Annotated in this window: 52 protein-coding genes and 3 pseudogenes (1 of these 55 running past the window's edge); 31 read left to right on the forward strand and 24 right to left on the reverse strand. The window is 73.7% G+C overall.

What is annotated here, in order from left to right; all coding sequences use genetic code 11:
* Positions 1-241 precede the first annotated feature (241 nt).
* Together AB0M97_RS25835 and AB0M97_RS25840 are read left to right on the forward strand one after the other, a co-directional pair.
* On the forward strand, positions 242-907 hold the full coding sequence (locus AB0M97_RS25835) for a hypothetical protein (RefSeq protein WP_365963366.1): 666 nt from the start codon (positions 242-244) through the stop codon (positions 905-907).
* A 57-nt stretch (positions 908-964) separates the two neighbouring features.
* Positions 965-5,263 (forward strand): cation-translocating P-type ATPase, encoded by a 4,299-nt coding sequence (locus tag AB0M97_RS25840; RefSeq protein WP_365963367.1) that lies wholly within the window; start codon positions 965-967, stop codon positions 5,261-5,263.
* Positions 5,264-5,590: 327 nt separating this feature from the next.
* On the opposite strand, the gene AB0M97_RS25845 is transcribed toward AB0M97_RS25840, so the two are convergent.
* Complete coding sequence (locus AB0M97_RS25845) at positions 5,591-6,940, reverse strand: FAD-dependent oxidoreductase (protein ID WP_365963368.1); 1,350 nt, start codon at positions 6,938-6,940, stop codon at positions 5,591-5,593.
* A gap of 147 nt (positions 6,941-7,087) precedes the next feature.
* Between AB0M97_RS25845 and AB0M97_RS25850 the strand changes: the two genes are divergently transcribed.
* A complete protein-coding gene (locus tag AB0M97_RS25850; RefSeq protein ID WP_365963369.1) occupies positions 7,088-7,561 on the forward strand; it encodes a DUF6214 family protein in 474 nt (157 codons plus the stop codon).
* A gap of 78 nt (positions 7,562-7,639) precedes the next feature.
* On the opposite strand, the gene AB0M97_RS25855 is transcribed toward AB0M97_RS25850, so the two are convergent.
* Positions 7,640-8,323: a DUF305 domain-containing protein gene (locus tag AB0M97_RS25855; protein WP_365963370.1), complete on the reverse strand. Its 684-nt coding sequence runs from the start codon at positions 8,321-8,323 to the stop codon at positions 7,640-7,642.
* 166 nt (positions 8,324-8,489) lie between these two features.
* Between AB0M97_RS25855 and AB0M97_RS25860 the strand changes: the two genes are divergently transcribed.
* Positions 8,490-9,989 (forward strand): hypothetical protein, encoded by a 1,500-nt coding sequence (locus AB0M97_RS25860; protein WP_365963371.1) that lies wholly within the window; start codon positions 8,490-8,492, stop codon positions 9,987-9,989.
* Here AB0M97_RS25860 and AB0M97_RS25865 read toward each other — a convergent pair.
* From AB0M97_RS25865 to AB0M97_RS25885, 5 genes are all read right to left on the reverse strand, one after another.
* Entirely contained in the window at positions 9,977-10,660 is a 684-nt protein-coding gene (locus tag AB0M97_RS25865; RefSeq protein WP_365963372.1) for a helix-turn-helix domain-containing protein, read from the reverse strand. The two genes, AB0M97_RS25860 and AB0M97_RS25865, sit on opposite strands and share 13 nt — an antisense overlap.
* Positions 10,661-10,849: 189 nt before the next feature.
* A complete protein-coding gene (locus tag AB0M97_RS25870; protein WP_365963373.1) occupies positions 10,850-11,539 on the reverse strand; it encodes an HAD-IA family hydrolase in 690 nt (229 codons plus the stop codon).
* A gap of 77 nt (positions 11,540-11,616) precedes the next feature.
* A complete protein-coding gene (locus AB0M97_RS25875; RefSeq protein ID WP_365963374.1) occupies positions 11,617-12,288 on the reverse strand; it encodes a phosphatase PAP2 family protein in 672 nt (223 codons plus the stop codon).
* 83 nt (positions 12,289-12,371) lie between these two features.
* The gene (locus tag AB0M97_RS25880; RefSeq protein WP_365963375.1) at positions 12,372-13,304 is read right to left on the reverse strand and encodes a M56 family metallopeptidase; all 933 of its coding nucleotides are present in this window, start codon (positions 13,302-13,304) and stop codon (positions 12,372-12,374) included.
* Between the two features lie 101 nt (positions 13,305-13,405).
* Positions 13,406-13,975 (reverse strand): DUF5134 domain-containing protein, encoded by a 570-nt coding sequence (locus AB0M97_RS25885; protein WP_365963376.1) that lies wholly within the window; start codon positions 13,973-13,975, stop codon positions 13,406-13,408.
* 307 nt (positions 13,976-14,282) lie between these two features.
* Here AB0M97_RS25885 and AB0M97_RS25890 point away from each other — a divergent pair, with 307 nt between their 5' ends.
* Complete coding sequence (locus AB0M97_RS25890) at positions 14,283-14,852, forward strand: MarR family transcriptional regulator (RefSeq protein WP_365963377.1); 570 nt, start codon at positions 14,283-14,285, stop codon at positions 14,850-14,852.
* Between the two features lie 168 nt (positions 14,853-15,020).
* Here AB0M97_RS25890 and AB0M97_RS25895 read toward each other — a convergent pair whose 3' ends face one another.
* The gene (locus tag AB0M97_RS25895; RefSeq protein WP_365963378.1) at positions 15,021-15,413 is read right to left on the reverse strand and encodes a VOC family protein; all 393 of its coding nucleotides are present in this window, start codon (positions 15,411-15,413) and stop codon (positions 15,021-15,023) included.
* Between the two features lie 70 nt (positions 15,414-15,483).
* Here AB0M97_RS25895 and AB0M97_RS25900 point away from each other — a divergent pair, with 70 nt between their 5' ends.
* Positions 15,484-16,029, forward strand: a complete 546-nt coding sequence (locus AB0M97_RS25900; protein WP_365963379.1) for a GNAT family N-acetyltransferase — start codon at positions 15,484-15,486, stop codon at positions 16,027-16,029.
* Positions 16,030-16,032: 3 nt separating this feature from the next.
* Here the strand turns inward: AB0M97_RS25900 and AB0M97_RS25905 are convergent, their stop codons facing one another.
* Complete coding sequence (locus tag AB0M97_RS25905) at positions 16,033-16,716, reverse strand: glycerophosphodiester phosphodiesterase family protein (RefSeq protein WP_365963380.1); 684 nt, start codon at positions 16,714-16,716, stop codon at positions 16,033-16,035.
* Positions 16,717-16,978: 262 nt separating this feature from the next.
* Between AB0M97_RS25905 and AB0M97_RS25910 the strand changes: the two genes are divergently transcribed.
* Genes AB0M97_RS25910 through AB0M97_RS25920 form a run of 3 tightly spaced genes read left to right on the forward strand, consistent with a single transcriptional unit; the run spans position 16,979 to position 20,225 of the window.
* Complete coding sequence (locus AB0M97_RS25910; protein ID WP_365963381.1) at positions 16,979-18,376, forward strand: DUF6421 family protein; 1,398 nt, start codon at positions 16,979-16,981, stop codon at positions 18,374-18,376.
* Between the two features lie 35 nt (positions 18,377-18,411).
* Positions 18,412-19,158 carry an SDR family oxidoreductase gene (locus AB0M97_RS25915; protein ID WP_365963423.1) on the forward strand — a complete coding sequence of 249 codons (747 nt, stop codon included), beginning with the start codon at positions 18,412-18,414 and terminating at the stop codon, positions 19,156-19,158.
* Positions 19,155-20,225, forward strand: a complete 1,071-nt coding sequence (locus AB0M97_RS25920) for a low specificity L-threonine aldolase (RefSeq protein WP_365963382.1) — start codon at positions 19,155-19,157, stop codon at positions 20,223-20,225. Before AB0M97_RS25915 ends, AB0M97_RS25920 begins: the two co-directional genes overlap by 4 nt.
* Positions 20,226-20,339: 114 nt before the next feature.
* Here the strand turns inward: AB0M97_RS25920 and AB0M97_RS25925 are convergent, their stop codons facing one another.
* Positions 20,340-20,927 carry a hypothetical protein gene (locus AB0M97_RS25925; protein WP_365963383.1) on the reverse strand — a complete coding sequence of 196 codons (588 nt, stop codon included), beginning with the start codon at positions 20,925-20,927 and terminating at the stop codon, positions 20,340-20,342.
* Positions 20,928-21,156: 229 nt separating this feature from the next.
* Between AB0M97_RS25925 and AB0M97_RS25930 the strand changes: the two genes are divergently transcribed.
* Both AB0M97_RS25930 and AB0M97_RS25935 read left to right on the forward strand, forming a co-directional pair.
* Positions 21,157-23,154 (forward strand): NB-ARC domain-containing protein, encoded by a 1,998-nt coding sequence (locus AB0M97_RS25930; RefSeq protein WP_365963384.1) that lies wholly within the window; start codon positions 21,157-21,159, stop codon positions 23,152-23,154.
* 79 nt (positions 23,155-23,233) lie between these two features.
* On the forward strand, positions 23,234-23,806 hold the full coding sequence (locus AB0M97_RS25935) for a transglutaminase domain-containing protein (protein ID WP_365963385.1): 573 nt from the start codon (positions 23,234-23,236) through the stop codon (positions 23,804-23,806).
* Positions 23,807-24,283: 477 nt separating this feature from the next.
* On the opposite strand, the gene AB0M97_RS25940 is transcribed toward AB0M97_RS25935, so the two are convergent.
* Complete coding sequence (locus AB0M97_RS25940; protein ID WP_365963386.1) at positions 24,284-25,012, reverse strand: lysophospholipid acyltransferase family protein; 729 nt, start codon at positions 25,010-25,012, stop codon at positions 24,284-24,286.
* A 184-nt stretch (positions 25,013-25,196) separates the two neighbouring features.
* A pseudogene (locus AB0M97_RS25945) lies at positions 25,197-25,607 on the reverse strand (DUF4395 domain-containing protein).
* A 77-nt stretch (positions 25,608-25,684) separates the two neighbouring features.
* On the opposite strand from AB0M97_RS25945, the gene AB0M97_RS25950 reads away from it, so the two are divergent.
* The 6 genes from AB0M97_RS25950 (at position 25,685) to AB0M97_RS25975 (ending at position 32,490) form a co-directional block, all read left to right on the forward strand.
* On the forward strand, positions 25,685-26,098 hold the full coding sequence (locus AB0M97_RS25950; RefSeq protein ID WP_365963387.1) for a thioredoxin family protein: 414 nt from the start codon (positions 25,685-25,687) through the stop codon (positions 26,096-26,098).
* Between the two features lie 206 nt (positions 26,099-26,304).
* The gene (locus AB0M97_RS25955) at positions 26,305-26,814 is read left to right on the forward strand and encodes a flavin reductase family protein (protein ID WP_365963388.1); all 510 of its coding nucleotides are present in this window, start codon (positions 26,305-26,307) and stop codon (positions 26,812-26,814) included.
* A gap of 232 nt (positions 26,815-27,046) precedes the next feature.
* Entirely contained in the window at positions 27,047-27,835 is a 789-nt protein-coding gene (locus AB0M97_RS25960) for an electron transfer flavoprotein subunit beta/FixA family protein (RefSeq protein WP_365963389.1), read from the forward strand.
* Positions 27,836-27,887: 52 nt separating this feature from the next.
* Positions 27,888-28,850 (forward strand): electron transfer flavoprotein subunit alpha/FixB family protein, encoded by a 963-nt coding sequence (locus tag AB0M97_RS25965; protein WP_365963390.1) that lies wholly within the window; start codon positions 27,888-27,890, stop codon positions 28,848-28,850.
* A gap of 209 nt (positions 28,851-29,059) precedes the next feature.
* Complete coding sequence (locus AB0M97_RS25970; RefSeq protein WP_365963391.1) at positions 29,060-30,364, forward strand: aldolase/citrate lyase family protein; 1,305 nt, start codon at positions 29,060-29,062, stop codon at positions 30,362-30,364.
* Between the two features lie 113 nt (positions 30,365-30,477).
* Positions 30,478-32,490 (forward strand): protein kinase, encoded by a 2,013-nt coding sequence (locus tag AB0M97_RS25975; protein WP_365963392.1) that lies wholly within the window; start codon positions 30,478-30,480, stop codon positions 32,488-32,490.
* On the opposite strand, the gene AB0M97_RS25980 is transcribed toward AB0M97_RS25975, so the two are convergent.
* Positions 32,436-33,230 (reverse strand): hypothetical protein, encoded by a 795-nt coding sequence (locus tag AB0M97_RS25980; protein WP_365963393.1) that lies wholly within the window; start codon positions 33,228-33,230, stop codon positions 32,436-32,438. The genes AB0M97_RS25975 and AB0M97_RS25980 overlap by 55 nt on opposite strands.
* A gap of 7 nt (positions 33,231-33,237) precedes the next feature.
* Complete coding sequence (locus AB0M97_RS25985; RefSeq protein WP_365963424.1) at positions 33,238-34,287, reverse strand: LacI family DNA-binding transcriptional regulator; 1,050 nt, start codon at positions 34,285-34,287, stop codon at positions 33,238-33,240.
* 215 nt (positions 34,288-34,502) lie between these two features.
* On the opposite strand from AB0M97_RS25985, the gene AB0M97_RS25990 reads away from it, so the two are divergent.
* The 3 genes from AB0M97_RS25990 (at position 34,503) to AB0M97_RS26000 (ending at position 36,972) form a co-directional block, all read left to right on the forward strand.
* The gene (locus AB0M97_RS25990; protein ID WP_365963394.1) at positions 34,503-35,447 is read left to right on the forward strand and encodes an ROK family protein; all 945 of its coding nucleotides are present in this window, start codon (positions 34,503-34,505) and stop codon (positions 35,445-35,447) included.
* A 113-nt stretch (positions 35,448-35,560) separates the two neighbouring features.
* A complete protein-coding gene (locus AB0M97_RS25995; RefSeq protein ID WP_365963395.1) occupies positions 35,561-35,755 on the forward strand; it encodes a hypothetical protein in 195 nt (64 codons plus the stop codon).
* Positions 35,756-35,898: 143 nt separating this feature from the next.
* Entirely contained in the window at positions 35,899-36,972 is a 1,074-nt protein-coding gene (locus AB0M97_RS26000; RefSeq protein WP_365963396.1) for an NUDIX domain-containing protein, read from the forward strand.
* 3 nt (positions 36,973-36,975) lie between these two features.
* Here AB0M97_RS26000 and AB0M97_RS26005 read toward each other — a convergent pair whose 3' ends face one another.
* Together AB0M97_RS26005 and AB0M97_RS26010 are read right to left on the reverse strand one after the other, a co-directional pair.
* Positions 36,976-37,692, reverse strand: a complete 717-nt coding sequence (locus AB0M97_RS26005; RefSeq protein WP_365963397.1) for an MBL fold metallo-hydrolase — start codon at positions 37,690-37,692, stop codon at positions 36,976-36,978.
* A gap of 76 nt (positions 37,693-37,768) precedes the next feature.
* Positions 37,769-39,124, reverse strand: coding sequence for a dipeptidase (locus tag AB0M97_RS26010; protein WP_365963398.1), 1,356 nt, complete (start codon positions 39,122-39,124; stop codon positions 37,769-37,771).
* A 226-nt stretch (positions 39,125-39,350) separates the two neighbouring features.
* On the opposite strand from AB0M97_RS26010, the gene AB0M97_RS26015 reads away from it, so the two are divergent.
* A complete protein-coding gene (locus AB0M97_RS26015) occupies positions 39,351-40,589 on the forward strand; it encodes a geranylgeranyl reductase family protein (RefSeq protein ID WP_365963399.1) in 1,239 nt (412 codons plus the stop codon).
* Between the two features lie 130 nt (positions 40,590-40,719).
* Positions 40,720-41,231: pseudogene (locus AB0M97_RS26020) on the forward strand (response regulator transcription factor); the annotation flags it as partial.
* A gap of 164 nt (positions 41,232-41,395) precedes the next feature.
* On the opposite strand, the gene AB0M97_RS26025 reads toward AB0M97_RS26020, so the two are convergent.
* A complete protein-coding gene (locus AB0M97_RS26025) occupies positions 41,396-42,877 on the reverse strand; it encodes an MFS transporter (protein WP_365963400.1) in 1,482 nt (493 codons plus the stop codon).
* Between the two features lie 86 nt (positions 42,878-42,963).
* Here AB0M97_RS26025 and AB0M97_RS26030 point away from each other — a divergent pair, with 86 nt between their 5' ends.
* Positions 42,964-43,368, forward strand: coding sequence for a MarR family transcriptional regulator (locus tag AB0M97_RS26030; protein ID WP_365963401.1), 405 nt, complete (start codon positions 42,964-42,966; stop codon positions 43,366-43,368).
* Positions 43,369-43,377: 9 nt separating this feature from the next.
* On the opposite strand, the gene AB0M97_RS26035 is transcribed toward AB0M97_RS26030, so the two are convergent.
* The 3 genes from AB0M97_RS26035 to AB0M97_RS26045 form a co-directional block, all read right to left on the reverse strand.
* Positions 43,378-44,127 (reverse strand): maleylpyruvate isomerase family mycothiol-dependent enzyme, encoded by a 750-nt coding sequence (locus tag AB0M97_RS26035; RefSeq protein WP_365963402.1) that lies wholly within the window; start codon positions 44,125-44,127, stop codon positions 43,378-43,380.
* A gap of 172 nt (positions 44,128-44,299) precedes the next feature.
* The gene (locus tag AB0M97_RS26040) at positions 44,300-44,500 is read right to left on the reverse strand and encodes a cold-shock protein (protein WP_365963403.1); all 201 of its coding nucleotides are present in this window, start codon (positions 44,498-44,500) and stop codon (positions 44,300-44,302) included.
* A 278-nt stretch (positions 44,501-44,778) separates the two neighbouring features.
* Positions 44,779-45,627: an alpha/beta fold hydrolase gene (locus AB0M97_RS26045; protein ID WP_365963404.1), complete on the reverse strand. Its 849-nt coding sequence runs from the start codon at positions 45,625-45,627 to the stop codon at positions 44,779-44,781.
* Between the two features lie 299 nt (positions 45,628-45,926).
* On the opposite strand from AB0M97_RS26045, the gene AB0M97_RS26050 reads away from it, so the two are divergent.
* From AB0M97_RS26050 to AB0M97_RS26060, 3 genes are all read left to right on the forward strand, one after another.
* The gene (locus AB0M97_RS26050; protein ID WP_365963405.1) at positions 45,927-46,190 is read left to right on the forward strand and encodes a GlsB/YeaQ/YmgE family stress response membrane protein; all 264 of its coding nucleotides are present in this window, start codon (positions 45,927-45,929) and stop codon (positions 46,188-46,190) included.
* A gap of 138 nt (positions 46,191-46,328) precedes the next feature.
* Entirely contained in the window at positions 46,329-47,219 is an 891-nt protein-coding gene (locus tag AB0M97_RS26055; protein ID WP_365963406.1) for an SDR family oxidoreductase, read from the forward strand.
* A gap of 54 nt (positions 47,220-47,273) precedes the next feature.
* Positions 47,274-47,441: a hypothetical protein gene (locus AB0M97_RS26060; RefSeq protein ID WP_365963407.1), complete on the forward strand. Its 168-nt coding sequence runs from the start codon at positions 47,274-47,276 to the stop codon at positions 47,439-47,441.
* Between the two features lie 77 nt (positions 47,442-47,518).
* Here the strand turns inward: AB0M97_RS26060 and AB0M97_RS26065 are convergent, their stop codons facing one another.
* On the reverse strand, positions 47,519-48,679 hold the full coding sequence (locus AB0M97_RS26065) for an MFS transporter (protein WP_365963425.1): 1,161 nt from the start codon (positions 48,677-48,679) through the stop codon (positions 47,519-47,521).
* 293 nt (positions 48,680-48,972) lie between these two features.
* Here AB0M97_RS26065 and AB0M97_RS26070 point away from each other — a divergent pair.
* Positions 48,973-49,107: pseudogene (locus AB0M97_RS26070) on the forward strand (ABC transporter substrate-binding protein); the annotation flags it as partial.
* Between the two features lie 99 nt (positions 49,108-49,206).
* On the opposite strand, the gene AB0M97_RS26075 reads toward AB0M97_RS26070, so the two are convergent.
* On the reverse strand, positions 49,207-50,661 hold the full coding sequence (locus tag AB0M97_RS26075) for a glyceraldehyde-3-phosphate dehydrogenase (RefSeq protein WP_365963408.1): 1,455 nt from the start codon (positions 50,659-50,661) through the stop codon (positions 49,207-49,209).
* Positions 50,662-50,865: 204 nt separating this feature from the next.
* On the opposite strand from AB0M97_RS26075, the gene AB0M97_RS26080 reads away from it, so the two are divergent.
* The 3 genes from AB0M97_RS26080 to AB0M97_RS26090 are packed head-to-tail and all read left to right on the forward strand — an operon-like array spanning position 50,866 to position 53,662.
* Positions 50,866-51,987 (forward strand): Gfo/Idh/MocA family oxidoreductase, encoded by a 1,122-nt coding sequence (locus tag AB0M97_RS26080; RefSeq protein WP_365963409.1) that lies wholly within the window; start codon positions 50,866-50,868, stop codon positions 51,985-51,987.
* Positions 51,984-52,907 (forward strand): PmoA family protein, encoded by a 924-nt coding sequence (locus AB0M97_RS26085; protein ID WP_365963410.1) that lies wholly within the window; start codon positions 51,984-51,986, stop codon positions 52,905-52,907. Before AB0M97_RS26080 ends, AB0M97_RS26085 begins: the two co-directional genes overlap by 4 nt.
* On the forward strand, positions 52,901-53,662 hold the full coding sequence (locus AB0M97_RS26090) for a cupin (protein WP_365963411.1): 762 nt from the start codon (positions 52,901-52,903) through the stop codon (positions 53,660-53,662). Before AB0M97_RS26085 ends, AB0M97_RS26090 begins: the two co-directional genes overlap by 7 nt.
* A gap of 12 nt (positions 53,663-53,674) precedes the next feature.
* On the opposite strand, the gene AB0M97_RS26095 is transcribed toward AB0M97_RS26090, so the two are convergent.
* Positions 53,675-53,974, reverse strand: coding sequence for a hypothetical protein (locus AB0M97_RS26095; protein WP_365963412.1), 300 nt, complete (start codon positions 53,972-53,974; stop codon positions 53,675-53,677).
* 187 nt (positions 53,975-54,161) lie between these two features.
* Between AB0M97_RS26095 and AB0M97_RS26100 the strand changes: the two genes are divergently transcribed.
* On the forward strand, positions 54,162-54,833 hold the full coding sequence (locus AB0M97_RS26100) for a hydrolase (protein ID WP_365963413.1): 672 nt from the start codon (positions 54,162-54,164) through the stop codon (positions 54,831-54,833).
* A gap of 114 nt (positions 54,834-54,947) precedes the next feature.
* Here the strand turns inward: AB0M97_RS26100 and AB0M97_RS26105 are convergent, their stop codons facing one another.
* Positions 54,948-55,460, reverse strand: the 3' end of a protein-coding gene (locus AB0M97_RS26105) for a glycerophosphodiester phosphodiesterase family protein (RefSeq protein ID WP_365963414.1). The gene runs 552 nt beyond the window's last position; the window shows 513 of its 1,065 coding nt (coding positions 553-1,065); its start codon lies off the right edge, out of view; it ends in the stop codon at positions 54,948-54,950.

Here is a 55,460-nt window from a genome sequence, read left to right on the forward strand (position 1 = left end):
GTCCCCCCTGGTCCCCCCCCCCCCCCCGGGGGCGGGCCGGGGGGCCCCCCCCCCCCCCCCCCCCGGGGCGCGGGGGGGGGGCGGGGGGCCCCCCCCCCCCCGCCGCCGTACGGCGGGCCTGGCCGCGCCTGCCGTGCGCCCTCCTGAAGACCTCACCGTACGGATCTCGTGCCGGGCGGATGACCTGCGCGATTGCGGGAACCCGGCAGGTCTCGGGAATGGGACACGAGGTGAGTGAGTCATGGCAAGGCAGCAGCAGTCGCCGGCGCCCCTCCCCGCGCCGTTGCGCACCGTGGCCGCGCCGCTGCTGACGGCGGCCTCCGCGCTGCGGAAGGTGCCGGGCGCGGGGACGGTGGGCAGGGTGGCCGAAGGCACACTCGACAAGGTCGGAATCGTCTCGCCGCGCGGCAGGCGCATCGCGGTCTACACCGGGGCCGGCGTGCTCGGCGTGGCGGGCGTCGTGGAGTGGCCCGTGGCCCTCACGGGCGCGGCCGTCGCCTGGCTGACCCAGCCGCGGGGCGAGCGCTCGGAGACCGAGCCGGCGAGCGGCGGGAAGACCACGTCGTCCGGGAGCGGCGGCGCGGAGGCATCCGGAGGAACCCCGTCCGCAGGCGGCACGACGACCTCCGGCGCGGCTTCCGGCTCCGGGTCCTCCGGCGGCACAAAGACCTCCGGCACCGGGAACTCCGGCAGCAGGCCCTCGACGGGCACCGGCACGCCGACCGGCAAGCCCTCCTCCGGAACGAAGGCGCACGCCGGGCGCGCCAAGTCCGCCGGGACCGCGAGCACCTCCCCCACGCCGCCGGCGTCGAGCGACACGGGCGGCACTGCGGGGTCCAGTGACTCCACGGCCGAATCGGCCACCAGCGGCTCCACCGCGCGGCGCGGGCGGACCACCAAGCCCTGAACGGAACGACGACCGGCCGACCTGCTCGGCCGCGCTGAGGGAAGAGTGAGGAGCCTGATGGGCAAGGGACTGCTGGCGGCCCCGTCGGCTGCCGTCGCGCTGGTGTCGGCGGGACCGCGGCTGCTCGCGCGCGGCACCGCCCCCGTCGTCGGTGCCGCCGCCGGGGCGGTGGCGGGCACGGCACGCGCCGGGGTGCGCAGCGCCGACACCGCGGTGCGCATCACGCGCGTCGCCCGCAACGCGCTGCCGAACGCGCCGCGGCCCTGGCGGTCCGGCAGCCGCGCGCACGTCGCGCTGACGGTCACCGAGGACGACCGCGTACGGCGCGGTGGCGGGCTGCGGCGGGCGGCCGGACGGGTCGCCGCCGAGCTGGCGCGCCACCCCGACGTGGCCCTCGCGTACTGGGACGGCGGCCTCGGCCGGCTGGTGGTGACCGCCGTCGACAGCGAGGTCGTCGACCGGGTGCTGGAGCGGGTGGCCGAGTCGGCCGCCCGCCACGGCCTCGCGCCCACCGACGAGGGCGCGGCGGACATCCCGCACCCGGCGAACCCGTCGGGCGTGCGCGCCGCGGCAGCGGCCCTCGCGGCCGACGGCATCGGCATCGCGGCCGGGCTGACCGCGTCCGCCCTGCGGCTGCCGCCCTCACCACGCGCCGTGACCGCGCTGGTGACACTGGTGCGGGAGAACCCGCGGGTACGGAGCCGGCTGCGGGCCCGGCTCGGCCCCGACCGCATGGACGTCGTCCTGGCCGCGGCCAACGCCGTCGCCCACGGCGCGGGGCAGACGCCGACCGGGCTGGTGCTGGACGGCACGCTGCGTGCCGCCCAGTTGCTGGACACGATGTTCCGGGCCGCCGCGTTCGACGCCGTGCACGACCGGGTGTGCCTGCCGGAGCGGATCAGCATCCCGCCGGGCGGCCACCCGCGCCCGGCGCTGCGCACCTCCCCGGCCCAGGAGTACGCCTCCCACGCCGCCACCGGCAGCCTCGCCGGAGCCCTGGCGACACTGCTCGTGAAGCACGACGGCGCCGAGGCCGCCGAGGCGGTGCTCGCGGGCTCGCCCAAGGCCGCGCGCTACGGCCCCGCCGCCTTCCACGCCGTACTCGGCGCCGCCCTGTCCCGCACGGGCGTACTCGTACGCGATGCCGAACGGCTGCGGCAACTGGAGATGGCCGACACGGTCGTCCTGCACCCCAGCGCGCTGCGCGCCCCCGGCTCGGGCGCGGACCCGTGGGCCGAACCGGTGCTGGACGCGGCACGGCAGGCCGGACTGCGCGTCGTGATGGTCGACGACCCGGCGCTGGCCGACTTCACCGCCCTCGCCGACCATGTCGTCAGCGGCGACCGGCCGCTCACGGACGTGGTGGCCGGGCTGCGCGGCGAGGGCGGCCTCATCACGGTCGCCCGCATCGCCTCGGCCGACGACACCGACGTCCTCACCGGACTGCTCGCCGGTGACGTGGCCGTCGCCCTCACCGACGCGGAGTGCGTGGCGTGGGGCGCGGACATCCTCGCGCTGCACGGACTGCCCGACGTGTGGCGGCTGCTGAGCGCGGTCCCGGCCGCCCGCGCGATCGGCGGCCGGTCGCAGACGCTGGCCCGGTCCGGCGCCGCACTGTCCGGACTGCTCGTCGCCGTCGGCGAGTCCGGCGGCCGCAGGCACAGCCCACTGCCCGGGCTGCGGCACGCGCCCGTCGACCTGGGCGCGGCGGCGGCCCTGCTCAGCGGCGCCCGGGCCGCCCTCAAGGTGGCCACGGCACGCCCGCCGCACCCCCGGCCCCGGGTGGCCTGGCACGCGCTGGACCCGGCGGACGTACAGGCCCGGCTGGAACGCGAGCACGGCCCCGGCCCCACCGAGGCCGAGCAGGCCGCCTCCCGTATCCGCGAGGCCGCCCGCACCGCCGGCCGGCACCCGCTGCTCGCTCCGGCCCGCTGGACGGTGCAGCTCGCCCGGGCCGTGCGCGGTGAGCTGGACGACCCGCTCACGCCCGTCCTCGCGGTCGGCTCGGCCGCCTCGGCGATCCTCGGGTCGGCCGTGGACGCCCTCCTCGTCGTCGGCGCGCTCGACCTGAACGCGCTGGTCGGCGGCGTGCAGCGGCTGCGCGCCGAGCGGGCCCTGTCCGGGCTGCTGGCCGACCAGAAGCAGAAGGCCCGCGTCGCCGGGAAGGGCTCCCGCAAGGCTCCCCGGATCGTGGACGCCGCGAAGCTCGTGCCGGGCGACGTGATCGAGCTGAAGGGCGACGACGTCGTACCCGCCGACGCCCGGCTGCTGTGGGAGGACGGCCTGGAAGTGGACGAGTCCGCGCTGACCGGCGAGTCCCTGCCGGTCGACAAGCGGACCGACCCGACACCCCGGGCGGCCGTGCCCGACCGGCGCTGCATGGTCTTCGAGGGCACGACCGTGGTCGCCGGCCAGGCCCGTGCCGTCGTCGTGGACACCGGCGACGACACCGAGGCCGCGCGCGCCGTCCACCTCGCCGCCCGCACCCCGCCCTCCGCCGGAGTCCAGGCCCGGCTCCAGGAACTCACCCGCAAGGCACTGCCGTTGACGCTGGCGGGCGGCGCGGTGGTGACCGGCCTGTCCCTGCTGCGCGGCACGCCGATCCGTGACGCGGTCAGCGGCGGTGTGGCGGTGGCCGTGGCGGCCGTGCCCGAGGGTCTGCCGCTGGTGGCGACCGTCGCCCAGCTCGCCGCCGCCCGCAGGCTCAGCCGGCGCGGCGTCCTGGTGCGCACCCCGCGCACCCTGGAGGCCCTCGGCCGGATGGACACCATCTGTTTCGACAAGACCGGCACCCTCACCGAGAACCGGCTGCGGCTGGTCCGTGTCACCGACGCCGACGGCACGGTCCACAAGGTGAAGGAGCCGGAGGCAGCCGACACCGTGCGGGCCGCGGCCCGGGCCTGCCCGCGGCTGGACGGCGGCTCGGACAAGCCGGTGCACGCGACCGACGAGGCCGTGCTCGACGCGGCCGGGGACGACCCCGGGTGGCGGCAGATCGAGGGCCAGCCCTTCGAGGCGGGCCGCGGTTACGCCGCCGCCGTCGGCCGGGACGAGGACGGCGGGCCCGTCCTCGTCGTCAAGGGCGCCCCGGAGACGGTCCTGCCTGCCTGCCGCGACCTGCCGGACCATGCCTCCGGGAGGGCGCACGACCTCGCCGCGGACGGGCTGCGCGTCCTCGCGGTGGCCAGGCGGCCGCTGCGCGACGGCGAGGACGCCTCCGAGGCCCTCGAACAAGCCGTGGAGAACCTGGAGTTCGCGGGCCTGCTGGCGCTGGCCGACGTCTCCCGCGAGACGTCCCCGGCCCTCGTCCGGGGCCTGAGGAACGCGGGCGTACGGCCGGTCATGCTGACCGGCGACCACCCGCAGACCGCCCGCGCCATCGCCGAGGACCTGGGCTGGCCGGAGGGCACCAGCGTCGTCACCGGCGACGAACTCGCCGCCGCGGACCGGTCCGCACGCGTCCGCATGCTGCGCGACGCCGGCGTGGTGGCGCGGGTCGCGCCCGAGCAGAAGCTCCAGGTCGTGGAGGCGCTGCGGGACGCCGGGCGGGTGGTCGGGATGGTCGGCGACGGCGCCAACGACGCGGCGGCCATCCGCGCCGCCGACATCGGCGTCGGCATCAGCGCGCGCGGCTCGGCCGCCGCCCGCAACGCCGCCGACCTGGTGCTCACCGAGGACGACCTGTCCGTGCTGATCGAGGCGGTCACCGAGGGCCGGGCGCTGTGGCACAGCGTCGCCGACGCCATCGCCATCCTGATCGGCGGCAACGCCGGCGAGGTCGGCTTCGGCATCGTCGGCACCCTGCTGGCCGGCCGCGCGCCGCTGTCCACCCGGCAGATGCTGCTGGTCAACCTGTTCACCGACCTGTTCCCGGCGATGGCGGTCGCGGTGACCCCCAAGGAGGACGCCGGGGAGAGTCCGGCGGACCCCGAGGAGCGCAGCGAACCCCTTGGCACGGAACTGCTGGGCGAGCCCCTCGTCCGGCAGATCCGCCACCGGGCCCTGACGACCTGCGCGGGCGCCACCGCGGCCTGGATGATCGGCCGCTTCACGCCGGGCACGGCACGCCGTTCCACGACGATGGCGCTGTGCGCGGTGGTCGGCACCCAGCTCGCCCAGACCCTGGCCGACCGGCGTGGCAGCCCGCTCGTCCAGGTCACGTCCCTCGGCTCGGCCGCCGCGCTCGTCGCCCTGGTCGAGACTCCCGGCGCCAGCCAGCTGTTCGGCTGCACGCCGCTCGGCCCGGTCGCCTGGGCGGGCGTCGCCGCGGCGATCGTGCTCGCCCTGGCGGGCCAGCGGGTACTGCCACGTCTGGAACGAGCGGTGACCGCACGGCTGCCGGAGACCGTGACCTGAACGCGGGCGCCTGGCCCGGCCGCCTCCCCGGTCCCTGCTCGCCCCGGCGGGCGGGCAGGGAGTCCGCGGAGGCGATGCCCGGGTCTCTCCGCGCGTGCGTGCCGCGGGGTGGGCGGCCCGGTCGGCCTCGTCCCGGGACGTGCCGGCTCCTTGCTCGCGTGCCTTGGCGGTCGGGGAGCCCACGTCTGCGACGCCCGAGGCACCGACGCGCGTGCGTGCCGCGGGGAGGGCGGCGGCCCGGTCGGCCTCCTGCCGGGACTTGACCGCTCCGCCGCCGAACCCGCCTTGCCGGCCCGACGATCCCGAACCGCCCCGCCCAGAGCCGCGCTACGCCCCCGCTGCCCCCGCCGCCCGCAGCAGTGCCTCCCAGTCCGGCAGCTTCACCACGCCCCGGCCCAGCGACGCCCCCAGCTCGGCCTCGGCCCGTTCGATCGCCTGCCAGCCGGGCCACCCGACCGGCTCGGCCCCAGCGGCCCGCAGCGTATCGACCGCGTCGTCGGGAACGTCCCTGCGGACGAGCACGGCGGCGTCCTCCAGCAGTGACGTCACGGTCTCCTTGGCGCACGGGCGGTTGCTGCCGATCACCCCGGTCGGGCCGCGCTTGATCCACCCGGCCACGTACTCGCCCGGCGCCACCACACCACCGCGCAGTACCCGCCCCGCCAGATGCGGCACCGTACCGGTCACCGCGTCGAACGGCAGCCCTTCCAGCGGCACCCCGCGATACCCCACCGACCGCAGCACCAGCTGCGCCTCGACGTCCTCGTACCGGCCGGTGCCCGTGACGCCGCCGTGCCCGTCCGGTGCCGTCCGCTCGAAGCGCACCCCGGCCACCCTCCCGTCCGCGCCGAGCACCTCGACGGGGCGCAGGAAGAACCGCAGCCGGATCCGGCGTCCGCTGCCCGCCGGGGGCGCGTCGGCCCAGCCGCGCAGCACCTCGACGTTGCGGCGCTGCGCGGCAGGCAGGGCCGACGGGTCGGCGTAGCCCGGGTCCCGCGCGAGTTCCGCCGGGTCCACGACCACCCCGGCGTCCGGCAGCGTGCCCAGCTCGCGCAGCTCCTTGGTGGTGAAGCGGGCCTGGGACGGGCCGCGCCGGCCGACCATGTGGATGTCCCGGACCCGGCTCGCGGCGAGCGCGGTGAGTGCGCCCTGCGGCATGTCGGTGGGGGACAGCTCGGCCGCGGCCCTGGCGAGGATGCGGGTGACGTCCACGGCGACGTTGCCCACGCCGATGACGACCGCGGACCGCACGTCGCGCACGAAGCCGTCGCCCGCCGGGACGTCGGGATGGGCGCTGTACCAGGACACGAACTCGGTCGCCGACCAGCTGCCGGGCAGCTCCTCGCCCGGAATGCCGAGGTGCCGGTCGGTGGCGGCGCCCACGCAGTACACGACCGCGTGGTACAGCTCCCGCAGTCGCTCGGCCGGCACGCCACCGGGCCCGCCGATCCGCACACCGCCGAGGAACCGCACCCGCTCGTGCTCCAGCACCGCCCGCAGACTGTTCTGGAGCGACTTGATCTTCTCGTGGTCGGGCGCCACGCCGTACCGCACCAGGCCGTACGGGCAGGGCAGCCGGTCCAGGACGTCCACGAGTACGTCGGGGTCCAGCTGGACGAGGCTCTGGGCGGTGTAGCACCCGCTCGGCCCCGAACCGACGACGGCGACACGCAGCACGGCCGAACTCCTCACCCTGGGGATCTTGTCAAGGAGTGGCTGACCTCTCCAGCATCGCACCGTTGCGGCTCCGCCGGCAGGGTGCAGTGCCCGGCGGCGGCGCGTGTCCGTTCGTATGGAGTGTGATGATGCGGTTACGTTCCGTGTGTGCTAGAAGCATCTTTTCTTCATCTGTCCGGCCGCCGCCCGGCGGACGGTGCCGTCTCCGTGCGGCCCGCGTGGGAGGTGCGGGAGGGCGACGGCGCCACGTCGTGGTTCGAGGTCCGGCTGGAGTTCGCCGACGGGGCGCGCGTCGACGCGCTGGCCGTGCGGTCGGGGCGGGGTGTGTCCCTGGAGGACGTGCGGGCCCGGCCGCCGCTCTCCCTGGACGACCTGACCGTGCTCGCCGACTGGCTGGAGGGGCCGCTCGCCGAGGCCTGCGGCGTGGCCAGCCGGCCGGAGGGCGCCGACGAGGTCGACGCGGGGCTCGTGGCGCGGGAGTACCGCGCGGCACAGGAGAGGGGTGCCGACCCCGTCCTCGCGGTGATGAACGCGACCGGCCGAGACCGCCGCGGGGCGCTCAGGCTCATCGGACGGGCCCGCGACGCGGGACTCCTGACGCCTCGTCACATCCGGCGCTGACCGGGCGCATTCCCCAATCAACCGGACGCGCTCCTCGCATCGGCCGGACACGTTCCTCGCACCAGCCGGACGCGTTCCTCACATCATCTGCCGCATGCGGGTGATCTCGCTGGTCTGCTGGGCGATGACGTCGTCGGCCATCTCCTCGATCTGCACGTTGTTGCCCTGCGCCTTCACGTCCGCGGCCATCGTGACCGCGCCCTCGTGATGCGTGATCATCAAGGTCAGGAAGAGCTGGTCGAACGCCTTCCCCTCGGCCGCGCGCAGATTCTTCAGCTGGCCGGCGCTCGCCATGCCGGGCATCGCGGCGTGGCCGTGCCCGCCGTGTCCCCGCGGCTGTTCCTTCTTGCCGTGGGTCTTCAGCCAGCTTCTCATGGTCTCGATCTCCGGGCCCTGCGCGGCGGAGATCCGCTCGGCGAGCCTCTTGACCTTCGTGGATTCCGCCTTTTCCGGGACGAGTTCGGTCATTTCCAGCGCCTGCCGGTGGTGCTGGATCATCATCCGCGCGTACTCGACGTCCGCGGAGTTGGGGGAGTCGTCGCCCATGTGTGCGGCGGCCTCCTGCGGGGACAGGGTCCGGTTGTCCTCGCCGGGCTTGCCGGGCGCGATCACCGAAGGCCCGCTCGCCGAGGAGGTCTTGGTGCCGGCTTCCGAGTCGCAGCCCGCGAGGCCGAGCACGGCCAGGGCGGTCAGCGTGGCCGGGACGAGAAGGACGCGGGGCGGGCGGCGGGAGAACACATCGACCTCCTGTGACGGGCGCATTGCGAGGCACCTTGTGGGTGCGATGACCGTCCTAGCACGCTTCGGCTCATTACTGAGCAGAAAACTTCATTGCGAGTTCGTCTCCCTCTGTTGGTATGGGCATGGCGAGGGCAATACTGCGTGCTGCGTGAACCGTTCGCACGTGAACGGCGCTAGGGAGGAAACAGTGATCCTGTTGAACAACCGAACCCGTCGCAGACGCCTGGGGGTTGCCACGGCAGCCGCCGGCCTCCTGGCCTCGCTGTTCGCGGCGGGTCCCGCCGCGGCCGTCCCGGACCCCGGGGACGGCCCGACGAAGCAGAAGAGCGTGTCCGAGAGCACCCGGGCTGAGGTGCGGGAGGCCATCGGCGAGGGTGAGATACCCGCCCAGGACCAGATAGTCCACTCCGCCAACATCGAACACCTCGTCAACATCCCGAAGGACAAGCTGCCCGGCACCAACTCGGACCTCGCCTTCCAGGGCTCGTACGCGTTCGCCGGCAACTACGACGGCTTCCGGATCTTCGACATCAGCGACCCGAAGGCCCCCAAGACGGTCGCCCAGGTCCTCTGCCCGGGCTCCCAGAACGACATTTCGGTCTCCGGGAACCTGCTCTTCCTGTCCACCGACTCCTCGCGCAGCGACAACAGCTGCAGCAGCACCACCCAGCCCGCGACGGAGAAGTCCTCCTGGGAGGGCATGAAGGTCTTCGACATCAGCGACAAGGCGAACCCGAAGTACGTCGCCGCCGTCGAGACCGCCTGCGGCTCGCACACCCACACGCTGGTGCCCGAGCGCAAGAACGTGTACGTCTACGTGTCGTCATACTCGCCGAACGCCGCGTTCCCCGACTGCCGGCCGCCGCACGACGGCATCTCCGTCATCAAGGTGCCGCGCAGCGCCCCCGAGAAGGCGGCGGTCGTCTCCTTCCCGGTGCTGTTCCCCGGTGAGGGCCCCGACGGCGGCGGCAACCCCGGCGCGCCCACCAACCCGGGCGTCTCCAAGACGACCGGCTGCCACGACATCACCGTGCTGCCGAGCAAGGACCTGGCCGCCGGCGCCTGCATGGGCGACGGCATCCTGTTGTCCATCAAGGACCCGGAGAACCCGAAGGTCATCGACCGCGTGCAGGACAACGTGAACTTCGCGTTCTGGCACTCGGCGACCTTCAACCAGAAGGCCAACAAGGTCGTGTTCACCGACGAGCTGGGCGGCGGCGGCGCGGCCACCTGCAACGCGCAGATCGGCCCGAACCGCGGCGCGGACGGCATCTACGACATCACCGGCAGCGGCGACGAGCGCAAGCTGGTCTTCCGCAGCTACTTCAAGATCCCCCGCCACCAGGCCGACACCGAGAACTGCGTGGCCCACAACGGCTCGCTGATCCCGGTCAAGGGCAAGGACCTCATGGTCCAGGCCTGGTACCAGGGCGGCATCTCCGTCTGGGACTTCACCGACTCCAGCGCCCCGAAGGAGATCGCCTACTTCGAGCGCGGCCCGCTGACCACCGACCGGATCGTCGTCGCCGGCTCCTGGTCCGCGTACTACTACAACGGCTACATCTACTCGAACGACATTGCCAAGGGCTTCGACGTCCTCAAGCTCACCGACCGGCGCACCGACCCCGCACAGCGGGTCAGGCTGCACGAGCTCAACGTGCAGACGCAGCCGGACTACTTCGACTGACCCTCCACGGGGCACTCGACCGCCCCGGTCGCGAAATAGCGCGACAGGTCGGTCTCACACGTCCCGCCGGGCGCCTCGGTGTCCGGCGGGACGCCCATCTCCCAGTCCAGCCCGTACCGCGTGAACAACTCGGCGCGCAGCGCCGGCAGGGGCATCGGCGCGCCCGGCATCAGCGCCGCGTAGACCGCCCCCATCAACTGGGCGCGCAGCATCGGGTAGTCGTGGTCGACGTCCCGGGAACCGCGCCGGGCGACGGTGTCCCGCAGCAGCTCGGCCAGCCGCCGCTGCTCCGGGCACGGCACGAAGCCCTCGGCCTGGAGCAGTCCGGACATGTGCTGGCGCATCAGCACGGGCCGGTCCCGGGCCAGACCGAGAATCGCGTCGATCGCCCGCGCCAGGCGCTCCCGGCCGTCCTCGGTGCGCGGCTCGCGCTCCAGCGCCTCCTCCAGCGTGCGGTGCATCAGCCGGTGCACGGCGGACTGCACGAGCTGGCGCTTGCCGGGGAAGTAGTACGACACCAGACCGCGCGCGGAGCCGGCCCGGTCGGCGATGTCGCCGAGGGTGGTCGCGTCGTAGCCGTGCTCGCCGACGAGTTCGACCGCCGCCTGCAGAAGCCGCTCCTTGGAGCGCCGCCGCAATTCTTCATTGACCAAGGCGCTGCGCGGGGACATGCTGTAACTCCTGCGTTGACTGGCTGCCAGCCAACTATACTCAACGCATCCGGGCCGACCCCTGCGAGGGGTCCGGTCGGTGCTGCCGTCCGTCTCGGGCGACGCGGGGGATCGTCCGAGACGGACGTCGGCATGCCCGGGTGACGGCCCTGGGCCTCCGGCCGGAGCGATGCGCGGCGGTGGCCGTGCTCAATCCACGAGGTCCAGCACCGGCCGCAGCGCGTCCGGCCGTTCGGCCGCCGGCAGGTGGTCGACGAAGTGCACCCGGCAGCCGAGGACCGCCGCGCCGCCGTCCGCCCGCCGGTCGTCGCCGACCATCACCGTCTTGCGCGGATCGGCCCCCAGCGCCTCGCACGCCACCGCGAACAGCGCCGGATCCGGTTTCTGCACGCCGTGCTCGTACGACAGTACGTAGGTGTCGATCCAGCGGTCCAGACCGTGTGCGCGGAACACCGGGCGCGGGTCCCAGCCGATGTTGCTGACCACGCCGACGGGCACCGAGCGCTCCCGCAGCTCCCGTAGCACCTCGGCGGCGTCCGGGTAGGGCCGCCAGGCGGCCGGGGCCATGTGGCGGTCGTAGAGGACGTCGTGCAGCGCGGCGTCGGGCAGCGGCACCTGCCGGGACAGGCCGGTGTAGGCGGCGCGGTGCAGTTCGGCGCTGCGGTCCCGGATCTGCCAGACCTCGATGAGTTCCTCCGGCACGCGCAGCGGCGGGGCGCCGCCGGGCAGCGCCCCGGCCTCCTCCAGCGCCTTCGCCACCGAGACCACCTCGGCCTCCGGGAGCCGGACCCCCGCCTCGTCGAGCGCCCCGCGCAGCCAGGACTCGGTGGATTCGACGCGGAAGAGGGTGCCGGAGAAGTCGAAGAGCACGGCGGTCATGGGGTGATCCTAGGGGGCGGCGTTTCGCGGGGGGTGAGGATCCGGCCGTGGAGGGGGCAGTGGCGTGCCGGGGCGGTTCACGGCCGCCCACGCCCGTGCGCCAGCACCGCCAGCGTCACCGTCAGGGCGCCCAGGAGCCAGCCGCCCACCACGTCCGAGGGCCAGTGGACGCCGAGCCAGACCCGGGTCAGGCCGACGCCCGTCACGGAGATCACGGCGACCGCCAGCGCCGTACGGAACAGGACGCGGCCGGCGCCGTAGTGGTGCAGCAGCCACAGCAGCAGGCCGCACACGATCGTGGCGGTCATGGCGTGGCCGGACGGGAAGGCCGCGTAGTGGGCGGAGTCGACCGGGTCGGGCCACACCGGCCGGGGCCGGTCCACCGCGGCCTTGACGCCCTGCTGCAGCAGCCCGCCGAGCGCGCAGACGGCCGCCAGCCACACCGCCGTCCGCAGGGCGGCGTGCCGCACCAGCAGCCACACGGCGACGGCCGCGCACAGCAGGCGCATGGTCCACGGGTCCCACACCCAGTCCGTCAGGATGCGGCAGGCCTGCGTCAGCCCCGGTTCACCGACCGCCCAGCGGTGCGTGGTGCGGGAGATGTCCCCGTCCAGCCCCATCAAGGGCCGCCACTCGGCGGCGACCAGGGCGAGCAGCAGCACGGAGCAGGCGGCCAGCACGCCGGACCATCCCAGGGCGCGGCGGTGTCGGGGCGGGTGGGGCGGGGAGTCGACGGACGGGGTACCCATGCGTCGATCCTCGCGCAACGGCGGGGCGCGAGGCCAATCCCGCCGTCGGTCCCGGCCGGTCCGGGCGGCCCGCGCGGGCCGCTCTAGCCCAGAGCCCGCAGGCCGGGGACGAATGCCACCAGGACCGGGATCACCGGGACGAGTGAGGCCGCCGCAGTCAGTTGCAGGCGGCGGGTCGCCGGGAGCCGGTCCGGGGGAGTGAGGAGGCGGTGGACCCGCTGCCGTACATGCGCCCCCGGGGTGGGGCAGGGACCGAACACGCCGCGGTCCTCGTTCAGTTCCACCAGGGCGAGCGCGGTCGTGAGGCGGCCGAAGCGGCGGGAGGCCATGTCGTCGGCGGCGAGTTCGACCAGCCGGTGCATCTCCTCGCGGAACACGGCGAAAACCCGCACCTGCGGAAAGCCGCCCGCCAGCGCGGCCGAGCAGTGCAGCAGCCAGTGGTGCCGGGCCTGCGCGTGCCCCTGCTCGTGGGCCAGCACCGCGTCCAGCTGCCGCCCCTTCAGCCGGCGCAACGCGGCCGTGGTCACCACCAGTTGGCCCTCCGGGCCGGCCAGCCACCAGGCCTCGGGCCGTTCGCCCTCCAGGACGACGAGCCGGCCGCCGCGCTCCTCGCCCGGCAACAGGGGCGCCCGCGCGAGCAGTTCGGTGCGGCGCCGGCGACGCCGGGCGTGGGCGCGGGCGATCTCGCGGACCAGCATCGCCGCGCTCCACAGCCCGCTGCACGCGAGGGTCACCGCCGTCGCCGCCGCCCAGGGCCCGGCCGTGCCGAGCGTGTACGCCTCCACGACCGCGCCGGGCGCCGACGCGAACACGTGCCCGCCCACCGCCCGCCACGCCGCCGCCGCGCTCAGCGTCATCGACAGCGCGCAGCACAGCAGGACGGCCGCGATCACGCACTGCCACACCCACAGCGCGACCACCGGTTCACGGTCCGGCCACCCGGCACCGGCGAGCAGCCGTGGGGCGGCCACTGCGGTCAGGGCGCCGAGCAGCAGCAGGACCGCGGGGAGGATCATGAGGGCAGCCTACGAGCGCCGCGCCGCCCGTGGTGCGGCATGCCGCACAAAGTGACGCAGGCAACGGTCCCGCCCGGCCCGCCGCGTGCCCGTCGGCCGCGTCAGAGCGTCAGCAGCATGGCGAGCATGGCGATGCCCATCGACAGCCGGCACGCCCGCGCCAGCTCCGGGCGGTCGCCCCAGCCGGTGCCCCCGGCGACGGCACGCGCGGGCGCCGCACGGCCCGGCCCGGCGGGGACGGGCACCAGCCGGTACCCGGACAGCAGGACGTATCCGACGAAGTAGAGCAGCAGTGTCCCGGTGAGCAGCGGGACGCCCGCGCCCGAGTGGGCGTGCGGCCGGCCCGCGGAGTCCGCCATGACGGCGGCCATGTAGACCATGGCCGTGGCGCCCACCAGGTGGTGCAGATGGTGCGCGTCCGTGCGTGCGGCCCACAGGGCGTGCAGTCCGGCCGCCCCGAACACCACCGCGTAGCCGGGCCAGGCCCACCACGGCGGGCTGAACACCGCCGCCGGCACGGCCATCACCGCCATGCCGAACCCCATGAGCGCATCGCCGCCGGCCGAGCGGCGCTGCTCCTCGACGCCGCTGCGCATCCGCAGCAGGCAGAGGGCGCCGGTCGCCGCGCACAGCGCGACCAGCAGCCAGCCGGACGATGCCGGTCCGTGCACACCGACCTCCCCGTTCGAGCCGCACGGTCGGTCAAGGGATGCCCGGGTCTCGCGGCGCGCACGCGAGCGCACAGGGGTGGACGGGGAGCGTTCGGGGGAGTGCGCCGCGCCGACCGGCCCGGCGGGCCCGCGTCCGGCGAACCGCGGCGGCGCGCCCTGCCCCGGGAGAGGGCCGTGCGCGCCGGGCGACCCGGACACCGTACGCTCGCCGCGACGGTACGACGCCGGGGACCGCACCCGGACGGGGTGCGCCGGGCGGGAACACCGTGGACCGGGGCAGCGACACGAAACGGGAGGACGCACGGCCATGACGGCAGCGAACGGACGGCCGGCGACCGGGGACACCACGCGAGCGGAGGAGACGCCCGGGGCGCCGGACGACACGGTCGCCGCGGTCGTCCGGCAGTGGCGGGCCGTCCACCCCGGCCTCGACACCGGGCCCATGGAGATCATCGGCCGCATCAACCGCTGCGCCGCCCTCCTCCAGCAGGCCGAGGACGCGCCGCTGCGCCGGGCCGGTCTGAGCCGCTCCGAGTACGAGCTGCTCGGGGCGCTGCGCCGCACCGGGCGCGAGCTGACGCCGGGAGAGGTGGCCCGCGAGACGTTCGCCTCGGGCACGGCCGTCACCAAACGCCTCAAGCACCTGACCGAGCGAGGCCTCGTGGAGCGCCGCGGTGACTCCCGCGACCGCCGCGTCGCCCACGTCCGCCTCACCGACGCGGGCCGTGACCTCGTCGACGGCATCCTGCCCGAGCAGCTGGCCTACGAGAGGTCCGTACTGTCCGGCGTCGCCCCGGCGGGCCAGGGCGACCTGGCGACCCTCCTCGGCGACCTGCTCGCCCACCTGGAGGGCAGGCTGGGACCCGCGCGGGCCTGACCTGGCACGGGCGCGTACGGCACGAGCGGGAGGTACGCGACCGTGCGGCCCTCCACCCGGCGCGGGAGGCAGGCGACCGCAGCCCTCCCGGGCCCGGCGCGGGAGGCAGGCGGCCGTGCCGCCACCCGCCCCGGCGCGGTGGCCCGGCCCGGGGCCGGTGCGGCGGCGTCAGATGCCGGGCCGGTACCGCAGCGGATGGTCCGCCGGCACCTCCACCAGCACGATCGGGATGCCGTCCGGATCGGCGACCCACGTCTCGATCAGCCCCCACGGCTCCCGCACGGGCGGACGGACGATGTCCACGCCCTTCGCCCGCAGCTCCTCCACAGCCGCGTCGGCGTCCGGGACCTGGAGCCACAGCCGCACGGACGGGGACGGCGGCTCCTCCGCCCGCCCCGACAGCTCCAGTAAGCCGCCGCCCAGAAAGTAGACCGTGCCGCGCTCCGGCCCCGTGCCGAACTCCCGGTAGACGGCGAGACCGAGCCGCCGCCCGTAGAAGTCACGGGACCGCTCGGGATCGGTGGGCCGGATCAGCGTCCGCCCCGCGAGAACCTGCACCATGGGCGGAGCCTAGTGGCACAGTTAGGCTCGTCCAGTCCCTGCCGCGCCCAGAATCGGAGACCGTCCCCTCATGGATTCCGTGACCGCCACCACCGGACTGACCTTCCGCGACGCCGGCGACGCCGACGTGGCCGAACTCGTCGCGCTGATCGAGTCGGCGTACCGCGGGGACGCCAGCCGGGCCGGGTGGACCACCGAGGCGGACATCCTGGAGGGGCAGCGGACCGACCCGGAGGGCGTGATCGAGGTCATCAAGGGTCCCGACAGCAGGCTGCAGGTCGTCGAGCGGGACGGCCGGATCATCGCCTGCTGCCAGCTGGAGCACCGCGGTGAGCACGCCTACTTCGGCATGTTCGCGGTGAGCCCCACGGTCCAGGGCGGCGGCGTCGGCAAGATCGTCCTCGCGGAGGCCGAGCGGCAGGCGCGCGAGACCTGGGGCGTCACGGAGATGCACATGACCGTGATCTCCGTGCGCGAGGACCTCATCGCCTGGTACGAGCGCCGCGGCTACCGCCGTACGGGGCGGACGACGCCCTTCCCCTACGGCGACGAGCGCTTCGGCGTCCCGCAGCGCGACGACCTGGAGTTCGAACTGCTGGTCAAGGAGCTCGGCTGAGCGTCAGGCCGTGAAGCGGCCGGTGCGCTTGATCTCCGGGTAGTCGGTGGTCACGCCGTCCAGCTCCAGGGCGTGCGCGAGCCGCAGATGCTCCTGGGTGTTGACCACCCAGCCGATGATCCGCAGGTCCGCCTTGCGGGCGTGCTCCACCACCTCCAGCGTCAGCCGGCGCAGGTTGAGGCAGACGGTCGCGGCGCCCGCCTCCACGGCGCGGTCCACGACGTCGAGGCCGTACCGGCTGGCGATCAGTGCCGTGCGCACGCCCGGCACCAGCCGGGCGATCTCGGTGATGGCCGCGTCGTGGAACGAGGACACCTCCACCCGCGGCACCAGGTCCCGCTCACGCATCACCTCGGCGAGGGCGCGCGCCGCCGCCACGTCCTTGATCTCGGCCTGCAGCGGGGCCCGCACGGTGTCCAGGACCTCCTCGAACACCGGGACCCGCTCCCCGCGGCCCGCGTCCAGCGCGCGCAGCTCGTCGAGGGTGTGCTCGGCGATCGGGCCGCTGCCGTCGGTCGTGCGGTCCACGTCCAGGTCGTGCATGACGACCAGGGCGCCGTCCTTGCTCAGGTGCAGATCGAGCTCGACGGCGTCCAGACCGGCCCGCTCGGCGGCGGCGAAGGACCGCAGCGTGTTCTCGGGTTCGACGCCCATGACCCCGCGGTGGCCGATGGTGAGAAGGCTCAATGTTCCACTCGCTTCCGTCGACGGCGGCTCGGCGGACGGAACGGAAGGGATCCGTCCGCACGGCAGGGCCGCAGCCTAACGGCCCGTGTCCGACGGTATCCCCCGGCACTCCGGACCGGTCCCGCCCCGAACCGTGTCCGACAGGAAAAAGTGCGGTGAAGGGCCGGGGTGTGCAGGATAATTTCCCGATGATCCTCTTGCTGGGAGAAACCTCGTCCCTCTACGGTGTCCTTACGTGAGCTTCTCCTGTGGAGGATGGGACATGACGGAAATTCTTGTGCAGGTGGGTGCGGAGGAGAAGGTTCCTCCGGCGACCAGGGTGGTGGAGCACCCGGCGTGGCCCGTGCTCAAGGATGCCGTGGAGCAGATCCGGCCATGGCAGTCGAAGGACGGATCGATCGACTTCGACGCCGAGGGCGCCCCGGCCCGCGCCGACGCCGAGCGCGCCGTGCGCCGGGTCTGCGACGCCGTGCGCGAGCTGTCCCCGCTGCTGCCGCACGACCGCGCCTACCACGAGGCCCTCGTGCAGGACCTGCTCCGCTGGGCCGAGGGTGGCTTCCAGGTGCCCGACTTCCTCGACTCGCTGCTGGCCTTCCAGCCCGCCGCCCACCGCGTGCACGGCCTCCAGCACCTCGTCGTCTTCCCGATGTACACGCAGAACGGCAACCCCGACCGCAACCTCGAGGCGGTCGTCCTGCGCATGGTCTGGCCGGACTGGCTGGCCGAGCTGGAGCGCACCCGCTACGACAACCCGCTGTTCTGCGGCATCACCTTCGAGGACTTCACGGCCGGCTACGACACCAACTCGGCCGTCCTGTTCCCCGAGACGATCGCCGTGCGCGAGGCCCCCGAGCGCTTCACCTGGGGCGGCATCTTCTGCGACCGCGAGGCCGCCCGGTTCCGCCGGGTGACCGCCGCCGCCGTCGACATCCTGGGCCTGGAACTGCCCGAGGACGTCGCCGCGCTGGTCCACGACCAGAAGCGCTGCGAAGAGGCCTTCGTGCTGTGGGACATGGTCCACGACCGCACCCACAGCCACGGCGACCTGCCCTTCGACCCCTTCATGATCAAGCAGCGCCAGCCGTTCTGGATGTACGGCCTGGAGGAGCTGCGCTGCGACCTCACCGCCTTCAAGGAGGCCGTGAAACTCGCCGGGGAGGGCGTCCCGCAGGCCCGCGACGTGCAGTACGCGGTGCTGTTCGACCGCATGTTCCGCTTCCCGGTCACCGGCGAGCGGGTGCGCAACTACGACGGCCTCGGCGGCCAGCTCCTCTTCGCCTACCTGCACAAGCACGACGTCGTCCGCTGGACCGACAACAAGCTGTCCATCGACTGGCAGCGCGCCCCGCAGGTCACCAACGAGCTGTGCGCCGAGATCGAGAAGCTCTACCGCGACGGCATCGACCGCCCCAAGCTCGTCCACTGGTTCGCCGGCTACCAGCTGGTCTCCACCTACCTCGCCCCGCACCCCGGCTCCACCTGGGCCAAGGGCCCCGACGCCCTGGACCTGACCCAGCCGCCGCGCAAGCTCGTCGACGAGGTGCTTCCGGACGAGTTTCCGCTCAGCATGTTCTACGAGGCCCTGTCCAAGAAGCTCAAGAAGGTGATCGCCTCCACCAAGGGGATCACGGCGGACGGCGCCGAGCGGGTCGCCGCGTGAGCGACCGCACCGACGAAGCATCGCTGGAGGCGAACATGGGGAACGGGGCTCTCGACGGCGCGGTCGTCGCGGTGGCCGGAGCGGGCGGACCCGCGGGCCGGGCGGCGCTGCTCAGGCTCGCCGAGGCGGGCGCGACCGTCATCGGCTCGGACAACGACCCGGAGCGGCTCGCCGAGGCCGTGGACGCGGCCCGCTACGCGCACGGCGGCGCCACGGTCACCGGCGAGAAGGTCGACCTGCTCGACCTGGACTCGACCCGCGACTGGGCCGCCCGCATCGAGAAGGACTTCGGGCGCGTCGACGGCCTGGTCCACCTCGTCGGCGGCTGGCGCGGCAGCCAGACCTTCACCAAGACCGACCTCGGCGACTGGGACCTGCTGGAGAAGCTGCTCATCCGCACCGTCCAGCACACCTCCCTCGCCTTCCACGAGGCGCTCCAGCGCAGCGACCGCGGCCGGTACGTCCTGATCAGCGCCGCCGGCGCGAGCAACCCCACCGCGGGCAACGCCGCGTACTCCGCCGCCAAGGCCGCCGCCGAGGCGTGGACGCTGGCCATGGGCGACTACTTCCGCAAGGCGGGGGGCGAGCAGGGGCCGACGTCCGCGGCTGCGATCCTGGTGGTCAAGGCGTTGGTCCACGACGCGATGCGCGCGGAGCGGCCCAACGCGAAGTTCGCGGGCTTCACGGACGTCAAGGACCTGGCCGACGCCATCGCCGGAGTCTGGGAGAAGCCCGCCGCGGAAGTGAACGGAAACCGTCTGTGGCTGACCGAGAAGCCGTGAACCCCCCGAAGACCGACGCGCGTCGCCACCACGACCCGGAGGTCCGCGGTTTCGCCAGTGACAACTACGCCGGGGCCCACCCGGAGGTGCTCGCCGCCCTGGCCCTGGCCAACGGCGGGCACCAGACCGCGTACGGCGAGGACGACTACACCGAGAACCTCCAGCGGATCATCCGCAGCCACTTCGGGGCGACGGCGGAGGCGTTCCCGGTGTTCAACGGCACCGGCGCGAACGTCGTCGCGCTCCAGGCGGTCACCGACCGCTGGGGCGCGGTGATCTGCGCCGAGAGCGCCCACATCAACGTGGACGAGGGCGGCGCCCCCGAGCGCATGGGCGGCCTGAAACTGCTCACCGTGCCCACACCCGACGGCAAGCTCACCCCCGAGCTGATCGACCGGCAGGCGTACGGCTGGGAGGACGAGCACCGCGCGATGCCGCAGGTCGTCTCCCTCACCCAGAGCACCGAACTCGGCACGCTCTACACACCGGAGGAGATCCGGGCCATCTGCGAGCACGCCCACGTGCACGGCATGAAGGTGCACCTGGACGGCTCCCGGATAGCCAACGCCGCCGCCTCCCTGAACGTCCCCATGCGGACCTTCACCAACGCCGTCGGCGTCGACATCCTCTCCCTGGGCGGCACGAAGAACGGCGCCCTGTTCGGCGAGGCCGTCGTGGTCCTCAACCCCGACGCCGTGCGCCGCATGAAGCACCTGCGCAAGCTGTCCATGCAGCTCGCCTCCAAGATGCGCTTCGTGTCGGTGCAGCTGGAGGCGCTGCTCGCCAAGGATCTGTGGCTGCGCAACGCCCGGCACGCCAACGAGATGGCCCAGCGCCTCGCCGAGGGCGTGCGCGCCGTGCACGGGGTGGAGATCCTCCACCCGGTGCAGTCCAACGCCGTCTTCGCGCGGCTCCCGCACGACGTGACCGAGCGGCTGCAGAAGCGGTTCCGCTTCTACTTCTGGGACGAGGCCGCGGGCGACGTCCGCTGGATGTGCGCCTTCGACACGACCGAGGAGGACGTGGACACGTTCGTGGCCGCCCTCAAGGAGGAGATGGCCCGATAGCGGGCACCGCCTTCCTCGCGGGCGGCCACGATCCGTGGGTGACTGGGGTTCAAGACACCGGCGGAGACGGACGACGGCCTTCGCGCGGGTGACGCGCGAAGGCCGTACGCCTGGTCAGCAGGGCTGGATGTTGCGCACCGGCGCCCAGTCCACGCCGGTGGTCTGAGAGCTGCGGGCGCCAGGCATCGACCAGGTCGACCCGTTCGTGAAGGTCAGGAGCGGGCGAGTGCCCGCGGTCTGGTTGTTGTCCCACGACCCCACGGTGAACCACGGAATGGTCCGCGCCCAGCCGCACGAGTACATGCCGATGTTGTCGCCGGTGAAGCCCTGGTACTTGTACGCGCAGAACCACCCGTAGCGCGCCCCACTCACACACTCTGCGGCGTTGGGTCCTTCCGCGGCCGTGCCCGTCTCTCCCAGCTGCCGCGGCTGCTTCTCACCCGGCACGGCGACGTTCAGCATCGCGCCGTTCAGGTCGATCTGGTTGGGCGACACCTGGGTGCCCGTTCCGGCCAGCTCGGTCAGGTAGGCGTCCACCTTGGCCTGGAGACCGGCCGCCTTCCCGGCGCTCAGGCCGGCTTCCCGGGCCTGGGCGACGAAGGCCGAGCGGCCGTCGGCCGCGGCGCTTGCCGTGCCGGCCCCGGCGAACGCGGCGAGCACCGTCATCGCCAGCGCGCCGAGCAGGAGCGTGATTCTGGACATCAAGGTTTCCCCCTTCGGTTCACGAGGGCGGGCGGCCCCCGTGGCAAGGGAGAGTCTGTGAAGGCGCGGGGAGCCGGGGCAACGCCGGAGGGCTGTTCCGTACAGCTCGGCCACCGTGCGGCCCGGTCACGGACCTGTGCGGATTTCTGTCCGGAACCTGTCCGACGGCACAGCCGCCAGGCTGGAATCGACATTGCCAGTGGACGGGCCCCTGGCAAGGATGAGTCACATGGGGGACGACCGGGGGACAGCGCCTCATGAGGTGGGGGACGCCGCCGCGTTCGTCGCCTCACTGCGGCGCCTGAAGGAGGCGTCGGGACTGACCTACCGGCAGTTGGAGGCGCGCGCGGCCCGCCGGGGGCACGCGCTGTCGCACAGCACGCTGGCCGGTGCGCTGAACCGCGTGTCCCTGCCGCGCGCCGAGCTCGTGTCGGCGTTCCTGCACGCCTGTGGCTGCCCGGACGAGGAACGCCGTGCCTGGCTGACGCTGCACCGGCGGCTCGGCGCGGGCGGTGAGCAGGGCGTGCGAGCCGCCGCCCCACCGGCACCCACGGCTGCCGGGCCCGCCGTCCCGGTAGCCGGACCCGCCGCTCGGGGAACAGGACCCGCTGCCCCCGACCCGTCACCGCGGCAGCCGTATCTCCCTGTCGTCCCGTCCCAACTCCCCGCCGATTGCGGGGGGTTCACGGGCCGACGCGCTGAACTGAGGCAGATCCTCTCCCTCGGACCCGGCCGGGGCGCGACGGCGGTCACGATCGGCGTCATCGACGGCATGGCGGGCGTCGGCAAGACCGCCCTCGCCGTGCACGCCGCCCACCGACTGACGCCGGCCTTCCCCGACGGCCGGCTGTTCGTCGATCTGCACGGCTGCACGCAGGGCGCCGACCCCGTGGACCCCGCGACCGCGCTGGAATCCATGCTCCGAGCCCTCGGCATTCCGGACGAGGGGATCCCGCCCCGTCTCGACGAGCGCGCCGCCCTCTACCGCACCCGCCTCACCGGCACGCGCACCCTCGTCGTGCTGGACAACGCCCACAGCGAGTCCCAGGTCGTCCCGCTGCTGCCGGCCGCGCCCGGCTGCCTGGTCCTGGTCACCGGCCGCCGGCGCCTCATCGGTCTCCCCGACGCCTGCCACATCTCCCTGGACGTCCTGCCGCCCGCCGAGGCGATCACCCTGTTCACCCGCCGCTTCACCCACCCCTCCGACACGGGCAGGCTGGCCCGCGTACCCCTCGAACGCCTGGCCGAGGTCGCCGAGCTGTGCGGGCGCCTGCCGCTGGCGCTGCGCCTGGCCGCCGCCCGGCTGCAGGCCCGGCCGGCGTGGACCGTGGACGACCTCGCCGGACGGCTCGCGCAGCGCCAGGAGCGGCCGGAGCAGCCGCAGGACGCCCGGCGCAGCGTGCCCGCCGCCCTGGACCTGTCGTACCGGCATCTCACCGCCGAGCAGCGGCGCACCTACCGGCTGCTCGGCCTGCACCCCGGGCCCGACCTCGACGCCCACGCCGCCGCGGCGCTCACCGACACCCCGGTCGCGCACACCGTCCGGCTGCTCGACGACCTCGTCGACTGCCACCTGCTCACCGAACCGGCCCCGGGCCGCTACCGCTTCCACGACCTGATCCGCCTGCACGCCAGGACCACGGCCGCCGCCGAGGACCCCGAGGCGGACCGCCGGGCCGCGGTCCACCGCCTCCTCGACCACTACGCCCACACCGCGTCGACGGCGATGGACACGCTGTACCCGTGCGACCGGGCCCGGCGCCCCCGAGGCCCGGTGGCCGGCACGCCCGTCCTCGTGTTCCGCAGTCCGGCGGAGGCGGAGACCTGGCTGGACGCCGAGGTGGAGAACCTGCTCGCCGCCGCAGCCCACGCGGCCACCCACGGCCGACCGCAGCACACCCGGCACCAGTCGGCCACGCTCCATCACCATCTGCGCGCCCGGGGCCGGTACGGCGACGCCGTGAGCCTGCACCGACGCGCCGCGGACACCGACGACGGCCCGCCGGACGGCCGGGATTTCGCGCGCGCCACCGGCAACGCCAAGGCGGAACTCTTCGCGCTGATCGGAACCGGCCACGGCCACCTGGTCCTCGGGCGGCACCAGGCGGCAGCGCGCTGCTTCGAGAAGGCACGCCACCTGTGGGCACGGCAGGTGACGTCCTCGGCATCCGCGGGTGGCCGCATGCTCCCCCTGGCGCGCGCGGCGGAACACCCGTGCCACGGCTGACCCCCACTGGATGCATATCTATACGTATGAGTGAAAATGCATTGACCGCTCTTCAGTCGCCTGCCTATGCTCTGCCGGCATGCAGCTGATCCAGCAGAATCCTGACTTCTCCGCCTATTTGGCAGTAGATGAGGCGATCGATCACGACCATCCCGTCGTGCGGAAGACCGCCGCCAGGCTTGTCGAAGGTGTGACGGACTCGTATGAATATGCGCGGGCGGCGTTCGAATTCGTGCGGGACACGATCCCGCACTCGCAGGACTCCGGCGACCTCCGCGTCACCTGGCGAGCTTCCGACGTCCTGGCGCGGGGCACCGGCATCTGTCACGCCAAGGCGCACGCGCTCGCCGCGCTGCTGCGGGCCGAGGACATCCCCACCGCGCTGTGCTACCAGCAGTTCGAGGTCGTCCACGGCCTGGTCGCCGTCCGCTTCCACGGCGCCTGGCACCGGCAGGACCCGCGCGGCAACAAACCCGGCGTCGACGCCCGGTTCTCCCTCGACGGCGAACGGCTGCCCTTCACCCCCGACCCCGCCGCCGGCGAACGCGACCACCCCGTCCTGTACGACCGGCCGCACCCGGCGGTCCTCCACGCCCTGCGCACCGCCACCGACCGCCCTCACCTGTGCCGGATCCTCCCCACCGCCCTGTGAACCCCGGCCCGGGCGGCTGGCCTGACCGCATGCGCGACGGCGGGGGAGACGGCGACACCGGCACGAGCACCGAACGGCCCACCGCGGGCGCCCGGTTGTGCGCCCACTGGGTTCCGGCACCGGCTGTGGCACTGGTCCTCGTCGCGGGCGCCGTGGCCGTACCACTGGCGCCGGCGGGGAGGACGCGCCATCCTGTCGTGACGTGCCGGCGGCGACCAGGACGCCGGCCGATGACCCGGCAGCCGCGGCCAACGCCCCGTCGCAGGCCGTGCGCAGCACCCACCGGTCGCGCACGTACGGCTCGGCCGGCCGGCCGCCGATGCCCAGGATCGCCAGGGCCGTCACCGACACCTTGGTCCAGCGCCCGCATTCACTCGCCCCGTCACGCGGTCCGCAGCGGTGAGCCGCACCGGGCGGTGCGGCTCACCGGTCACGGCCGGAACACCAGCGGCGGCGCGGTGAAGGCGGCGGCGCGGCTCAGCGGGCCTCGGTCTCGCGGACCTGCTCCGGAGTCGGCGCCGAACCGCCGAGGTGCGCCGGCAGCCACCACGTGTCGTCGGCGTCCTTGGGGCGCACCGGGTAGGCGCGCTGCGCGGCCTCGAGGAGTTCCTGCACGCGCTCGCGCAGCTGCCGGGTGATCGCGCCCGCGTACTTGTCGCGGGACGCCTCGATCGCCTCGCCGACCCGGATGGTGATCGGCGTGTGGCTGCGTCCGAAGTTGCGCGGCTGGCCCTTGGTCCACAGCCGCTGCGTGCCCCACACGGCCATCGGGATCAGGGGGACGCCCGCCTCCTGAGCCATGCGGGCCGCGCCGGACTTGAAGCTCTTGAGCGTGAACGACTGGGAGATGGTGGCCTCGGGGAACACCCCGACGATCTCGCCGGACCGCAGCGAGTCCAGGGCGTGCTGGTACGCCGCCTCGCCCTGCTTGCGGTCCACGGGGATGTGCTTCATGCCACGCATCAGCGGGCCGGAGATCTTGTGCCGGAACACGGCCTCCTTCGCCATGAACCGAACCAGACGCTTCTGCGGCAGTGCCGCCAGGCCGTTGAAGATGAAGTCCAGGTAGCTGATGTGGTTGCTCACCAGTACGGCGCCGCCCGAGCGCGGGATGTTCTCCGACCCCCGAAGGTCGATCTTGAGGTCCCACACCTTGAACAGAGTGCGAGCGAGACCGACGACGGGACGGTAAACGAGTTCTGCCATGGGCAGGTTGGACCCTTCCTTCTCTGCCTGGGAAGGGGACTCCCGGCGGAAAGTTACGCAGCCGTAGGTTTACGGCTTGTCGAGATCGTGCCCGAAGAACGTCCGGGTAGCCAGTCCTCTCGCCCGTCAACCGCGAGATTCTCGTCACGTCGTCGCACGCGACCCACCTCGGGGTTTTACGCGGTCATTGCCCGGCGCGGACCGTCGCACGCCGCACGAGCAGGTACATCTCGCACCCCAGGCAGTACCCGAAAGCAGCAGTGAGGAAGGCCGCCGCGAGCGCGGCCCCCGTCGCTGCCGACCCCAGCCACTGCGGGCCCGGCGTGAGACCGGCCAGACCGGCGACCGCGAAGAGCAGCCCCACCCCCTGCGCGAGGCGCGGCGGCCGCGGCGCCTCGCACTCCGCCGACGGCCCGAGCCGCGGCCGTACCGCCTCGCGGAACACCCCTCCGTACGGCGAGCCGCCCGCGGCGCCCAGCGCGAACGCCGGCGCCTGCCGGGTCGGCAGCCAGACGCTGCCGGCCGATCAGCACGACTGCCAGGACGGTGCTCGTCACGGCCGCCCAGAACCGCGGCCCCTCACCTCGATGTCCATGCGGCCCCGGCATCCCGCACCACGGGCCGTACCGGCAGCCGGGAATCTTTGCGGTCTCGTGAACGCTGGAGAAGAGGATGACCGGACTCATGGTGTGCGTGTCGGTGCTCGCGGCGGCGAGCGCCCACGGAGTGCTGCAACGGCGGCGGAGCGGGAGGACACGGGTGCGCGGGCGCGACCACGGCAAGCGGCTCGGGGCGGCCGAACTGGGCGCACCACTCGGCGAGCGGGCCACGCTCGTGCAGTTCTCCAGCGCGTTCTGCGCCCCCTGCCGGGCCACCCGGCGCGTCCTCGGCGAGGTCGCCGGCCTGGTCCCGGGCGTCACCCACGTCGAGATCGACGCCGAGGCCCACCTGGACCTCGTACGCGCCCTGGACATCCTCAGGACGCCGACCGTGCTGGTCCTCGACGCCGACGGCCGGGTCGTGCGCCGCGCCACCGGACAGCCCCGCAAGGCCGACGTGATCGCCGCGCTCGGCGACGCGGTCTGACCCCGGGGGACGACCGTGAGCCATCTCCCACATGCAGGGACGTACTTGACCATGCCCGGTTCGTGTCGTCAGCCTGAGGCGTATGCCTTCGGAATCCCTTCTCCTCGGGTGGGTGCACGCCGACCTCGCCCGCACCGCGAGCGCGCGCTGTCCGGGCTGCTGAGCAGCCAAGGACCCGCTCGTCGCCTCCCCCGAAGGACAACTCCGTGACGGCCACGCCCGATCTCGTCACCCACCGGACCGCCTCCCCCGAACTGCTCCGCTCCGTCTTCCGGCGCCACGCGGCCGGAGTCGCGGTGATCACCGCGCAGTCCGGCACCGGCCCGGTCGGCTTCACCGCCACCTCGCTGACCTCCGTGTCCGCCGAACCCCCGATGATCTCGTTCGGTGTCGGCACCGGTGCCTCCAGCTGGCCCGCGATCTCCACGACCGACCACGTCGGCGTCCACATACTCGGCGAGCACCAGCAGGAGCTGGCCGCCACCTTCGCCCGCAGCGGTGCCGACCGGTTCGGCCCGCCCACCGTCTGGCGGGAGGGTCCCGAGGGGGTCCCCCTGCTCGACGGCGTCCTCGCCTGGCTGGTGTGCCGGGTGGTGGCGCGGGTGCCGGCGGGCGACCACCGCGTCGTCCTCGCCGAGGTCACCCTCGGCGATCCCTCGGGCCTCGGCCGGCCCCTCGTCCACCACCAGGGGCGCTTCACCGGACTGCGCGACTGAGGCCCCGCCGGGCCGCTGGTCCCGCTGCTGCGTGACGGTCCGGTTCCGGTTACGCTGCGTTGCACAGGTCACAGTTCAAAGCGCTTGCTTAGCGGGCAGGAACTGAGTGTACTGACGAGTAATGTTTCGGGCCGGAGCGCGGGTCGCCCCGACCGGGACCAGCCGCTTGAGGCGCGCCTATGCTGCCTGCAAGCAGGCAGCCGAGAAATGACGATGCAGTAGGAGAGCCGGCGTGAGCTTGAGGATCGTTGTCACTGTGAAGTACGTGCCCGACGCCACTGGCGACCGGCACTTCGCCGATGACCTGACCGTCGACCGGGACGACGTGGACGGTCTGCTCTCCGAGCTGGACGAGTACGCGGTCGAGCAGGCGCTGCAGATCTCCGAGAACTCCGACGACGACGTCGAGGTCACCGTCCTGACCGTCGGCCCCGAGGACGCCAAGGACGCGCTGCGCAAGGCGCTGTCCATGGGCGCCGACAAGGCCGTCCACGTCGAGGACGACGACCTGCACGGCACCGACGCCATCGGCACCTCCCTGGTGCTGGCCAAGGCGATCGAGAAGGCCGGTTACGACCTGGTGATCTCCGGCATGGCCTCCACCGACGGCACCATGGGCGTCGTCCCGGCCCTGCTCGCGGAGCGCCTCGGCGTCCCGCAGGTCACCCTGCTCTCCGAGGTCTCCGTCGAGGACGGCACGGTCAAGGGCCGCCGCGACGGCGACGCCGCGTCCGAGCAGCTCGAGGCCTCCCTGCCGGCCGTCGTGTCGGTCACCGACCAGTCGGGCGAGGCGCGCTACCCGTCCTTCAAGGGCATCATGGCGGCCAAGAAGAAGCCGGTGGAGTCCTGGGACCTGTCCGACCTCGACATCGAGGCGGAGGAGGTCGGCCTGGAGGGCGCCTACACGGTGGTCGACGGCGCGGCCGAGCGTCCGGCCCGTACGGCCGGCACGATCGTCAAGGACGAGGGCGAGGGCGGCAAGCAGCTCGCCGAATTCCTCGCGGGCCAGAAGTTCATCTGAGCCCCGGTTCGCCGACCGCCCCCTCTACTTTTCCGAGCAGGAGAGCAATCCCATGGCTGAAGTTCTCGTCTACGTCGACCACGTGGACGGCGCCGTCCGCAAGCCCACCCTGGAGCTGCTGACCCTGGCCCGCCGGATCGGCGAGCCGGTCGCCGTCGCCCTCGGCAACGGCGCCGCCGACACCGCCGCCGCCCTCGCCGAGCACGGCGCCGTGAAGGTCCTCACCCACGACGCCGCCGAGTACGCCGAGTACCTGGTCGTGCCGAAGGTGGACGCGCTGCAGGCCGCCTACGAGGCCGTGTCCCCGGCCGCCGTCCTGGTCCCGTCCTCCGCCGAGGGCAAGGAGATCGCCGCGCGTCTGGCGCTGCGCATCGGCTCCGGCATCATCACCGACGCCGTCGACCTGGAGGCCGGTGACGAGGGCCCGGTGGCCACCCAGTCGGTGTTCGCCGCCGCGTTCACCACCAAGTCCCGGGTCTCCAAGGGCACCCCGGTCATCACGGTCAAGCCGAACTCCGCCGCGGTCGAGGCCGCCCCGGCCGCCGGCGCGGTCGAGGCGCTGTCCGTGACCTTCTCCGACAAGGCCACCGGCACGAAGATCACCGGCCGTACGCCGCGTGAGTCGACCGGCCGCCCGGAGCTGACCGAGGCCGCGATCGTGGTCTCCGGCGGCCGTGGCGTGAACGGCGCGGAGAACTTCGCGATCATCGAGGCGCTCGCCGACTCGCTCGGCGCGGCCGTCGGTGCCTCGCGTGCCGCCGTCGACGCCGGCTGGTACCCGCACACCAACCAGGTGGGCCAGACCGGCAAGTCCGTGTCGCCGCAGCTGTACATCGCCTCCGGCATCTCCGGCGCGATCCAGCACCGCGCCGGCATGCAGACCTCGAAGACCATCGTGGCGATCAACAAGGACGCCGAGGCCCCGATCTTCGACCTGGTCGACTACGGCGTCGTCGGCGACCTGTTCGACGTCGTGCCGCAGCTCACCGAGGAGATCAAGGCCCGCAAGGGCTGATCGCCCCCGGCGCGTCGAAGGCCCCCGTGACCCGCGCGGTCACGGGGGCCTCGCGCGCTGCCCGGCCGCGGCCCGCCGCCTGGCCCGGCCGCGTGCCGAGGTGCGCGGCGGACCGGGACGTAAGACGGTGTTGACCAGGCGGAAGCTCGCCGGATAACTTCGCTCTACGGATTGTTGATTCCGTACAGCGGAAAACTGGAGGGTGTGGGATGGGTCAGGGCCAGCAGGAGACCGTGGCGACGAGCCTCGCGGGCGCCGTGCGTGAAGAGATCAGTGCCTCCCTCGCGCCGGTCGACGCCGAGCTGGAGCGCCGCTACCCCGGCGACCCCGGCACCCGCCAGCCCGTCCACACGGTGTACGTCTCCGGCGACCGCTTCACCGCCGAAACGATCCGCTCCTGGGGCGACCAGGCCCTCGCCCTCCTTGACGAACACGCCCCGGACGCGGCCTCCTTCGCCGCCGTCCTCGGCCTGTCCCGCGAACTCGCCGAGCCCGTGTACGGGCGCGTGCGCGCCAAGCTGGAACGCGAGCCCGTCGAGGACCTCCGCGTCGACTTCGAGGACGGCTACGGCAACCGCCCGGACGCCGAGGAGGACGAGGCCGCCGCCCGAGCGGCCCGCCTGATCGCCGAGGCGTACGAGACCGGCACCGCGGCCCCGTACATGGGCATCCGCATGAAGTGCATGGAGGCGCCGGTACGCGACCGCGGCATCCGCACCCTCGACATCTTCCTCACCGGCCTGATGGAGTCCGGCGGACTGCCCGACGGCCTGGTCCTCACCCTGCCCAAGGTGACGTACCCCGAGCAGGTCACCGCCATGGTGCGGCTCCTGGAGGCCTTCGAGGAGGCGCGCGGCCTCCCGCCCGGCCGGATCGGCTTCGAGATCCAGATCGAGACCAGCCAGTCCATCCTCGCCGCCGACGGCACCGCCGCCGTCGCCCGCATGATCCAGGCCGCTGAGGGCCGCGCCACCGGACTGCACTACGGCACCTTCGACTACAGCGCCTGCCTCGGCGTCTCCGCCGCCCACCAGGCCGGCGACCACCCGGCCGCCGACCACGCCAAGGCGGTCATGCAGGTCGCCGCCGCGGGCACCGGCGTACGCGTCTCGGACGGCTCCACCAACGTCCTGCCCGTCGGCCCCACCCCGAAGGTCCACGACGCCTGGCGGCTGCACTACGGCCTCACCCGCCGCGCCCTGGCCCGCGCCTACTACCAGGGCTGGGACATGCACCCCGGCCACATCCCCACCCGGTACGCCGCCGTCTACGCCTTCTACCGCGAGGGCTTCGAGCAGGCCGCCGGCCGCCTCGCCCGCTACGCCGGCCGCACCTCCGGCGACGTCATGGACGAGCCCGCCACCGCCAAGGCCCTCAGCGGCTACCTGCTGCGCGGCCTGGACTGCGGCGCCCTCGACATCGCCGAGGTCGCCCGGCTGACCGGCCTGACCCGCGCCGATCTGGAGGCCTACGCGGCACCCCGGCGCGGCGACCTCACCGTCTCCGCCACCTAGCGGAGCCGCCACCGCCGGCACCACCCAACGGCCCCGTCACTGCTGCCCCTTAGGCTGTACGCCGCACGCAACACGCGTCGCGAATGTCACAGGTGTCACAGAACGGGGCTGCGGTGTCTTCGGGGGAGTACGGACAGACAGACGGACCCGGTCGGCTGCTCGCGGGGCGCTACCGCGTCACGGAGCAGCTCGGCCGCGGCGGCATGGGAGTGGTCTGGCGGGCCAGGGACGAGGTGCTCGGCCGCGAGGTCGCCGTCAAGGAACTGCGCACCTACACCGACGCCGACGGGCCCGAACTGGCCGACCTGCGGCTGCGGATGCAGCGCGAGGCACGCGCCGCGGCCCGGGTGCGCCACCCCGGCGTCATCGCCGTCCACGACGTGACCGAGGTCGACGGCCGCCCGCTGATCGTCATGGAACTCGTCGACGGGCCGTCCCTCGACGACGTGCTGCGCGACCGCGGCCCCCTCGACCCGCGCGAGGCCGCCGCCATCGGCGCCGAGGTCATGGACGCGCTGGCCGCCGCGCACCGCGTCGGCGTCCTGCACCGCGACGTCAAGCCCGGCAACATCCTGCTGGAGCGCTCCGGGCGCGTCGTCCTCACGGACTTCGGCATCGCCACGATGGACGACCCGGGCGACGGCGCGGCCACCCACCTCACCCGCAGCGGCGAACTCGTCGGCTCCCTCGACTACCTCGCGCCCGAGCGCGCCCAGGGTGCCCAGCCGGGCGCCGCCTCCGACGTGTGGGCGCTCGGCGCCACGCTGTACGCGGCCGTCGAGGGCGCCTCGCCGTTCCGCCGTACGTCGACCTTCTCCACGCTCACCGCGATCGTCACCGACCCGCTGCCCGAACCCCGCCGCGCCGGTCCGCTCGGCCCCGTCCTGCGGCAGCTGATGGACAAGCGCCCCGAGTCCCGCCCCGACGCCGACGGGGCCCGCGTCCTGCTCCAGACCGTCGCGGACGGCGGCCACCCCGACCTGCCGGCCTCACCGCCGCACGGCCCGGCGTCGACCCCCTTCCGCGCGGCGACGGAACTCGGTGTCCCGTCGATTCCCCCGGGCTTCGGACCGCCGCAGGGTGCGGTGGCCGACGGGGGGTCGTCGGTGCCGGGGGCGTACGGGCCGGGACACGTCGAGCCCGGGGCGCGGGGCGCGGGCAGCGCAGCGCACTGGGCGAGCGGGCCTGCCGGGCACGGCTCGCCGGGCCACGCCGGACACGGAGGGCCGGGCCACCCCGGACACGGGGCCCACAGCCACGCCGGACAGGGGTCGCCGGGCCACGCCGGGCATGGAGCGCACAGCCACGCCGGACACGTGCCAGGCCAGGCGGGACACGGCCCGCAAGGCCACGCCGCCCCGCAGACCCCCGGCCCGGCCGGACCCGGTGCCGTTCCGCCCGGCGGAACCTCCGCACCCACGTCCGCCGCCCCCGCCCCGCGCCCCCGCAAGGCCCGCGCGCTGCTCGCCGCCGCTGCCGTCACCGTGGTTCTCGTCGCCACCGGCGTCGCGGTCGCCGTCCTGAACACCTCCGGCGAGGCCGAAGCCGGTGCGAGCGTGGGCGGGTCCGGTGTCACCGCCACGGCCACTGCCGACCCGGACCGTACCCGCGGCGAGCTGTCCGGCGACCCCGAGCCGAGCGGCCGGGGCGAGCGGAAGAAGACCCGGGAGCCGTCCCGGACACCCGACGGCAAGGGCGAGAGCAGCCCCGAGGACAAGCCCGCCGCCAAGCGGCCCGACAAGGCGGGCGGTGGCACGGACGGCGGCTCCGGAAGCGACGGCGGTACGACAGGCGGCGGTACGACAGGCGGCGGTACGACGGGCGGCGGGACGACCACGCCCCCGCCCGCGTGCACCCCGATCGGCGGCGGCAAGTACAACTGCCAGGTCTGGCGCACCGCCAAGTCCTACACCGCGGAAGGCGCCGAGGTCGGTGTGCTCAACGCCGGCACCAACTACTTCTACTGCCAGCAGAACCTGGGCCGCCGCGAGACCTACGGCGAGTGGACCAACGTGTGGTGGGCGAAGACGGACGACGACAGCGGCAACGCGGGCGTCTTCGTCAGCGACGTCTACGTCCAGGGCGGCGACAACGACGCGCCGGTCCCGGGGCTGCCCGTGTGCTGAGCCCGCACGTACCGCTCCAGCCCCGACGCGGTGACCAGCCGCTCCTCGGCGAACAGCCGCGTGCCCCGCTCGCACCGCCACCGGTCGGCGCGGGCCCGCGCGCAGAACTCCTCGGGCGTCGCCCCGAACAGCTCCCGCAACCGGGGCCGCCCGGCCAGGAGTTCGCCGAGCAGCGGGCGCTGGCCGGGATGGGTGCGCGGGGTGCCGGTGCCGTTGTGCAGGACGCCGTGCCGGTTCACGTACACGTACGCGCCGGGCAGCAGGGTGCCGTCGGCGAGTTCGATCCGTACGCCGGGGGCGGGCAGCCAGGCGCGGTCGTAGTTGCCGCCGGGCAGCGGTACGCCCTCACTCGCGTCGATCACCTCCAGCTGCCGGGTGTCGAGCCAGATGAGGAACAGCTCCCGTACGGCCGTGGGGGCGGCGAACGGGGAGGCGGACACGTACCCCATGCGGCTCACGTGCGCCGAGACGCCCACGTCGAGGCCGGTGACCCGGGCCCGGACCATCGGGATCGGCGAGACGATGCCGAACTCGGCGGTCTTGTGCCGCAGTTGGGCCGGGCAGGCGTTGGAGCCGACGGCGAGGACCGGGGCCCGGTCCTTGTGCACCAGGCGGTCCAGCGGCAGCAGCCGGTCGCCGTCCAGCAGGGCGGAGTCCGCCGGCCACGTCCCGGGATAGAGCAGCGGATGGTCGCGCGGCGCCTCGGCCAGGCCCAGGGCCTCCAGCGTGCGGTCGTCCATGCGCCGCTCAGTCCGCCGGGGGCAGCTCGCCCGAGCCGCGGGTGATCAGCCGGGTCGGCAGTTCGATGCGGTCGGGTGCGACCAGGGTGCCGTCCAGCTGCTGGAAGAGACGCTCGGCGGCGGTGCTGCCGAGCGCCGCGGCGTCCTGGGCGACGACGGTGACGCCCGGCTGGAGCAGGTCGGCGAGCTCGATGTCGTCGAAGCCGACGAGGGCGACGGGCCGGGGGTGCTCGGCGAGCACCCGGATCACGGTGACGGTCACCCGGTTGTTGCCGGTGAAGACCGCGGTCACCGGGTGCGGCCCGGACAGCATCTCCTCGGCCGCCCGCCGCACCCGCACGGGGTCGGTGACGCCGAGGGACATCCAGGAGGCGTCGACCGGTATCCCGGCGTCCTCCATGGCCGCCCGGTAGCCGCGCAGCCGCTCCGCGGCGGTGTGGATGCGGGGCATGTCGCCGATGAAGCCGATGCGGCGGTGCCCGTGGGCGATCAGGTGGGCGACGCCGCCGCGGGCGCCGCCGAAGTTGTCCGACAGGACGACGTCCGCGTCGATCCGCCCGGCCGGGCGGTCCACGAACACCGTGGCGACACCGGCCCTGAGTTCCGGCTCCAGGTACCGGTGGTCGTCGCCCGCCGGGATCACGACCAGGCCGTCCACCCGCCGCGCGCACAGCGCCAGCACCAGCTCCTGCTCCCGGTCCGGGTCCTCCGCACTGGAGCCGTTGATGAGCAGCGCGCCGTGGGCCCGCGCCACCTCCTCGACCGCGCGGCTGAGCGGCCCGTAGAACGGGTCGGCGAGGTCCTCCAGCACCAGGCCGATGCTCGCCGTGCGGCCCTTGCGCAGCACCCGCGCGCTGTCGTTGCGGCGGAAGCCGAGCGCGTCGATGGCCTCCTGGACGCGGCGCTCGGTGTCCGGCGTGACGCCCGGCTCGCCGTTGACCACGCGCGAGACCGTCTTCAGCCCCACTCCGGCCCGGGCGGCCACGTCCTTCATGGTCGGACGATTGCCGTAGCGGCTTCCGGGGAGGCGGTCGGCTCGGCGGGGCGTCTCGGGCACGATGCGGGTGTCCTGTTCCTGTCGTCCGCACGGGATGCGGCGGTCCATGGGCTTGTATGAGGATGTGGCGTCGAGCATAGAGCCTGGACAACGTTGTCAAATGCGGGAGACACTGTCCACCGCACTCTCCGGCCCGCGCCCCTGCGCGCGACCGGCCTGCTGCTTTCCCATTTTTCGCGACGCTTTCGCACGGTGGACGGGGAGATCCGACTCTGATGCACACCAACCTCGTGGCCGCGCTCGACATCGGCGGCACCAAGATCGCCGGCGCCCTGGTGGACGGCCACGGCGAGATCCTGGTGCGGGCCCAGCGCGCCACGCCCGCGCGGGAGGACGGCGACACCGTGATGCGGGCCGTGGAGGACGTGCTCGGCGAGCTGGCCGCGTCCCCGCTGTGGACGCGCGCCTCGGCCGTCGGCATCGGCAGCGCGGGCCCGGTGGACGCCTCAGCGGGCACCGTCAGCCCGGTCAACGTACCCGGCTGGCGCGACTATCCGCTGGTCCGGCGGGTGCGCGCCGTCACCGGTGACCTGCCCGTCGAGCTGATCGGCGACGGCGTCGCGATCACGGCCGCCGAGCACTGGCAGGGCGCGGCCCGCGGCCACGACAACGCGCTGTGCATGGTGGTCTCGACGGGCGTCGGTGGCGGCCTGGTCCTGAACGGGCGGCTGCATCCCGGACCCACCGGCAACGCCGGTCACATCGGCCACATCAGCGTCGACCTGGACGGCGACCCCTGCCCGTGCGGTTCGCGCGGCTGCGTGGAGCGCCTCGCGAGCGGCCCGAACATCGCCCGCCGCGCCCTGGAGGGAGGCTGGCGTCCCGGCCCCGACGGCGACACCTCCGCCGCCGCGGTGGCCGCCGCCGCGCGGGCCGGTGACCCGGTCGCGGTGGCCTCCTTCGAGCGGGCGGCGCAGGCGCTGGCCGCCGGGATCGCGGCCACCGCGACCCTGGTCGAGATCGACATCGTGGTGATCGGCGGAGGGGTGGGCAAGGCGGGCGACGTCCTGTTCACCCCGCTCCGCAGCGCGCTCGGCCGGTACGCGACGCTGTCCTTCGTCCGGCGCCTGACGGTGACACCGGCCCGGACGGGCACGGACGCGGGCCTGGTGGGGGCGGCGGCAGCGGCGCTGTCGGGACGGGCCGTGGCGGGGGTGTAGAGCCGCCCGGCTCGGGGGCGGGGCGCGGCTGGGGGCGCCTTCCGGCGCCGCCAGGAGGTCACGCCCGGGTGAGCGGTGCGTGACTCCTGGAGCGCCGCGCAGTTGAGTACGGCATGAAGAAGCGCAGCATGCTCGCCATCGCCTCCCTCGCCGCCGGTTTCGTCGTCGCGGCCGTCACCCCGTCCCACGCCGAGGGCCTGTCCGCGCTCGGTGATCTCGACGTGGACCGCACCCTCGGCTCCGCCCAGGATCTCGTCGCCCAGGACAGCCTGACCGGGGTCGAGGACGCCCTCGACGGCGAGGACTGACGGGTCCCCTCCCGGCCGGGCGGCGCCGGTGCCCCGTGACCACGGGGACCGGCGCCGTCGGCATGTGCGCCCTCAACTGCGGCTGGTTTCCGTGGCAGGGTGGAGCGGGCAAGCCACAGGGGGCCAACTCAAGAGGGGGAAACGTGATCGTCTGGATCAACGGGACGTTCGGTGCGGGAAAGACCACCACCGCACGGGAACTGATCGAACTGATCCCGAACAGCACGCTCTTCGACCCCGAGGTCGTCGGCGGAGCGCTCGCGCACCTGCTGCCGGCCAAGCACCTCGCCGAGGTCGGCGACTTCCAGGACCTCCCGATCTGGCGGCGTCTCGTGATCGACACGGCGGCCGCGATGCTCGCCGAACTCGGCGGCACCCTCGTGGTGCCCATGACCCTGCTGCGCCAGGAGTACCGCGACGAGATCTTCGGCGGCCTCGCCGCCCGCCGCATCCCCGTCCGGCATGTGCTCCTGGCCCCGGCGGAAACGATCCTGCGCCGGCGTATAGCCGACCGGGAGATCCCCCCGGACCTCCCCGACGGGGAGATACGCGTGCGGCAGTGGTCCTACGACCACATCGAGCCGTACAAGGCCGCGCTCGCCTCCTGGCTCACCACCGACGCCTATCCGGTCGACACCAGCGCGCTCACCCCGTACGAGACGGCCGTGCGGATCGCCGAGGCCGTCGCCGGGGGCGCCGTGCCGGCCTGCGACATCGTGCAGACTCCGGAGCCGACCGCGGAGACCCTGGCCGCGGGCGTCCTCCTCTTCGACGAGCGGGACCGGGTGCTGCTCGTGGACCCCACCTACAAGGCCGGCTGGGAGTTCCCCGGCGGTGTCGTCGAACCCGGCGAGGCACCCGCCCGCGCCGGGATGCGCGAGGTCGCCGAGGAGACCGGCATCCGCCTCGACGACGTACCCACCCTGCTCGTCGTGGACTGGGAGCCGCCCGCGCCACCCGGCTACGGCGGTCTGCGCCTGCTCTTCGACGGCGGCCGGCTCGCCTCCGCGGACGCCGCCCGCCTCCTGCTGCCCGGACCCGAGCTGCGCGACTGGCGCTTCGTCACCGAACAGGAGGCCGCCGAACTGCTCCCGCCCGTCCGCCACGAACGGCTCCGCTGGGCCCTGCGGGCCCGGGAACGCGGGGCCGCGCTGTACCTGGAGGCGGGCGTGCCCACGCCGTACGCCGACGAGGCCGGCGCAGCGGAGCGGGCCTGAAGGTCAGTCCGGCGCCCCGGCGGTCTCGGCCGCTCGTCCGATCGCTTCGGCCGCCCCGCCGAGGACCGGGTCCCCGTGGCCGAAGCACGCCACGTCCGCGCCCAGCGCCGCCAGCCGGTGGCACGCCGCGAGGACCCGGCCGCGGTCCAGGTTGAACACGCCCGGCATGACCGTGCCGTCCAGCGGCGACGCGGCCACGGTGTCGCCCGTGAACAGCACGCCGTGGCCCGGCAGATGGAGCGCGATGCTGCCCTCGGTGTGACCGGGAACGTGCACGACACGCGCCCCGCCGCCCACGTCGAGGACGTCACCGTCGGCCAGTTCGGTGACCCGCCGCGGGCGGGGGAAGTCCCCCTGCGGGAGATGCTTGACGGCCTCCGCGTGGATCGGCAGCTCCCAGTCCTCGAACACCGGCGGCGGACCGGGGGCCTCACCCCGTACGAAGGGCGCGTCCAGGCCGTGCGCCAGGACCTCGGCGCCCGTCAGCGCCGCGAACTCGGCCGCCCCGCCCACGTGGTCCTCGTGGAAGTGCGTCAGGACGACACGGCGCACCGAGCGCGGATCCCGGCCCAGCTCCCTGACCGCCCCGGCGATCCGCCCGCCGGCTCCGGGCGGCCCGGCGTCGATCAGCGTCGACTCGTCGCCGTCCCGCCACAGATACGCCTGGCCGACCGGGAAACGCAGCAGATGGAGCCGGGGAAGCAGCTCGATGACGTCCATGGCACGAACGTAGCCGGGCCCCCCGCCCGCGGGCAGGGGCCTCTGCCGTGGGCAGAACGCGGGGCGGCCGGGCAGGTCAGCCCGCCGCGTAGTTCCGCAGGAACAGCGCCTCCGTCACCGACAGGCGCTCCAACTCCTGCGGCGACACGCTCTCGTTCACCGCGTGGATCTGCGCCTCCGGCTCGCTCAGGCCGATCAGCAGGATCTCCGCGTCCGGGTACAGCGAGGCCAGCGTGTTGCACAGCGGTATCGAGCCGCCCTGACCCGCGTACTGCATCTCCTCACCCGGGTACGCCACCGCCATCGCGTCCGCCATCGCCCGGTACGCCGGGCTGGTCGGGTCCGCGCGGAACGGCTGGCCCTGGCCGACCTGCTCCACCCGCACCCGCGCACCCCACGGCGTGTGCGACTCCAGGTGCGCCTGGAGCAGCTTCGTCGCCTGCGCCGCGTCCACGCCCGGCGGCACCCGCAGGCTGACCAGCGCGCGGGCGCTCGCCTGCACCGACGGCGTGGCACCCATCACCGGCGGGCAGTCGATGCCGATGACCGTGACCGCCGGGCGCGCCCAGATGCGGTCGGCGACCGTGCCGGAGCCGATCAGCTCCACGCCGTCCAGCACCTTCGCGTCCCTGCGGAACTGCGCCTCGTCGTACTGCAGTCCCTCCCACGAGGATCCCCCGGCCAGCCCGTCGACGGTCGTCGAGCCGTCCTCGGCGCGCAGCGAGTCCAGGACGCGGATCAGCGCCGCCAGCGCGTCGGGGGCCGCGCCGCCGAACTGCCCGGAGTGCAGGTTGCCCTCCAGGGTGTCGACCTGGACGCGGACCATCGTCATGCCGCGCAGGGCCGTGGTGACCGTCGGCAGGCCGACGCGGAAGTTCCCGGAGTCACCGACGACGATCGCGTCGGCCCGCAGCAGCTCGGGGTGCTGCTCCGCGTACCGCTCAAGGCCGCCCGTGCCCTGCTCCTCGGAACCCTCGGCCACCACCTTGACGTGCACCGGCACGCCGCCCGTCGCCTTCAGCGCGCGCAGCGCCAGCAGGTGCATGATGACGCCGCCCTTGCAGTCGGCGGCGCCGCGCCCGTACCAGCGGCCGTCGCGCTCGGTCAGCTCGAACGGCGCGGTGGCCCAGCCCGCCTCGTCCAGCGGCGGCTGCACGTCGTAGTGGGCGTACAGCAGCACCGTGCGGGCACCCTCCGGACCGGGCAGATGGCCGTACACCGACTGCGTGCCGTCCGGGGTGTCCAGCAGCGCCACGTCCTCGAAGCCCTCCGCGCGCAGCGCGTCGGCCACCCACCGCGCGGCGCCCTCGCTCTCGCTGCGCGGGAACTGGTCGAAGTCCGCCACCGACTTGAAGGCCACCAGCTCGGTGAGCTCCGCCTTCGCCCTCGGCATCAGGGAGGCGACGGTCTCGGCGACCGGATTCGACGACATGGGCACGCTCCTCGTGGGTGCGACGTTGTACGGATGCTCACGTGTGGTGCGCGTGATCGCGCGGTCGCACGCCCTCCCGTGGCCGGGGGGCGCACGCTGCCGATCCTCCCACAGCGACCTGCGGCGACGACCGCCGTAGGATGCGGGAGACATGGGGTCCCCCCTGCTCGAGCGGCGCCGGAGCGCGGGGGAGCGGCAGGCGGCTGATCGGGAGCAGTAGACCATCGTGAGCAGCGAGCACTCTTCGGCGGACGACGTGCGGCAGGTGTGGGACGTCGTCGTGGTGGGCGCGGGACCCGCCGGGGCATCGGCCGCCTACGCGGCGGCGGTGGCGGGGCGCCGCGTGCTGGTGCTGGAGAAGGCCGAGCTGCCCCGGTACAAGACGTGCGGCGGAGGCATCATCGGCCCCTCGCGCGACGCGCTGCCGCCCGGTTTCGAGCTGCCGTTCCGGGACCGGGTGCACGCGGTGACGTTCTCGCACAACGGCCGCTTCACCCGCACCCGCCGCTCCCGGCAGATGCTGTTCGGGCTCGTCGACCGTCCCGAGTTCGACCAGCAACTCGTCGAGCACGCGCAGAAGGCGGGCGCCGAGCTGCGTACGGGCGTCACCGTCCAGCGCGTCGAGCAGCACGGCTCGGCCGTCCCGGACCGGCGCACGGTCGCCGTGGTCCTCCAGGGCGGCGAGACGGTGCTGGCGCGGGCGGTGGTCGGCGCGGACGGCAGCGCCAGCCGCATAGGGGCGCACGTCGGGGTGAAGCTCGACCAGGTCGACCTCGGTCTGGAGGCGGAGATCCCCGTCCCGGACACCGTGGCCGAGGACTGGAAGGGCCGCGTCCTCCTCGACTGGGGCCCCATGCCCGGCAGTTACGGCTGGGTGTTCCCCAAGGACGGCACACTGACGGTCGGCGTGATCTCCGCGCGCGGCGAGGGTGCCGCCACCAAGCGCTACCTGGAGGACTTCATCGGCCGGCTCGGCCTGGCCGGTTTCGAGCCGAGCATCTCCTCCGGGCACCTGACCCGCTGCCGTGCCGACGACTCCCCGCTGTCGCGCGGCCGGGTGCTGGTGTGCGGGGACGCGGCGGGGCTGCTGGAGCCGTGGACCCGGGAGGGCATCTCCTTCGCGCTGCGGTCGGGACGGCTCGCCGGCGAGTGGGCGGTGCGGATCGCCGAGGCGCACGACGCGGTGGACGCCCGCCGTCAGGCCCTCAACTACGCCTTCGCCGTCAAGGCGGGCCTCGGCGTCGAGATGAGCGTCGGCAAGCGGATGATGGCGCTCTACGAGCGGCGCCCCGGGCTGCTCCACGCCCTGCTGACCGGCTTCCGGCCCGCCTGGCGGGCGTTCAAGGACATCACCCAGGGGTCGACGTCGCTGGGCGAGATCGTCCGCGGCCATCCGCTGGCCCAGCGCGCCCTGACCATGGTGGACCGGGGTCCGGTGGGCAGGGGGACGGGCGCGGGCTCCTGACCGCCGGTGCCGGCCGGGGGCCGGTCGCCTTGCCGCGTGGCGCCCGTGACCGGCTGAGGAAGGCGACCGGGGACAGGCCCGGGCGGGACGACGTACTCCCCGGGGAGTACGTGCGGTCACCACGCGCGGGCTGATGGACATCCGCATGCCGGTGCTGGACGGTCTGGCGGCGGCGCGCGGCATCACCGGCGACGAGGCGCTGGGGGACGTGAAGGTGGTGATGCTGACCACCTTCGAACTGGACGAGTACGTCTTCGAGGCGATCCGCTCCGGCGCCTCGGGCTTCCTGGTGAAGGACACCGAGCCCGACGAACTCCTGCGCGCGGTACGGGCCGTGGTGCACGGCGACGCGCTGCTCTCGCCCGGGGTGACCCGCCGGCTGATCGCCGAGTTCGCGGCCCGCTCCAAGGAACCCGCCGCGGCCGACGCGCTCGCCGGACTCACCGAGCGGGAACGGGAGGTGACGCCCTGGTGGGCATCGGCCTGTCCAACGACGAGATCGCCCGCCGCCTGGTCGTCAGCCCCCTCACCGCCAAGACCCACGTCAGCCGCACCATGGTGAAACTGGGCGCCCGCGACCGGGCCCAACTAGTGGTCCTGGCCTACGAGTCGGGGTTGGTACGGCCGGGGTGGCTGGGCTGAGCGGAGCCCTCACCGACCTCACCGGACGGGGGTGCGGCCGACGGAGGGAGCAAGTCGCCTGCTGGACGGTCGTGTGCCTGAAGGGCGAGCCGCTGATCTTTTTGGACAGTGGTGGGCCCGGCGGGCAAGCAGTCCCCGCCGGGCCCACCAGGGGAGGCGTCCCCCTAGTCGCGGACCGGCACCGGCTCCGCGTGCGCCTCCGGGAGAGGGGACCTGGCGACCGTGATCGTGCGGCCCGGGCGGCGGGTGCGCAGGCCGGTGAGGGTGATGAGCAGGCCGGCGACGGCGACCAGGGTCACCACCACCAGGCCGGGACGGTAGCTGTCGAGGACACCCTGCGGCGTGGGGTTCTCCGGGGCGTTCGCCGTGATCACCGCCGTCACCACGGCGAGGAAGATCGCGCCGCCCACCTGGACCGACGTGTTGAGCAGGCCGGAGACCATGCCCTGCTCGTGCTCGCCGACGCCGTTCGTGGCCTGGACGTTGAGCGACGGGAAGGTCAGCGCGAAGCCGGAACCGACCAGCAGCATCGTCGGCAGGATCACCGCCGCGTACACCGGGTCGAGGTCGACGCGCAGGAACAGGACGTAGCCGGTCACCATGAAGGCGAAGCCCACCACGATCAGCCGCGCGGTGCCGAACCGGTCGATGACGGTGCCCACCTTGGTCGCGGACAGCGCCACCAGCGCGCCCGCCGGCAGGAACGCCAGCGCCGTCTGCAGCGCCGACCAGCCCAGCAGCGACTGCAAGTACAGCGTGACCAGGAACTGGAACCCGAAATAGCTGCCGACGAACGTCAACGCGCCGAGCTGCGCCCGGACCTGCGGGCCGGACCGCAGCACCCCGAGCCGGACCAGCGGGCTCGCGCTGCGCCGCTCCACGGTGACGAACGCCACCAGCAGGGCGGCGACGGCCGCGAAGGACAGGACCGTGCGCGCCGAGGTCCAGCCCGTCTCGGGCGCCTGGACGACGGTGAACACCAGCAGCAGCATCGACGCGGTGCCGAGCACGGCGCCCGGGATGTCGTAGCCGCCCGTGCTCTTCTCGCGCCGGGTGTGCGGCAGCAGCTTGATGCCCGCGAACAGGGCGATGAGGGCGATGGGGGCGGGCAGCAGCATCGTGAGCCGCCAGCTGGCCTCGGTCAGCAGGCCGGAGAACACCAGCCCCATCGAGTAGCCCGTGGCGCCGCAGGTGGTGTAGATGGACAGGGCCCGGTTGCGCAGCGGGCCCTCGGGGAAGGTCGTGGTGATGATCGACAGGCCGGCCGGTGCCGTGAAGGCGGCGCTCAGGCCCTTGATGAAGCGGCTGGCGATCAGCAGCGGGCCGGAGTCGACGAGCCCGCCCAGCAGTGAGGCCAGGGCGAACACCGCCAGCGCCACGAGGAAGACCCGGCGCCTGCCCAGCAGGTCGGCGGCGCGTCCGCCGAGCAGGAGCAGGCCGCCGTAGCCCAGGATGTAGCCGCTGATGATCCATTGCAGGGACGAGGTGGACAGGCCGAGGTCGGCGCCGATCGACGGCAGCGCGACGCCGACCATGGACACGTCGAGGGCGTCCAGGAACATCGCGGCGCAGAGCACGAGCAGGCTGCCCCACAGCCGGGGGGTCCAACGGCCCTCGGCCGTGGGGTGGGTGAGCGGAGAGGTCATGACCGAGAGGCTACATGCATACGCATCCAATGCAAGCGCATTTAATTCAGATGCAAAGAAATGGCCGCTCTGCTACGGTGCGCCCCATGGCGGCGAAGAAGGCCGAGCAGGCCCTCGTGGCACAGTGGCGGGACATCCTCGCGCTGCACGCGCGCACGCAGTGCGAACTCGACCGTGTCCTGAACCAACACGGCTTGTGCGCCAGTGACTTCGAGGTGCTCGACGTCCTCGCGGAGGGCCGCTCCTCGGACGGCGCCGGCTCCTACCGCGTGCAGGAGATCTCCGAACGCGTCCACCTCAGCCAGAGCGCCCTGTCCCGTCTGATCGCCCGGCTGGAGAGGGACGGCCTCGTGGCGCGCTGCGCCTGCCCCGAGGACCGCAGGGGCGTACGCGTGGCGCTCACCCCGCGGGGACGCGCCCTGCACGGCAGGGTGCTGCCGCTCCAGCGCGCCGTACTGACCCGGATGCTCGCCGACGACCGGGCGGGCTGAACGGCCCGCTCAGACGATCGCCGACCTCTCCTGCCACAGCGCGGCGAGGGAGCGGTCACCGGACACGCTCGGCACCGGCAGCCGGTTCCACAGGGCCAGGTACAACTGGCCGGCCGGACCGGACAGTTCGCAGTCGGCGTCGGCGGAGTCGTTCGGCGTGGCCACGGGCGGCTCGGCGGACAGCCGTACGGTCCACACCGCGTCCGTGTCCGTCGCGCGCACCCGCAGCACGCGGGGCTCGTCGGTGCGGACCCGGCTCTTGGGGCGGGCGTGGAAGCCGCGCAGCAACTCGTCGATGCCGTCCACCGCGAACTCCGCGCCGACCGGCGTGGGGGAGGACGGCGGCGCGGCCCCGGGCGCACCCTCCGCGTCGAAGCGGTGCACGGCCGTCTCGTGGGCCTGCCGCCGGGTCCAGAAGGCCAGTGGGGAGGGCGACGGCGCGGGGTGGAACGTCCACGCCCGTACGTCGGGCGGCGCGGCGGCCAGCGTCTTGACCAGGCCGCGGTGGCTGTCCCGGTACCAGGCGATCAGCTCGGCGCCGTCCAGCTCCGGGCCGTCCTCGATCCGGCGGGGCGAGGTGTGCTCCTCGGCGACGAAGGCCGCCGCCCAGCGGTGCACCGCGCCGGTGTGCCGCAGCAGGTCGCGCATCTTCCAGCCGGGGCAGGCCGGCACCTCGGCGCCGGTTCCGGCGCGCTCGGCCGCCGCGGCCAGCAAGGTGCCTTCCGCGTCGAGGACTTCGAGAAACCGGGCAGTCTCCATGCCGCCGAGTCTGCCCCATGGAGTGCGCTCCGGGGGAGAGGCGTCCCAGCAGGTGGGCGGGGCGGTGACGGGTGCGCGGGCCGGGTCCGGGGCGGACATGCCGATGGCCGGCGCCTTGCGGCGCCGGCCATCGGGTGCGTCATGAGGTGCGGTGGGCGTGCGCCCGTCCGTCTCAGAGGGCGCGGACGCGCGAGGCCTGCGGACCCTTGGGGCCCTGGACGACCTCGAACTCCACGGACTGGTTCTCCTCGAGGCTACGGAAGCCGTTGCCGTCGATCTCGGAGTAGTGGACGAAGACGTCCGGTCCGTCGGCGCGGGCGATGAAGCCGAAGCCCTTCTCCGCGTTGAACCACTTGACGGTGCCCTGAGTCATTTCTTGCTCCTTCAAAGGGGGCTGGATACGGGGAACCGCACCGTGCGGTGCCCCGGGTCGGTCTGGACGCGACTTCTCCAGTTCCCTGAAGCAAGGCGGCGCCCGCGACGGCGTTCTTCGCGAGCGTGCGGTGAAACACAGACACAAAAACCTCGACCGCCAAGGAGAACCAGGGCCCGCAGGGATTCATTCCCGGGCTGCCGGCGCATTGTCGCCAGGGGCGCGCGCGGCGTCCCACCTGGCCTGTCGGGCGGTGGGTGGTGCGGGTGGCGGATGGCTCACGCGGTGGGTGGGGTGCGGGTAGCGGTGGTTCGTGCGGCCGACGGGATCCGCACGGCGGCGGTCAGCACCGCGCGCACCTCTTCCACGACCGTCGTGTGCACGGGCAGCATCAGATGGCCCACGCCGTGCACGAGGACGTTGCGGGCCAGCAGGTCCGGGTGGTCCAGGCGGCCCCGGTCGGCGGGGACGACCGCCTCGTCCAGGTCGCTGTAGAAGGCGACGAACCGGCTGCGGCACCCGGCGCACGGCTCCGCCAGCTCGGCCAGAAGATCGCTGCCGGGCCGCAGCTGGCGCAGCGCGGGGTACGGCGGGGCCAGCAGTGCCATCGCCGTGCCGCTGTGCGGCGTCGCCAGCGTGATCACCAGGGACACATGGGCGTCGCCGCCGAGCCGCTGCACGTAGTACCGCGCGATCAGCCCGCCCAGGCTGTGCCCGACCAGGCACACGGGGCGCCCACCGGCCCGCTCGCGGACTCGTTCGACCTGCTCGCCGAGCGTGCGGGCGGCGGTGCGGATGTCCGGGTTGAACGGGCTGTACGTCGCGGTGAGGAAGGGGCCCGCGCCGCAGCCGCGCAGCCGGTCCTGCAGCCGTGTGAAGATCGACGCCCGGTCCGACAGCCCGTGCACGAAGATCACGGGGAGCCCCGGGACATCATCCGGGTCGCACCGGTCGCCGGCCGGCTCCTGCGCCCGTACGGCTGTGCCGAGCAGTGCAGCACACTGGCGCATCCCCCACAGGGCGAGGTCCAGGGGCAGTCCGGCCAGCCGCATCCCCACCCAACCGGTCTCCAGGGCCGCCCCCAGCAGGGTGGCGATCCCCGGAACGGGAAGGTGCGGTCCCCTCAACGGCTGCTCCCGGTACTCGTCGCCAGTTCTCGCTACTCAGTCGTGACCTCTCGTGCGGACGGCCTTCCGGCGTGGTCGGCGCGGTCGTCTCTCAGGCGCTCCGTGTACCCCGCCTGATCATCCCGAACCGGGACGGTGCGGGCATACGCCGAGCGACGCTCCCACAGGCCGTCACACCCGACCCGAGACCCTGCCGGACACGGCGCGCGATGCTCTGGCCACAGATTGCTGGGAGCTGGGGGGACTGGGACGGCGGGCGGCGGGAACCCGCCATGCCACCACAGTCCAAGTGAGGGGTCATGGAGATCTCAGGAATCATCAGCGCGATTGTCATCGGCATTGTCATAGGCCTGCTCGGCAGGCTCGTCGTCCCGGGACGCCAGCGCATCGGCATCCTGGCCACGATCCTGGTCGGCATCGTGGCGGCGTTCCTGGGTTCGGCCATCGCGGCGGCCTTCGGGGTCGCCGACACGAAGGGCGTCGACTGGGTCGAGTGGCTTTTCCAGATCGCCCTGGCCGCGCTCGGCGTCGTCGCCCTCGACCGGGTGAAGGTCCGCCGCTGACGCCGCCCGGCGTCCGCACGACTGCACAACAGCGAGATCACGGGGTGCGACCGAGGTTCCCGGCTCGCGGCGAGTGGCTCGCCGCGAGCCGGGAACCCGGCGTCGCGACCCCCTTCGTTCCGTGGTGAGGAGACCGACGTGACCGAGTCGCAGCGAAACCAGCAGAACCCGGTGACGCAGCATCCCCAGCCCGACTTCCCCGCGCAGGACCAGCCCCATCCGGGCTGGACGGGCCCGATGGACCCGCCGCCCGACCACGGCGAGGAGTCCTACCGCGGCTCCGGCCGGCTGGACGGCCGCAAGACCGTCATCACGGGAGGCGACTCCGGCATCGGCCGGGCGGTCGCCCTGGCCTTCGCCCGCGAGGGCGCCGACGTGCTGTTCACGTACCTCGACGAGGAGGCCGACGAGGCGCGCGAGACGTGCCGGCTGGTCGAGGACGCGGGCCGCAAGGCGGTCGCCGTCTCCTGCGACATCCGCGAGGAGGCCAACTGCCGGGCACTGATCGAACGGGCGGTCGCCGAGTTCGGCCGCATCGACGTCCTGGTGAACAACGCGGCCTACCAGATGTCGCAGCCGGACGGCATCGAGGCGATCACGACCGAGCAGTTCGACCGGGTCATGCGCACCAACCTCTACGGGATGTTCTGGCTGACGAAGTTCGCCCTGCCGCACATCCCCGAGGGCGGCAGCGTCATCAACTCCACATCGGTGCAGGCGTACAAGCCCAGTCCGCACCTGCTGGACTACGCGACGACGAAGGGCGCGATCGTCACGTTCACGCAGGGGCTCGCCCAGATGCTCGTGGACCGCGGCATCCGCGTCAACGCGGTCGCGCCCGGCCCGGTGTGGACGCCGCTGATCCCCTCGACGCTCCCGGACACGGAGGAGTTCGGCAAGCAGGCGCCGCTCGGCCGTCCGGCACAGCCCGCGGAGCTCGCCCCGGCGTACGTCTACCTCGCCTCGCAGGAGGCGAGCTTCATCACGGCGGAGATCCTCAACGCCACCGGCGGCACACCGCTGCCCTAGCGCACGGATGCCACCGGCGGCACACCGCTGCCCCAGCGCACCAGGGAGAGACCGATGACCGAGCACACCCCGTCCCAGGCCGAAGGCGAGCGAGACGACGGCCCCGCGACCGAGCGCTCCTACGACCCGCCCTGGACGACGCCGTCCCAGGCGGAGGGCGAGCGCGAGGACGAGACGAGCACGCCGGAGGAACGCCCGCTGCCCGGCCCGTCGGACCGGTGACCCCGGGCGCGGACGGCCGGCCCGCTGCGGAGGCAGCCGCGTCGCCGAACCCGCCCGGCGTCTCGCACCCCCGTCCGCTAAACCCGCCGCGTCGCCACCCCGATCACCGCCGCCACCGCCGCCAGCACGGCCACGCTGGTCAGGGCGGTGGGGAGGGAGAACCAGTCGGCCATGAACCCGATGGTCGGCGGGCCGAGGAGCATGCCGCCGTAGCCGAGGGTGGACGCCGTGGCGACGCCGCCGGGGCCCGCCAGCGCGCCGGCGCGTTCGACGGCCACCGGGAAGATGTTGGCCAGGCCCAGCCCGGTGACCGCGTACCCCAGCAGCGCGGGCCAGACCGAGGGGGCGAGTGAGCCGAGCAGCATGCCGGCCGCGGCGAGTGCGGCACCGCCGACGACAGTCGGGGTGCGCCCGAGGCGCTCCAGGAGGACCGTGCCGCTCAGGCGGCCCAGCGTCATGGTCAGCGCGAAGCAGGAGTAGCCCGCCGCCGCGAGGCCGGGGTGGGCGTCCAGGTCCTGTTCCAGGTGCAGCGCGCCCCAGTCGGCCATGGCGCCCTCGCCGTAGGCCGTGCACAGGGCGATCAGGCCGAAGACGATCACGAGGCCGCGGGTGCGGGTGTCCGGGCGGCGCGGCGCCGGCGTTCCGGCGCGTGGCCGGTCGGCCGGCACCGGAGGCTCGAGCCGCAGCAGGGCGCGCCCCGCGACGGCGGTGACGAGCAGGCCGACGGCCGTGAGGCCGAGCAGGTGACGGGCGGGGGAGAGGGAGCCCGCGACCAGGCCGCCGAGCCCCGCGCCGACCATGCCGCCCAGGCTGAAGGCGGCGTGGAAGCTCGGCATGATCGGTCGCCGCAGCGCGGCCACGAGGTCGACGGCGGCGCTGTTGAAAGCGACGTTGATACCGCCGTACGCGGCGCCGAAGATCAGCAGTACCGCGCCGAGGGCGAGCGCGGAGTGGGTGAGCGGGGGCAGCGCCACGCTGAGGGAGAGCAGCACCGCGCAGACCACGGTGACCGTGTGGTTGCCGTAACGGCGGCACAGCCGGCCTGTGAGGATCATCGTGATCACCGCCCCGGCGGAGACGCCGAGCAGCGCGAGGCCCAGCTCGGTGGCGGAGGCCTGCGTCTGCTGCTTGATGGCCGGGATGCGGACGACCCACCCGGCGAAGATGAAGCCGTCGAGGGCGAAGAAGGTGGTCAGGACGGTGCGGAGGCGGGTCAGGTCGCTGAGGGAGCCCGGCACGACGCTGTGCGAGCGGGCTTTGTTTATTTGCGGCACAAAGTCAGGCTAGGTCGCTCCCGAGGGTGGTGCAAGGGTGCCGGGAAGAGGGCGGGGGGCCGGTCGGCGGCACTCGGCGGTCCTGGATGGTGGTCCCGGGCGGACGCCGAGCGCGACGTCGACGGGGACGCCGAGCGCGACGTCAGAGGGGGCGCCGAAGGTGCGGCACACGGCGCGCAGCATCAGTCGGCGGTGCTCGCACGACCGCGTCGACCCCACCGGCCGCGCCCGCGCACACGGTCGTCCGGGTGCCGGTCAAGGACGGCGGACTCGCCGAGCCGCTCGCCGACGCGGTCAACGAGATCATCGACAACGGCACCTATGCGGAGGTGCTGGACCGCTGGGGCCTGCGCGCCGAGGCGGTAACGCAGCCGGAGGTCAACCCGCCCGGCTGCCGAAGGCCGCCGAGTGGCCCACCCCGGAGGGCAGTCATGGCCGGAGGGCCGGCCCGGCATGACGTCGGGCCGGCCCTCGGCGCGTCGGTGGCCCGGTCAGGCCGCCGGGGCCGGGAAGGTCGGGTACTCCACCCCGGAGACGTACTGGACGACCCGGACGACTTGGCAGGAGTAGCCGAACTCGTTGTCGTACCAGAGGTAGAGGATCGCGTTGTCGCCCTCCACCTTGGTGGCTCCGGCGTCGACGATCGAGGCCTTGCGTGAGCCGATGAAGTCGCTGGAGACGGCGTCGGGCGCGCTGATGAAGTCGATCTGGCGCTTGAGCGGCGAGGTCAGCGACACCTCGCGCAGGTACTCGAGGACCTCCTCGCGGGTGGTCTCCCGCGCGAGCTGGAGGTTGAGGATGGCGATCGAGACGTCCGGCACCGGGACGCGGATCGAGCTGCCGGTGATCTTCGCCTTCAGCTCGGGCAGCGCCTTGGCGACGGCGGAGGCGGCACCGGTCTCGGTGATGACCATGTTGAGCGGCGCGGAACGGCCCCGGCGGTCGGACTTGTGGTAGTTGTCCAGCAGGTTCTGGTCGTTCGTGAACGAGTGGACGGTCTCCACGTGGCCGCGCAGCACACCGTACTCGTCGGCCATCGCCTTCAGCGGCGGGACGATCGCGTTGGTGGTGCAGGACGCGCAGGACAGGATCGCCTCGTCCGGCTTCAGCGTCCCGTGGTTGACGCCGTGCACGATGTTGGGGACGTCGCCCTTGCCCGGCGCGGTCAGGACGACCTTGGCGACGCCGGGACGCAGGTGCTTCGACAGTCCTTCCCGGTCGCGCCACTTGCCGGTGTTGTCGATGAGGATCGCGTTCTTGATGCCGTACGCCGTGTAGTCGACCTGGGAGGGGTCGTCGGCGTGGATCACGCGGATCTCGTTGCCGTTGGCGACGATCGTGCTGTTGGCCTCGTCCACGGTGATCGTGCCCTGGAACTGGCCGTGCACCGAGTCGCGGCGCAGCAGTGAGGCACGCTTGACGAGGTCCTCGGCCGGCCGGCCGCCGTTGCCGCGCACGACGATGGCGCGCAGCCGCAGGCCGTTGCCCGAGCCGGCCTTCTCGATGAGGAGCCGGGCGAGCAGGCGGCCGATGCGGCCGAAGCCGTAGAGCACGACGTCGCGGGGCTCGCGGCGTTCGATCTTGTTGGCGCCGGTGGCCCCGGCGACGGCGTCGGCGGTGAACTCCTCGACTGTCAGACCCCGGTCGTCCGCCCGGTACGTCGCGGCCAGCATGCCGATGTCGATCTGGGAGGGGCCCAGGTCGAGCGTGGTGAGGGCCTTGAGGAACGGCAGGGTCTCGGTGACCGAGAGTTCCTCGCCCGCGATCTGCCGGGCGAACCGGTGGGTCTTGAGGATGCTGACCACCGACTTGTTCACCAGGGAGCGGCTGTGGAGGAGGACGGTGACGTCCCGCTCCCGGTGCAGCTTCCCGATGAGCGGGATCATCGACTCCGCGATCTCCTCGCGGTTCTTCCAGTTGGTGAACGAGTCCACGGTCGCAGTCACAGGTTCATCTTTCGAGCTAGGCGGTGCTCATATGTTAATCACCCGCCCTTTTGATCGATCAAGTGGGCCCCTCGGCTCAGGTGCCGTCGCGGCGGGGGAGGGGCGAGGGCTTGTTCCCACCGGGGTGGGCGCTTAGGGTCGGCCGGAGAGTGAAAGCGCTTTCTGCCGTTGTCCGCTGTGGACCGGTCCCCGGAGGAACCCGATATGTCACCGCATCCAGCCCGCCTGCGTGCCGCCGTGATCGGCACCGGAGCCATCGTCGCCGGCAGCCACCTGCCCGCGCTGCGGGCCCACTCCGACCGGGTGGAACTGGTCGCCGCCGTCGACGTCGACCCGGCGCGGCTGGAGGCCTTCCGGGCGCAGGCGGGCGGCGACCGGGTCGCCGGACACCCCTCCACGGAAGCGATGCTGGAGGCCGAACGCCCCGATCTCGTCCTCATCGGCACCCCGCCGTCCCTGCACCGCGACCAGACCGTCGCCGCGCTCAAGGCCGGCGCCTGGGTGCTGTGCGAGAAGCCGCTGTGCCTCTCCCTCGCCGAGTACGACGACATCGCCGCCGCCGAGGAGGCCTCGGGGGCGTACGCGTCGGTGATCTTCCAGCACCGGTACGGCTCGGGCGCCGCGCACGCCCGTGAGCTGATCAGCAGCGGCGAGCTGGGCGCCCCGCTCGTCGCGCACTGCCAGACCACCTGGCACCGCGACGCCGCGTACTACTCCGTGCCCTGGCGCGGACGCTGGGCCACCGAGGGCGGTGGCCCCACCATGGGCCACGGCATCCACCAGTACGACCTGCTGCTGCACCTGCTCGGCGAGTGGGAGGAGATCCGGGCGATGACCGCGCGGCTGGTGCACGACACCGAGAGCGAGGACGTGTCCACGGCCCTCGTCCGCTTCCGCAGCGGCGCGCTCGCCACCGTCGTCAACAGCGTGCTCTCCCCGGACGAGGTGAGCCGCATCCGCGTCGACTGCGCCGACGCCACCGTCGAACTCACCCACCTCTACGGGCACCGCAACGACGACTGGACCTACACCCCGGCCCCGCACGTCGCCCCGGAACGCGCCGCCGCCTGGCGCACCCCCGCCCAGGACGTGCCCAGCTCCCACACCGCCCAGCTCGGCGCCGTCCTCGACGCCCATGAGGCGGGCGTACGTCCGCCCGGCAGCGGCCGCGAGGCGCGCGCCACCCTGGAGTTCGCCGCAGCCCTGTACAAGGCGGCGTTCACCGGCCGGCCGGTGCGAGCGGGCGAGATCGGCCCCGGCGACCCGCACTACGCGGCCATGCACGGCGGCCACCCCGACTGGGCCCCGCGAGAGGAGCGCGCATGACCATCCGCGTCACCCACACCCACGGCGAGCACGTCACGGTCACGACGGCGGACGGCACGGAGATCCTGCGCTACGTGTACCGCCCCGACCCCGACCCGTTCGAGTCCCGCAAGCCGTACGCCCATCCCGTGCGCACCCTCGCCGGCCGTACGGTGACCGGCTACCGGCCGAACGACCACCGCTGGCACAAGGGCCTGCAGATGACCGCCAGCCACCTGTCCGGGCAGAACTTCTGGGGCGGCAACTCCTACCTCCCCGGCCGGGGTTACCAGCGGCTGCCCGAACGGGTCGGCTCGATGCGGCACGACGGCTTCTCCGCCTTCACCGCCGACGACGACCGGCTCACGCTCACCGAGGACCTCACCTGGATCACCCGCGGCGGCGAGGAGTGGGCCAGGGAGGAACGCGACCTCGCCGTCCACTCCGTCGACGCGGAGGCCGGCGCCTGGGCGCTCGACTGGTCGATCCACCTCACCAACGTCCGCGGCGAGCCGCTGGCCTTCGGCTCCCCGACCACCGCGGGCCGCGAGATGGCCGGGTACACCGGGCTCCAGTGGCGCGGGCCGCGCGACTTCACCGGCGGCAGCGTCCTCACGCCGGAGCCTTCGGCCACCGGCGACCCGATGGGCTCCCGGGGCCCGTGGCTGGCGTTCACCGCGGAGCACGACGAGACCGACGGGCACTCCACGCTCGTCTTCGCGCACGCGCCCGAGAACCTGGACGACAGGACCGCGGTCCACGCCTCGCACTGGTTCGTGCGCTCCGAGCCGATCCCGACGGTCGCGTTCTCCTGGGCGTTCTTCGAGGAGTTCGAGCTGGCGCCCGGCGAGTCCTTCGCCTACCGCTACCGGATCGTCGTCGCCGACGGGGCCTGGGACCGCGACCGGATCGCCGCCCACCTGGAGAGCCTGCCGTGGTGAGCGAGCCGGGGCCCGCCCTGCCCCGGCCGCTGCCCGGCGCGATCGGCCTGTCCCACCTGACCGCATACGACTGGGAGGCCGCCGACGGCGTGTGCGGCGGCAGCCCCCACCTGCACCTGGTGTGCACCGAGGCGTACGTCGTCACCGGCGGGCGCGGTTCCGTGCAGACCCTGAGCCCCGACGGCTACCGGGAGATCCCGCTGGAGCCGGGCGCGGTCGCCTGGTTCACGCCGGGCACCGTGCACCGCATGGTCCAAGGCGGCGGCCTGCGCGTCACCGTGCTGATGCAGAACAGCGGCCTGCCCGAGGCCGGGGACGCCGTGTTCACCTTCCCGCCCGAGGTGCTCGCCGACCCCGGCGCGTACGCCGCCGCCGCGGCCCTTCCGCCGGGCACCGGGCCCGACGCGCAGGCCGCCGCGCGCCGCCGCCGCGACCTCGCCGTCGAGGGCTACCTCGCGCTGCGGGAGGCGGCCCTGGCCGGGGACACCGGCCCGTTCCTCGGCTTCCAGCGCGCCGCCGCCCGCCTCGTACGGGACAAGGTGCCCCGCTGGCGCGAGCTGTGGCGGGCCGGGGCACTGGCCGCCGCCGAGCGGACCGGGGCGCAGCTCGCCGCGCTGGAGGCGGGGGAGCCGGGGCACCTCGCGGAGGCGACCGCCTTCCGGGCGGCGCCCACCCGCCGCGGCGGCCTCGGCATGTGCGGCCGCCGCGACGAGTACGCGCTGCCCGGGACGACGCTGCCGTACCGCACGGGATAGGGCGGCGGGGCGTCAGGCGTGCGCGTCCCGGCCCCGCATCCCGTCCCAGATCGTGCCGTCGTCGGCCGCGCGGTGCTCACGTTCCTTCCTGCGGCGGCGGTGCGTCCTCGCCGCCGACATCAGGGCGAGGCCGAGGCAGAAGATCAGCGCCAGCGCGAGACCGGAGCAGAAGACCGCCAGGGTGTTCATGGTGGCGATCTCCTCGCCCAGCACCGACACGGTGTATTCGGGGCCGCCGGACAGATTGTCGGCGATCACGAGAACGGTGAAGGCGGCGGAGCCGGCGAGGAGCAGTAGTCCGAGGATGAGCATCCGAGTCATCTCCCCTGCTAGTCGTGCCGTCCCCGGGTACCCGCCACGGTTCGCGCCTACCGTCTGCGACCCGCGCGCGTGACAGGTGTGCCGGAGCGCCGCGATCGGTTCGCGTTGCGCGGGTACCCGGCACGGCGGAGTTCCAGACAGCGGCTCCACGGAGCCGGCCGGTCCGAGGAAACGGGTGATGTTCATGATCTCCGAGATGGTGTCGGTGCCCGCCGACCGTGTGACGCTCGGGGGCGATCTCGTCGTCCCGGCGCAGGCCCGGGCGATGGTGCTGTTCGCGCACGGCATCGACAGCTCTCGGCAGAGTCCGGGCAGCCGCTCGGTCACCGCCGCGCTGCACCGGGCCGGCTTCGGCACGCTCTCCCTCGACCTGATCAGCGAGGCCGAGGACCGCGGCATCTTCCCGGAGGGCGACCGGCGCTTCGACGTCCGGCTGCTGGGCCGCCGGACCGCCGCCGGCACCGACTGGCTCAAGGCCCAGCCCGAGACGCGGACGCTGCCCATCGCCCTGTTCGGCGCGGGCGTCGAGTCGGCGGCCGTGCTGGAGGCCGCCGCCGAACTGCCCGACCGGGCGCTGACCGCCGTGGTGTGGGGTGCCCGGCCCGACCTGGCCGGTGACGCGCTCGGCCGGATCCGGGTGCCGGTGCTGTTCGTCGTGGGCGACCGGGACCCCGGGCTGCTGCGGCTCGACCAGCAGGCCGCGGAGCAGATACCGGCGGCCAGCGCGATCCGTGTCGTGCAGGACGCGGGGCCGCTGTTCCAGGAGCCCGGCGCGCTGGACGAGGTCGTGGCCCTGGCCACGGCGTGGTGCGACGACCGCCTGCGGAACACGACGGACGCGGGCCGCTGACGCGCCGGGCGTCCGCGGCCTTCGGGTGCGCGGAGCGTCAGTGGCCCGCGGATGCTCGGGGCGTCCGCGGCCTTCGGGTGCTTGGGGTGTCAGTGGCCTTCGGGTGCTCGGCGCTCAGCGCGGGCCGTAGGCCTTCGGCAGGCGCATGCCGCGCTCGGCCATGACGGCGCGGAGCCGGTCCGGGTAGTCCGTGATGATGCCGTCCACCCCGAGGTCGATGAGCGCCTCCATGGTCGCCGGGTCGTCGCACGTCCACGGCACGACCTTCAGCCCTCGCGCGTGGGCGGCGTCGATCATCGCCCGGTCGGGATAGAAGCGGAAGCCGGGGTCGCCGACCTTGCCGCTCTGCGGGAAGCCGTAGTTGGGGGAGAGCGCCGTGACGCCGGGGACGGCCGCGGCGGCCTTCACGAAGTCGCCGTCGTGGTCGTCGGCGTCGATCCCGCCCAGCCAGGGGGACGCGCCGGGCCTGCCGATCTGGAGGAAGTCGTAGTTGGTGAGCGCCACCAGCGGCCACGTGGGGGCGAGCCGGTGCATCACCTTCAGCGCGCCCCAGTCGAAGGACTGCACGGTGACCTGGTCCTCGATGCCCGAGGCGCGGATCTCCTCGTACACCCGGCGCACGAACAG

This window comes from Streptomyces sp. NPDC051207, from assembly GCF_040682395.1.
GTDB lineage: Bacteria > Actinomycetota > Actinomycetes > Streptomycetales > Streptomycetaceae > Streptomyces.

Bases quoted from the DNA above. Each gene is read 5' to 3' on its own strand.
- AB0M97_RS25835 (WP_365963366.1), top strand. From the start codon at position 242: ATGGCAAGGCAGCAGCAGTCGCCGGCGCCCCTCCCCGCGCCGTTGCGC.
- AB0M97_RS25840 (WP_365963367.1), top strand. From the start codon at position 965: ATGGGCAAGGGACTGCTGGCGGCCCCGTCGGCTGCCGTCGCGCTGGTG.
- AB0M97_RS25855 (WP_365963370.1), bottom strand. From the start codon at position 8,323: ATGCGCCCGTCACAGGAGGTCGATGTGTTCTCCCGCCGCCCGCCCCGC.
- AB0M97_RS25865 (WP_365963372.1), bottom strand. From the start codon at position 10,660: ATGTCCCCGCGCAGCGCCTTGGTCAATGAAGAATTGCGGCGGCGCTCC.
- AB0M97_RS25870 (WP_365963373.1), bottom strand. From the start codon at position 11,539: ATGACCGCCGTGCTCTTCGACTTCTCCGGCACCCTCTTCCGCGTCGAA.
- AB0M97_RS25875 (WP_365963374.1), bottom strand. From the start codon at position 12,288: ATGGGTACCCCGTCCGTCGACTCCCCGCCCCACCCGCCCCGACACCGC.
- AB0M97_RS25880 (WP_365963375.1), bottom strand. From the start codon at position 13,304: ATGATCCTCCCCGCGGTCCTGCTGCTGCTCGGCGCCCTGACCGCAGTG.
- AB0M97_RS25890 (WP_365963377.1), top strand. From the start codon at position 14,283: ATGACGGCAGCGAACGGACGGCCGGCGACCGGGGACACCACGCGAGCG.
- AB0M97_RS25895 (WP_365963378.1), bottom strand. From the start codon at position 15,413: ATGGTGCAGGTTCTCGCGGGGCGGACGCTGATCCGGCCCACCGATCCC.
- AB0M97_RS25900 (WP_365963379.1), top strand. From the start codon at position 15,484: ATGGATTCCGTGACCGCCACCACCGGACTGACCTTCCGCGACGCCGGC.
- AB0M97_RS25910 (WP_365963381.1), top strand. From the start codon at position 16,979: ATGACGGAAATTCTTGTGCAGGTGGGTGCGGAGGAGAAGGTTCCTCCG.
- AB0M97_RS25915 (WP_365963423.1), top strand. From the start codon at position 18,412: ATGGGGAACGGGGCTCTCGACGGCGCGGTCGTCGCGGTGGCCGGAGCG.
- AB0M97_RS25925 (WP_365963383.1), bottom strand. From the start codon at position 20,927: ATGTCCAGAATCACGCTCCTGCTCGGCGCGCTGGCGATGACGGTGCTC.
- AB0M97_RS25930 (WP_365963384.1), top strand. From the start codon at position 21,157: ATGGGGGACGACCGGGGGACAGCGCCTCATGAGGTGGGGGACGCCGCC.
- AB0M97_RS25935 (WP_365963385.1), top strand. From the start codon at position 23,234: ATGCAGCTGATCCAGCAGAATCCTGACTTCTCCGCCTATTTGGCAGTA.
- AB0M97_RS25940 (WP_365963386.1), bottom strand. From the start codon at position 25,012: ATGGCAGAACTCGTTTACCGTCCCGTCGTCGGTCTCGCTCGCACTCTG.
- AB0M97_RS25950 (WP_365963387.1), top strand. From the start codon at position 25,685: ATGACCGGACTCATGGTGTGCGTGTCGGTGCTCGCGGCGGCGAGCGCC.
- AB0M97_RS25965 (WP_365963390.1), top strand. From the start codon at position 27,888: ATGGCTGAAGTTCTCGTCTACGTCGACCACGTGGACGGCGCCGTCCGC.
- AB0M97_RS25970 (WP_365963391.1), top strand. From the start codon at position 29,060: ATGGGTCAGGGCCAGCAGGAGACCGTGGCGACGAGCCTCGCGGGCGCC.
- AB0M97_RS25980 (WP_365963393.1), bottom strand. From the start codon at position 33,230: ATGGACGACCGCACGCTGGAGGCCCTGGGCCTGGCCGAGGCGCCGCGC.
- AB0M97_RS25990 (WP_365963394.1), top strand. From the start codon at position 34,503: ATGCACACCAACCTCGTGGCCGCGCTCGACATCGGCGGCACCAAGATC.
- AB0M97_RS25995 (WP_365963395.1), top strand. From the start codon at position 35,561: ATGAAGAAGCGCAGCATGCTCGCCATCGCCTCCCTCGCCGCCGGTTTC.
- AB0M97_RS26005 (WP_365963397.1), bottom strand. From the start codon at position 37,692: ATGGACGTCATCGAGCTGCTTCCCCGGCTCCATCTGCTGCGTTTCCCG.
- AB0M97_RS26010 (WP_365963398.1), bottom strand. From the start codon at position 39,124: ATGTCGTCGAATCCGGTCGCCGAGACCGTCGCCTCCCTGATGCCGAGG.
- AB0M97_RS26025 (WP_365963400.1), bottom strand. From the start codon at position 42,877: ATGACCTCTCCGCTCACCCACCCCACGGCCGAGGGCCGTTGGACCCCC.
- AB0M97_RS26030 (WP_365963401.1), top strand. From the start codon at position 42,964: ATGGCGGCGAAGAAGGCCGAGCAGGCCCTCGTGGCACAGTGGCGGGAC.
- AB0M97_RS26035 (WP_365963402.1), bottom strand. From the start codon at position 44,127: ATGGAGACTGCCCGGTTTCTCGAAGTCCTCGACGCGGAAGGCACCTTG.
- AB0M97_RS26040 (WP_365963403.1), bottom strand. From the start codon at position 44,500: ATGACTCAGGGCACCGTCAAGTGGTTCAACGCGGAGAAGGGCTTCGGC.
- AB0M97_RS26050 (WP_365963405.1), top strand. From the start codon at position 45,927: ATGGAGATCTCAGGAATCATCAGCGCGATTGTCATCGGCATTGTCATA.
- AB0M97_RS26060 (WP_365963407.1), top strand. From the start codon at position 47,274: ATGACCGAGCACACCCCGTCCCAGGCCGAAGGCGAGCGAGACGACGGC.
- AB0M97_RS26080 (WP_365963409.1), top strand. From the start codon at position 50,866: ATGTCACCGCATCCAGCCCGCCTGCGTGCCGCCGTGATCGGCACCGGA.
- AB0M97_RS26085 (WP_365963410.1), top strand. From the start codon at position 51,984: ATGACCATCCGCGTCACCCACACCCACGGCGAGCACGTCACGGTCACG.
- AB0M97_RS26095 (WP_365963412.1), bottom strand. From the start codon at position 53,974: ATGCTCATCCTCGGACTACTGCTCCTCGCCGGCTCCGCCGCCTTCACC.
- AB0M97_RS26100 (WP_365963413.1), top strand. From the start codon at position 54,162: ATGTTCATGATCTCCGAGATGGTGTCGGTGCCCGCCGACCGTGTGACG.